The following is a 57671-nucleotide window of genomic DNA, read 5'->3' as shown; positions in this document are numbered from 1 at the left end:
CTTTTTACTTGACTGATACTTTTAATCTTGATACACTAATATAGTTGTTTCGTTCTATAAACAACACTGACCATGGCTCGTTGGTCAAGTGGCTAAGACGCTGCCCTTTCACGGCGGAATCGAGAGTTCGATTCTCTCACGAGCTATATCAAGTCGCAACTTCGGTTGCGGCTTTTTATATAAATAAAAACCCATCAATTCATCGATAGGTTTATTTTTGTTTAATGATAAAGGCACGTTTCCCATTCTTTTTATGATTAGGTTGTGCAACTTTTGCACCTACTTTTGCTTTACTTGCACGTGGCTTATGATTAGTCGTATCAACTGACCGTTTATTTGCATTTTTACGTGGCCGAGCGTTACTTTTGGCACGTCCTTCTGACTTAAATGGCCGCGGATTAATGTTTTCTAAAACAAAATAAGGTGCGCCAAAATTAACATATTCATATAAATAGTCTTGTAGCGTCATAATTTTTTGTTGCTCTGACACGCTTCTGTCATTTTGATAAAAACCTTTTAAACGCAGTTGATCAGCTGAAATATCGCCAACAATATAATCATATTGTGCCATAAGTGGCGTATAACGTACAGCTAACATGTCAGCATCAAAAGCATTTTTGAAGTTTTCAACTAACTCAAGTGTTAACTTATCAATCTCAATTTCGTTAGCCTCTTGGTTAATCTTGTAGGCGCTTTTACGCTCTTCTTGTTGTAAGCGCGTTCGTTCTTTTAGTGTATCGCGATCCATCGCTTCCCCTTCCTTTACTTGCGTGCGTTGTACTTTTTCTCGTAATAATTTGCCATTAACTCACGCAACAAAATATCTAACGAAATTTTGGCAGGTACATCTTGAATGACTGGAAAAAAAGGTACCCATTTATAATGATCTAAAGTAGCGATTTGATAATGGCGCTGCTGCTGTATTTCTTGGCCTAAGTATAAAATTTTATGGTCACGTTGGCGATCAATACCATCAAATCGCATATATCCAAAGATTTTGCCACGAAATCCGCTTCCCTTCAGTGCCAAACTCGACAAACGTTGCTGCTGTTTATCTATTTCAGCAAACAAGGTGTAAATTTCGGCGCCAGTTAATGTAATTACCATCGGGTTGATTGCATGTGGCATACTCTCCAATAAATCATATCGATTGAGTTCACCTACTGGCAGGTCTTCAACAAACATGCCAGTAGATAGCATTGACACGGGGACTGAAAAATATTGTTTTAGCGCACGCAACCCATCATAGACCTGTTCATCAGTAGTAATACTTCTGGGTAATACCGCAACTTTTTGTGCAGATAAGGCATCTCGCCCGTACGCTAACCAGCTACGTATCAGCTCATAATCGCCTGATTCTTCGGCTAATTCATATGTTGGCACAGTCATAGCTGTTTTTTCAATAATTTTGTGCTGATTGAGCTTTAAAGTAATATCACCAATATGTTCACCATAACGTCCAGCCCCAGCAAGTAACGTCCCATTAACCAGTTTACCATGTTCTAATAAGTGATGCGTATGTGCGCCAATAATCACATCAATATCATATTTTTTGGCAATGGCTTCATCTGTCGGTAAGCCTAGGTGTGATAACAAAATAATACCATCGGTTATAGGTTGTAGCTTCGGCAACAATTGATTCAGTGTATCTTCGACTTCATGTGGTTGCCAATCAAGTGACGGATAAGTCAATTCATAAGGTGCTGTCATGCCAATAATTGCTAATTTAGTGCCTAATTCCGTGGTCACAATTTTATAAGGTTTGGCCCAAGTTGGTTGATTAGCTTTTGGCATTTCCGTCAAGTTTGCTAACAAAACATCAAAATTGGCATGATCGTACAAATGATTCATAGCATCGTGCGATAATACAAGTCCCTCATTATTACCAATAGTCACACCATCATAGTGTACGCCATTCATGAGTTGTACATTTGCCTGTCCCATTGTCGCATCAGTCAAAGGATTCAGTCGATCAATGGCATCACCAATATCAAACGTATAACTCTGCTGATAAGCTTGCTTTTTTTGCAATAAAAATCGCAAAATTCTTGGCCAATTTTCTATGTGCGAATGCATATCATTTGTATGTAAGAGATGAATGGTCTCAGTTGCCATTGATTAGCTTCCTTTCAATAAAATGATATTAGCGATTACGCAGCATGTGATGACGCTTGGCTTGAATCATTTCGATTACTTCGTTTTGACTGAGTGGTGCACCAAAAGGCACACTATTTTTGGTAAATAACCTATTTCAGGTGAGTCGATACCGACATTAATATTCTCTTGGTGAGGCATTGCATAATTGTGAATGTGGCCATGTAAGTTGATTTGATTTTTTGTCATACCAAAAATCAATGGATAATGCGTTAAAAAAACTTCATAATGCGCAAACTTAACTCTGGTGCCCACTTCGTGAATTGTAAATTTTGGTTTTTGGTTAGCTGTGATATCGTTGTTTTGTTTTAAAAACTTTAAAAGAGCGGTTTGATCATGGTTTCCTTTGATAATGATAAAATTTCCGTGCAATCGTTTTAAGATGGCCAATGTTTCTGACATAATAAGCTTTGGTGGCTTAGTAAATTTCATACTGATATCGCCAAGATGATAAACAGTATCTGTTGGCTTGACCTTGCTATTCCAGTTGGCAATAATTGTCTCATTCATATCCTCAACAGTCAAAAATTGTTTTCTTGGCGAAAAAATTTGACTCAGCAACAAATCTTGATGATAAAAATGCGTATCCGATGTATAAAAATCCATAAGCTAACACCTTTCATTTAAAGTGGAAGCAACCGTGACGATAACAAAAAAGTGCCGCAGCTGCGACACTTTATTCGCGAAATTCCGATAAAAACGCCACAAACGCCTGCAAGTTAGCTGGAAATGCATTTAAGCCCCAAATAATTTGTTCGCGTTGATTAGGTAACTTGAAGCGTACACCCCATTCATCATTCAAACTAGGGTCTGGATAAGAAGGCCCACGATATTCACCCATCCAAGTATTAATATAACTTAACACTTCGGGAGCAAAATCATCCCATTTATCCGTCATATCTAGCCAAGGTTCCTTATAGCGCCAATTAAATGGTTCTCCAGCATCATTAAAGTGTGGATTATAGAAATCAAACCTTGGATCAAGGATGTTTTTTGCTTCTTGTGATTTGTCGTCATATTGCAGAAAAGCATGTCCTTCATGACGCTTGGCATAAATATAATCAAACCCGGTAACAAGATTACCGCGATAAAATACTAAAAAATCTAACCTCTGTGTGGCCATACTAACCTTCAATAATAACTAACGACTTCGTAATACCTTCTGTCAAGTTCTCGTAACCATCTGACGTGACAATGACATCGTCCTCAATTCGGACGCCACCCTTACCTGGCAAATAGATTCCTGGTTCAATCGTTAATAGATGTCCCGATTGCATTTCATCACTTGATCGTGAACTCAAAGCTGGTCCTTCATGTATATCAAGACCAACACCATGCCCAGTTGAATGATTATAGAATTCGCCAAAACCGTGATTTGTAATGTATTCTCGCGCAACACTATCAATCTCACTGCCTGAAATGCCTGGTTTAACGATATCAATAGCGTTTTCATTAGCTTGCTTAACAACAGCATAAACTTCACGTAATTCATCACTGATAGTGCCCATCGCAATTGTGCGTGTCACATCTGATGTATAGCCATTGACATAATAGCCAAAATCAATGGTAACGAGATCGCCTAGTTCAATGATTTTATCTGTTGCCTCGCCATGAGGCAGCGCGGAACGATAACCTGAAGCCACAATGGTATCAAATGAAGCCTTTTCAGCACCATAATGTTTTTGCAGGCGATCCAACTCATTAGCAACTTGTTTTTCTGTCATGCCAACTTTGATAAATTGTAGCAGATCATTAAAAGCTTGAACGGATGCTTTTGCTGCCAAACGCAATGCTTCTAATTCAACTGTATCTTTGACTTCTCGCAATGTTTCAACTGCATCGGGCAACGCATCAAATGTAATATCTGCAGGCAGCAGCTGATCCATTAAATCATATACGTTGTACGGCAATGTCGCTTCAAATGCCAGCTGTTTAATGCCAAATGCAATAACCGTCTCGACAGCAGCTTCATAATAGGCACGTGTGACTTTAAAATCGACATTTTCAGGCAAACGATGACGATAATCTTCTTCGTAACGTGCATCGGTAATCAGACATGCTTGTGTGCGACTTACTACCACGACACCTTCGCCTGTTCCACCATCAAAACCCGTTAAATATTTTGTATTGGCACCTTGATATACAATCATACCATCAAGTTCAAGTTTTTCTAATAATCTTTGTAACTTTGCAATACGTGCTTCAAAATATTTAGCCATCTTCACTAGTCTATCCTTTTTGTTTAATCGATATTTTCATTATATCACATTATTCATCAGCAAAAATTGCTCATATTTTTGGCATAAAAAAAGCGTAATCAATTAAATGATTGCGCTTTTTGATGACTTTTGCTTACTTTGCAGCAGCAAGGATATCGTTGTATTGTTCACGTGTGTAAACAGATACTTGACGCTTGTCACGACCTTTACGTTCGAACTTAACAACACCATCTGTCAAAGCAAACAATGTGTCATCGCCACCCTTTTTAACATTCACACCAGGATAGATGTGTGTGCCACGTTGGCGATAAATGATTGAGCCAGCTGTCAAAGCTTGACCGTCGGCAACTTTAGTTCCCAAACGACGTCCAGCTGAGTCACGACCGTTGGCTGAAGATCCGCCACCTTTGTGGTGAGCGAACATTTGCAAGTTTTCTTGATTCATCAACATAAGTCTATTTCTCCTTTACAAGTAATGATTACGCGATTGAATCAATCTTCACGCGTGTATATGGTTGGCGGTGACCTTGCTTAGAATGCATGTTCTTCTTAGCCTTGTACTTGAAAGTAACAACTTTCTTTTGCTTGCCTTGCTTTTCGACAGTACCAGCAACCTTAGCACCTTCGACGAAAGGTGCACCTACTTTGCCGTCTACCAAGATAACTTGGTCAAAAAAAACTTTTTCACCTTCGGCAGCATCAAGCTTTTCAACGAAGATTGTGTCACCTTCAGCGACTTTATATTGCTTGCCGCCTGTTACAATAATTGCATATGCCATTATTGGATTCTCCTTATACTTAGACTCACCATTCCAGGCGGGTCGGCCCTTGTCCGACACGTACTTCTACCTGTTCCGAGTGGTTGTAGCTTCGCTAACAACTTTTCAATCATAACAAATTTATTAACTCACGTCAAGACAAACGAACCCAGTTCCTACACGACTTCAGAAAAGTCAAATAATGATAAACCAGTTTGGGTTGCACCAGTTGTGTTGACACGTAAAATATCAGTAAACTCTTGTAATAAAATCGTTTGATTGATATCCATATTATCTGCTAACCAAGCAGCAATAAGTGCCCAAAATCCACCGATAACGACCTCCCATTGAAACATAAGTTTACGTTTTTCATAATCATCAGTAACCCCTGCTAATTGTAAAGTTACTTGCGAACGCATACGTGTCATTAGTGTGTTGAAATAGCTGGTATTTGTGTTTAAGTTTAAGACCGCATTATAAAATGCAGCTCGGTCACTGATTGCCCGAATCATTTTGACCACGTGAAACTGGCCTTGGATATGCTGCGTGAGCTCCAATAACAAATTATCGTTGACATCATCAATCAGGTGAGGCTTATTTTGATAATATTTATAGAATGTGCCGCGGGTCGTTTGTGCTTTGTCCAGTAGCGTTGTAATCGAGAAATCAGGTTGTGTCGTCATTAAAATGACGGCTGCTTCTTGAATATTCTTTTTTGTTCTGATAATTCGTGCATCTTTTTTTTCAGACATCATGATTCCCTTCTAAAAGCAAAAAAGCACAATGACTGTGCTATTCTTCATTCTTTGCGCCAATCTTGTAAATATCAGCTTCAATATTTAAGTCTTTTTTCATTTGAGTCACGATATCTGCACGCTGAGCTGAACTTTTATTAATCGCATTGACTGACATCATGATAATCGTATCAAAACGATCATGGAATCGTGATGCAACACTCGCATCAATATTATAATGACCCTTTTTAGCTGTTTGGACAATGGTTACAATTCCTTGCGATCCATAAAAAGCATCCCTTAAGGCTTGTGCATCTGAGTTACTCAAATTTTTACTGTTATGCTTAATCACTTGATCCGCCTGCTGTTCAATGGCTGTCATGGTTTTTGGCTTAGTATAGTCAAATTGATTGAGCGCATGAACAAAAGACTGAATGTCTTCACGCGACTGCTTCAAATGCCGATAGTCTGATTGTGGCATCGAGACATCAGCATATTTAGGTTGTTGATTAAATGTAATTAAAGCCACTAACAAGGCAATGATTACCGCCGCTAAGGCAAGGAAAGCTTTTCTCATATTTTTTCTCCAGACTAACAATAACTATAGTATACTATGAAAATCTTTTTTTCAAAACTGTTGTATAAATCTTTAAATTTTGAGCGGACTATGGTATGATATATTTTGCATTGCGTTGGTAGCTCAGCTGGATAGAGCAGCCGGTTTCTACCCGGCAGGTCGAGGGTTCGACTCCCCCTCAACGCATATTGACCGTTTTATCAGGATTGCTGATAGAGCGGTTTTTTGTTGCTTAAACGTTGGTGTGTAAGGCTTTTGAGCTACTTAAAGTTATTGATAGTATTCATTGGTTTTCACTATTTTTATAGTTTATGGCTACAATGACTTCACATAAAAAACCCGACCAGAGACTAATCCTGTCAGGTTTTTAGCACATATAAATTTTCAACGTTTGTGTGAGTTACTGTTTAGAATATCAAACTCATCTAGTATCAGATCCCCTATAATTTTTTCTTGCTCATGTGTGTGTTTATCTGCATCATTTTGTTGTCTCGCTTTAACCTCTTCTGTGTCAAATCCACTGTTATCAATTGGGATAATGACTGCATAGGTTATTTTTTCGTTCACGTCAGAAACCGATTCACCTTGATAATGCGCGGTAATTGCCTGTGCTGTGGGGCTTGATTTTTTTCTTGAATATGGCCGGTATAAGTCACCTAAGTTGTATTTTTCAGACGAATCTGGATCTATGTTACCATTCTCAAGACGTGTATCCCAAAATGAGGTTTTCCCAACTACAGCAACTTTCCCGTCGTCAATCACTGAAACAAAGACATATTGATAATTTCGTTGCGCTTTTGACGAACATTTTCCGTAAACAGTCCCAAACCCGTCAAAAGGGCCATCACTTTTCAAAAAAGATATTTTCGTTTTTTCGATTTCTTCTTTTCCGAAACCCTGTGGCAATTTTTCGACTATTATTCGTGGATAGTTTTCTTTAAGAAGACCTTTAATTTTCTCAGCTTTGTCCTTAGCAAGTGATCCCATATTACGCGCCTCCAATGTTTTAGTTATCTTTTAAGATAAATCATAAACCTTATCGCCTACTACAGCAATAATTTTTAACTACAATGTTATTTACAGAATTTTTTTGGCTCTATTTAATTTAGTAAGGCATTAACCTTGGCCTGTATGTCAGTTATTTATCAGAATATATAGTTATTGTCATATCACCTAAGGGCGCGGTAAGGTTACTCATTGCAGTCAGCTTCCTAAAATAGTCATAATTTAATTCGATTAATTTTCCGTCAGAACCTCTAAACCACTTATGACCACTTGAATCCGTAAATAATATGGCATATTCTTCAGGTAGACCACCTTTACCAATTTCCATTCCTTTAAATATTATAGAACCTGCTTTGTATTTATGTTGACCAGGTATGATTAAACGCGAATATCCCATATCGTCTCTTTGTAAATTTTTGTTTATTGAATCTGTGTTCAACGTCACGCCACGCCTACCACGGATTACGAATACATTGTAGATGGGTGTGGTGTTCCCAACATTTATATAGAATACGCTTTCATTGTAGATTTTGTCAATCACATCCCAAACGGCGACGTTATTAGCATAGGAAGCCACATTCTTATTAAATCCAATCCAACTGTTTAAAATTAAAAATCCTACCGTTATAACTGAAATTATTGCCGGTAGATAATCTTTTATAAATGATACCGAAATTTGCATTTTGTATACTCACCCAATTTATTCTAGATTTAATATACAAATTTAGCTGACTAATTACAAGCAAATTATAGTTTAATGAATGCGTTTGCATTAAGTCATATAATACCGCACTTACCAAATAAAATACCAACAGTATTAGTTGTGTTGTCATACCTTTATACGTCCAATCAAAATCATGACCACCAGCTAAATTACAGTTGATTACTTACCAGATACCATTCACTTGCTTGATTTCATCAGCGGTAAAAACACCGTAGGCAGTAAAAGCATTGCCAACATTTTGAAAGCCTTGCATAGCAGATATATTGACTACTCGCTATATTTTTTGCGATATAGCTAGCGCAACAATAGGCGCGCTATCATTACCAATACCGTTAATAATATCGTTATTCAACTTATCTCGACTTTACACACCACTTGGATCCAGTCATAAGGATTACGTGGTGGGTTATACGAGAATATCGTGACAACTTGCATGCTTTTAGGTCACTTTTGACGTGTATACGATGATTGCACTGTATGTATTTCAGTGAAGTTGCTGAACTCTGTTGCTTCTTCAAACCACAACCAACGAACGTAACTTTTAGCAATCTTGAATGACTTCTGCTTACTAGGATCATCAACACCAGAAAAATAAAACCCACTGCCATTACGCCTGTATATAGTCTCCATAGGAGACGTTTTAAAGCGGAATAACCATGACACATGTAATTCATCTAAAGTCCACTTAATCTGCTCTTATACACTGCGTTTTAAGTTTCCTGCCACCTTACGATAACAAACCACATTAGCATTTTCATCAGCCATCATGTCCATTGCTAAATACATACTAATCGCACTTGATTTTGTACTTGCACGTCCACCAGATTCAATAATATTAGTTGCGTTTGTTTCCCATAAGTGGTCAAAAGCTGGATTAACTAGTTTCGCTACGTTCATCTAACTCTTCTCTCCTATCAAAACCAATAATACGTATCTCATTGGCAGTACCGTTATCAGTAACTTCTCTTGCACTAGCTTCAGCAATATCAGCTTCAGCGCTAATTTTTCGTATTTGCTGTTCAACTAACTTGTCATTGCCAGGGTATCGTTTCATGATCTCTTTCAAAGCACTGATTCTTGTTTTGAGGTCTACTTCTTTTTTAACCTCTTCAACACCTATCGGGGTGCCTACTACAACAGTTTCTTTCAACTCACCTCTAGTAATGCCAGTAAGTATCTCAACGGCTTCTGCGTAGCCCATAACACGCTTTGACTTTATTTCCGCCATGCGTTCTTCTATGTATGATTTAACCATAGGTTTTGATAGGTTTTCAGCACCTATAACCTGCGCTGTCTTTTTACTATAACCCGCTTCAATCGCTGACTGCGCTGCGTTTCCAGTCTTTATATACTTATCAGCAAACTTCTGTTGTTTCGGTGTTAATTTCATATCATCTCGGCACCTCCTTTCAATGTTGTTTACTAAACTAATGGTTAAATTTAGGTGGAACTACCTGCAGTAGTCCTTTTGGTTTATGCATTTCGCTATAAATATCTTTAATTTCTGTTTTTTCTTTACTTGATTCTGTTTCCACTGTGTTAAATATAGCGTTAACCACACTATTAACTGCTTTTCTAGTACCTATAATAAAACTACGTATGCCTTCATTTATCTTTTTAGCAAACATATATCGTTTGTGCATTATCATCTCCTGATTAGACTTGCTCAACTGTTTATGTCTTAGATGTCCCTGTTGCACAAAGTTCTCTTTTTCATTGCAAAATAAAAAGCTCTTATGCGCTATGCTGCTAAACGTTTAGATCCGGAATAGTAAATTGTCTCCCGTAGATGACACCTAATACATCCATATAAACCACAAACAAATTTTTGCCAGAGCCTTCGAATTTATTTTGAATCAATTTCATCGGTATTACTATTTCTTCCGATACATCTCCTGGAACCACTCTCTCAAATTTTCTTTGTTTTATACCTAAATCATAAAGGCAATCGAAACTTTGTATTTCTGGATCTTCGTAATTATGATCAATTTGGCTCTTATCATGATTAGACTTCAAGGTCTGATAATCTTCCGAAGTACAAATGCCTATAAATTTAAATGCACTGGGCATCATTCCACTATTAGTACCAAAAAAGAAAACTTCTTGTTCACTTTTTATACTAACAGTCCCCGCTTTATCAGATTGATTGCTCAACATTCTGAAACCAATAGCGAGTTGTAAATAATGTCCTTTTTCTTCATTATGTTGATCTGTCTGCTGCTTAATTTGCCGATACACAAAATAAATAGCTCCCACTGAGCCAATTCCACTAACCCAATCTGCAACGTTTCCAAAAGTATCGTGATTGTTTGATGACATTGCTAAAATAGCTAGCCCGATTGCCCCTCCAATTAATCCGTAAAAAATTCCTGTTCCTGCTTGTTTAATCCAATCCTTCATCTCCAACCTCCAATAGCAATAATCATACCACCAGAAAGCCGAGTTGGTATTTAAAATTTTATTATCCCAACCACTTCATATGTTTGCGATAGTTAGTATTCATATTCTCCATCACCTCACTTTTAATCTGCACACGCGCTCGCTCATGACGTTATACACTATTACGTGCCAAATTCTTGCTTGTGTCTCACATTCACTTCTGTAGCGTCTCTGATATGTTTCAGGCGCTGTTTTGTTTGTTCATCCATGCTTTACTCCATCAAAAAAGCCCAACCTAAAATGTAAGTCGGACTGCTTTCTACTATGTACTAGAATGTCTTTAAATATAAATAGCTAGAGAATTTTGTTTATTATTTTCGCTTTATGATAATGCATTGATCAACATTTTTATTATAATCTATTTTTATAGGATTTGTAAGTAGCATATTTTTTTTACAATCCCAATTTTCTTGAACTTTTTCTCGAATATCTTTTTTTATCCCTGTGTGGTCATGCCCATCACGCGCTTTTTCAGTAGACGTGTGTTTATATTGTTTCCACGTGAAATACTTATCTTTTAAATTCTTATTTTGCTTATCGATACCATTTTTAGTCTTCAAACCACGTGTTCCAAATTTAGGATAAGTAATAGGATTTAAAACCATAAATAGCCCAAATTTAGTTTTATAAACAGTAATCCAATCCAGAACATCCTGTCTTTGCTTAGGACTCTTATTTTTACTAGTTTTTTTAGGATTAGTAGGAACTATTATAAAACAATTATCATTATTCTCAACTTGTGAAAGGCCGCTATCCAAAATTACTTTTTCAGCTGTAAAATTTACAGTAAATGGGATATTATTCACATTACAATTTTTAATAAATGATAAATAATTATCAATATCAAAATATTCACCAATTTCTGTATACCCTGCCTTTGCTTTACTACTTGTAAATGAATACAAAGCACTTAGTACATTACGATCAACCTTGACTTTGTCTAACCCATTTAAATAAGCTAGTCCATTGTATAGGGAATATAGTCCACACAGTGGTCCAACTTGTTTTGCTATTTTCACAGTGATTACCTCAGTTATATTAAATTATTTATAATAATTATACAACGAATACCAAAATGCTATCAAATATTTTTGCATAATACCAATGTACACCGCAATTTAGGTCCAAAACCGCAGAAAAAGCGCAGTATCATAGTACTGCGCCTAATATATGCTTTATTCAACACGCCATGATTGTGCTGTGCGTTCAGATATATGAAATTGCTTTGCCACCTTAACCCAAGTCACTGACTTACTCGCATAATAGTACGCAACAACTTTCTGCTTATCAGGCTCAAAAGTAGCTATCCAACGTTTTATGTCTTCCTTTTGCTTCATCAGGCTTTTGCGGTATCTGTCTTCATCAATGCGTATTCGCATGTCTTCTACAGGTCTATTGTGCTTGTTAAGTGCCTTGCCGCCACCAATATTCTCGTCAGCTGGCCCACGATCATTCCTTATCTCATACTCACGTTGCTTTATTTTTAAATCGAGACGACCAGAAAAGTAATCTCTCAATATACTGTCTATCCTGTCCGCCATATGATCCTCACTTCTGCTGATAATCCATAAGTTTCACTGACCAATCAAGAACAATGCGTATAATTCCAGTAATACCGAATACTGCTATTCCGAATTCAAACACGTGTCTGAGGTTGTTGCCGATTTCAATCATCACTCACCAGCCGTCCCGTAATCCTTAACAATACTAACAACCCCTTTCGGATTAGCTCGTTGATTTAACAATACTAACAACCCCTTTCGGATTAGCTCGTTGATAAATCTACCGCCATTTCGTATATTTCCAACCTAGTGTTCACCTTATCCATATACTCATCACACAATCCGTCGTACTTCTTTAAACCCAAACTCACTATGTTCCTTTTCCAAATTACCCTTACCAACTGTTTTGGCCACGCATATTGACCGTTTTATCAGAATGACTGATAGAGCGGTTTTTATTTGCAGGGTGTAAAAAGTCGATAATCATTCAAAAAACACACAACTGGAGAACAACCAATCATGTGTTTTATACGTTTATAGCTCAAAACAAGCTAATGTCAATATTTGAGAGTGATCCTAGTAGAACGGGAATTGCGGGAACCTTCCCAATGAAGGTTTGTCCAACTGATTGAATAGCGCCAATGCTGGTTTAGAAAGCCTATGATTATGAATCATGATTAACCTTAAATCACGAACTAGGTTTTTAACAACTACTTTTTCGCTTTGCTTTTCATTTTTTAATTGATAGATAGCTTTATCAATATACACTTGTTCTGTTGTGTTCACTTCAATTTGCTCTAATGTACTAAGTAAACGGCTACTATATCTAACCATAATAGTCTCTCCCTTTTTGATGATGAACAAAAATGGTAATTATTCATTAAGAAATAACAAAACATTAGTATAATAACTAATTTTAACTATTTATACAAGCAACTTATAGTAAACTGTGGTTAATTAACAATGCAATAAAGATTGATCTATTCACGTGCTAAATAACCACGCTAAAAGGTTTGGGAGAGGAGTATCGTATGAGTTCATTTTTTGCTTTCATTTTTGTGATTACCTTTTTTACTTGTATCGGACTATGTATTTACGGTATTGTAGCTAAAATAAGGCATAAGCCTTTATTTTCAAAGTTTAAAAAAATCATTATAGCATCTATTTTGGTTTTCTTAGTCGCTTTTGTTGGCGCGGGTGCAACAGCTAGTACTTCCGATGATAATCAAGATAGTGTTAAGACCAGTTCAAGTGCCTCAGAGAAAGATGAGAGCTCGAAGAAGGCGGCCAGCGAATCTATTGAAAAAGACAAAGAATCTAGTTCAATAGCTGCTGCCAGTTCTCAAGCTGAAGCGAGTTCCAAGGCAAAACAAGAGAGTATCGCAGCATCTGTGAAGGCTAGCTCAGAGGCAACTGCTGCTTCAGAAAAAGCAGCACATGACGACTCGGTACGTGATGCCTCGATTTCAGAATCACGTGCAAGAGACGCATCCAATGCTGCTGCAGCGCAACAACAAGCACAAACAGTTGTTGCGCCTGATCCTAGCCCCGCCCCAGCTGAAAACAGCAATGACACCAATGCAGGTGGCACAAGTGGTTATAGATGGGCCATTCAAGACGGCTTCACTTGGCAAAGCAGAAAAGGGCATTCAAGAAGAATCGCCCCTGGCGGCGCGCTTCCTGCCGGTTATCATTGGCAAGTTCCCTGATTCCTGCCCTTTTGGGCGTACATAATAGACAATGAAGTTGTGAAAAACAAATTTAACAAATAGCAAATTTGATAGTGGGTTGATAGAATAATATGAAAGTTAATAATAACAAGGTTGTTGGTGTTGTGAAAAAAATCTACTATGCTGCTGTTTTAATCTTATCAGCTATTTCGATATTGCTCGCTCTATTAGATATATCTAACGTTATTAGTGTCAGTGCTTGGCCATTTTCTTTTATTGATCGCAGTATATTAATATTTTTCTGGATAGATTATCTATTCAGATTTTTTAAAGCAGACAACAAGAAAAAATTCTTCAAAGCCAATATCTTTGATTTATTAGCTATTATCCCGTTTGATTCAATATTTTACTTCTTTAGAGCTTTTCGAATTCTGCGTGTTATAAAGCTCTTACGACTCATTAGAATTGTTGGTTTTACTGGTAAAATACAAAAGAGCATCAGACGCTTTTTTAAAACAAATGGGTTTATCTATTTGATTATAACCACAGTCATCCTCGTATTTCTCGGGGCTGAAATCTATTCAGTAGCAGAGAATGCAAATTATATGGACTCATTATGGTGGGCCATTGCAACGACGACAACCGTCGGCTACGGAGACATTTCCCCTCATACCGAAATAGGAAGAGTGGTTGCTGTCGTGCTGATGTTACTAGGTATTGGATTGATTGGCAGCGTAACAAGTACCGTAACAGCATTTTTTCTTGTAGAAACAAAGGAAGCTGAGAAAAACGATATCAAAGACGAATTATCAGAAATAAAACAAGAATTAAAACAACTACGTGAAGAAATACAAAAGAATCGGAAATAGTTTAGTCGAATAATGCTACCAACCTACTCCCTGTGATATAATTTATGTCATTACTGGGGGAAATATGTTGACTATTATCACTAATTTATTCAGACTTATCATTATTATCAGTGCCATTGGTACTTTCGTATCTTTTGTGATTTGCTCTAATGCAAGTCAGAAATCACAAAAGATATGGCTAAGTATTTTAATACTATCAGTTTTCAGCGCTTTCCTATTTAGTGCGGTACCCGATTTTATTGACGGTTTCATCACAGGATTTTCAGGGAAATAAGAAAAAGCACCTGAATCCTAGGTGCTTTTTTGTATGCTATGATATGACAAAATAATACAGACACCCATACGTGTAAACGGTTTAATTAATACTCACCTTTAAGCGCTTGACTATTGTCATCTATCAGAATAGCCTGATGATTATTGAGCGTTCTTAAATCGTAACGCTGTCCATAGCGTACGATTGTTTTTTCAACATCTTGCGTGAATGGTTCTTCACCAAAATGTGGTAGCGGATAAAAATCCAACAAACCTAATCCAGCTGACGATTTTAAATCAGGTGCTAACGACGCTTCATCGATTATACTAGCATAATTTACATTTTTTGCCAGTATGATGGCCCCAGCTGATTCACCAACATAATAACAACCGTTATCTATGCTTGCTTTGATTTCAGATAATAACTGCTTTTTATTTAATTCTTGCAATAAATAGAAAGTGTTGCCTCCAGTAACATAAATTATCTTGGCATGCATAATTGCTTCGCGACAGACAGCAGTACTTTCGCGGGCAACGTCTAAAATAGTTAGTTCGTAGCCTAATGACGTTAGCAACGCCTTCCCCTCATCAATATATCCCGTATAATCTTCGACATTACCGGCAGTAGTAATGACCAATATTTTACCGGGCTTAACGTTGTTTTTTGTCATGAATGCACAAAATTGTGCTCTTGTACCAGCTAAATACGACGTAATGAATATTTTTTTCATATTATCACCTTTTGCCAAATAAGAAAAATGAATTATTTGAGTAGTTTATATCATTTATTTAAACAAAAAACAGCCACCGCAAATTAATGTTCGTGCTGCTTTTAATAAAATCAACAGACAGATAAATTTTGGAGTACGCTTTCCGATATTAGAAAGCGTCTTGTCGTCTGATAGATTATCATTGTCGCAGTGGCTTATGGAATCACTACACATTCATTATACTGCTGTTTCAATAAAATGTTAAACGTTTTAAAAATCCGCTTAGTTTTTTAATGTCACAAATTGAATGAGCTTAAAAATACCAATAACCATCAATAGGAGACCAAAGAAGGTCCATAGCAATAGACCACCCATTAGTGGGCTAAACAGTAGGCTCAAACCACCTAAAACACTAATTAAAGCCGAAAAAAACGACCATACTTTGTTCGCGCTGAGTTGATTTAAAAGTGCAAACTGAATGATGCCTTCAATTAACCATGTCATGCCTGTTAAGGTTCCGACAACTAGAATGAGCGAAATTGCTGCTACGCTCATATCCATGAAGATAAAGACACCAGCTACCAAGTAAATAATTGAAAGAATAACGTGTCCAATTCTAGTCCAATTATTATCAATGCTTTTTTGAAATACAGATAATAATCTAAACAAGCCGACGGCAATAAATACAGCGCCTACCATGCCAGCTGCAGCTCTAGCACTGCGACCTGGTAAAAATACAATTAACGCACCAACAATTGTAGAAATAAGTCCATCAAAACCAATTGTTCGACGTACTTTGACGAAAAAATCGTTTGACATAAAATATATGCTCCCTTCCATTCGTACTACAGACTATTATATCTCAAGTACTTAACAACATACAAAAGGCTTACTTTTGTCTAAAATTACTAATTAGCTTGTTCTCAATTTTGATAAGCGTTATTATACGGCAAGTGTCACCAGATAATAAAAGCACTACCTTTTCGGGTAGTGCTTTTATTCTGGTAAAACATCTGTATCTCTTGTCGCTCTAGAAGTGTGCTTTTATTTTATAGATTGGTTGTCCCTTAGCCATGAACTTTTGTTCATACTCAGTTTCGACATTACCGATAACTTTTTCCTCATCAGCATGTAAATCTAATGTAAAATCCGTCGTCGCCCAACGCATACCGTAGTTCATAAAACTAACGATTGAATATTCAAACAAATGGCGATTATCTGTTTTGAATTCTACTTCCCCGTGTTCAGGTAAGACAGCCTCGTAAGACTGCAAGAAAGTTTTATAAGTTAACCTGCGTGACTCATGGCGTGTTTTTGGCCAAGGATCTGAAAAGTTTAAATAAATTTTTTCAACTTCTGCTTTTTCAAAATAGGTTTCCACACCATTGCCGTTACCATATATATAACGCAAGTTAGGCAATTCACCTACCTGGTCAAAACTTTTGCGCGCAGCAATGGCGACTGCTGTCTCCTGAATTTCCATACCAATATAATTAATTTCTGGATGAGCTAATGCCATACCTAAAATAAATTGCCCTTTTCCTGAGCCAATTTCAACATGGATTGGTTGTGCTTTCGCAAATAATTTTTGCCATTGGCCGATTTGTTCTGTCGCACGGCCTTGTGTAATCACAATGTCTGAATGTGCTGCTAGCCAATCAGTTGCCCATGGTTTTGCTCGAAGATGCATAATATTCCTCCCTGTAACCCTTTTTGTTACAGTTTTCTTTTCATTTTTAATTGTTTAGGCAGATAAATACGGTCAAGTGCAACACCAATGATAACTAAAACACCTAAAATATAACTCATCATCAGCCATCCTTGGCTAATGGCACTAAGCACGAATACGCCGCCTACCATAATCATTAAATGTCGATTCAGTTGCCTAAAAGCGCGTTGTCTTGATTGAATAGCTATTGGCATAATTTGTGTCCACTTTTTTTGTTCAGTCTCGCGAAATAATGGTAACAGCTGAAAAGCCACTAAGTAAAGCATCAATCCTGCAATAGACAGAATAACCCATTTTGGTGCTGTTGATAATGCAGCAATGAGTAAACCGCCAACAATGGTTAATCTCAAAATTAAAGATAATAATTCTGTGCCACGTGCCAAACGCAACAAATATAGAGAATACATCATATCTCGTCGTTTTGTCAATCGGTTTAAAAAATAATCAAGATATTTACGCCGTTTGACCTGATAAGTTTGTGTTGGCACATCAGCAAACGTGGCATAAAAATGTAATATACGTCGTTCATGTACCTGCGCTTGCGCAATACTGGTTAACCAATCAATTGCTAATTGCTGACTTTGCTTATCATTAACATGCAAAAACATAGCTAACATAACAACACAGATTACCCAAACAAGGCTAAAAATTATCAATCCGCCGTCACCAATGACTAAAATCAACCAAATGATAACTATCGGAACGATAGTACGTAACAATCCTTGAACGAAGCCATTAATAAACAACCTTGGTTTCATTAACAATTTTTCGCGCGCTAACAAGAGTAAGCTATACTTATAACTGAATAAAAACAATGATAAACTAGCCAATTTTACTGTGGTGAGTAATTGCATTTTAAACAGTATTGGCAATATAAAACTAATTGCAACCAATTGCCACAAAATAGCAAATGCAAAACTGACAGTAACAGCTTGCTGTAAATAATCTCGACTAACCATGTGATCATTTCCAAGCAAATATAACCTATCAGCTGGTTTAAAATAAGTGATTAACTGACCGAATTGCAAGCCAAAGCACAATAAAACAGCAATAAGTAAACGTGTCCAATCTGAATGCCATAAAAATTGATAGTTCGCACGCTGAATCACTTCGCGATAGCCTAACACCCCAGCACCAAAAGCGATGAGTAGAAAAATCACAAAATGATCATTAAAGAGTAATCTTAAATACTTAATTGTGGTTTTTTGTGCCTGCCTAAAGCGCTGATAGTATAGTTGCTTCCCCATCATGCACCAGTTTCTTTCCGTACCAAATCAAAATAATCGTCCAAATTTGCCACAGATAACTGATATTTATCTGCTAATGCTGATGGTGTCCCTACAAAGTCAACCTGACCGTTATTTAATACCACAAATTGATCAACAAATTTGGCAGCCGAGGCCAATAAATGTGTTGTCATTAAAACACTGTGACCCAACTGTGCTTGCTCACGAATCAATGTCACGACATCGCGCTGCGCCAACGTATCTAATCCGAGAAAAGGTTCATCAATAATCAAAAGTGGTGCCTCTAGCATAAATGCTGACACCAGCATTACTTTCTGACGCATGCCCTTAGAAAAATGAATTGGTAGCCAATGTTGTTTGTCTTGCAGACGAAACATATTCAGGAGTCTACTGACACGATCCCAAGACTTATCATTGTCTTGCCCATGCGCTGCCAATAAAAGATGTAGATGTTCGGCTAACGTTAACTCATCGTATAAGATAGGCTGCTCTGGAATATAGGCAATCTGCGACTTGAATGCGGTTGGTGCTTCAACAATATTAACCTGATTTAAAGTAATTTGGCCGCTTTGCGGGTGTAGTTCACCAATAATATGATTAATGGTGGTCGATTTACCAGCACCATTTAGTCCTATTAATGCGACAATGCAACCATCTTCAATTGTGAATGACACATTTTTTAGCACTTGATTTCCAGCGTAACCACCAGATAAATTGTCAACTTTTAATCCCATAAAACTATTATAACAGGCATAACACCATATTTGGTATAATGAAAGTAACAAAATGAATGGAGATTATAATGGATATTTTTGATAAAATCATTGCTGGTGAAATTCCAAGTTACAAAGTCTATGAAGATGATACTGTTTTAGCGTTTTTAGATATTTCTCAAGTGACACCAGGACACACACTAGTCGTACCAAAAAATCATGTATCAGATATATTTGATTATGATACGACCACTTCAGAAAATGTGCTACTAAAGTTGCCTATGATAGCACGTGCCATTAAGGCAAGCAACCCCAAAATAACGGGAATCAACATTCAATCTAATAATGGTGCATCAGCTGGTCAAACCGTTTTACATTCGCATTGGCATCTCATCCCGCGTTTTGATGATGATGGTTTATCTGGCACTCTTGCCCCAACAATCGATAACAGCGAGCAATTTTCTACCGCACGCTACCAGAAAATTGCTGACGACATTGCAAAACAATTGAATTAGGAGGCTATTATGAAATTAATTGATGATATTAAACAGCTCATCAAACAAATTCAGTTAATGATGCAACTTTTGCAACAGCTAACCAAGCAACAGCAGGTATTGTCTCAACAATTAGACCACCTGACTAAAGTGCGTGACGACATTCAAGTTGACGTTGAGAAAATGAATTTCAAAAATAAACCACACCTAGACCGCATTCAAAAAGCTTCTGATCATTTAAACGCTGAATTGTCAAAGTACCAGGCGTAGTTCCCTGTTTTATGTTAAAATAGACAGGATACTAATCAGAAAAGGAAGCATCTTATGCGCAAATTTATTTGGGGGCTGATCATCGTTATTTTTGGTGGCGGCCTGATTTATCTTGGATTTAATTCCTCAAAAACACTTATGACTTCGGATTCAGGTAAAATTACTGAAAAAGAATTCGTGGCTGACTTAAAGCAGTCTCCTGCTGGCCAGCAAGAATTTGCCAATTTAGTGATTAACAAGGTTTTAGCTAAACAATACGGTGGTAATGTTTCTAAGTCAGACGTCCAAAATGCTTTTGACACACAGAAGGCACAATATGGTGATTCATTCCAATCTGTATTATCTTCAAACAATACAAACGAATCACAATTCAAGAATAATATTAAAAATAACTTGATTATGAAAGCAGCTGTGAAAGCCAATTATAAGGTAAGCGATAAGCAAATCGAACAAGCTTATAAGGATTATCATCAAGATACAACGGTCTCATTGATTACAGCCAAAGATGAAGATTCATCTAAAAAAGCTATTGATGCTTTAAAGTCTGGTGACAGTTGGGAAACTGTTTACAAGAAATATTCTACAGACAAAACATACGCTAAACAAAATGGTCAGTTACCTGCCTTCGATTCAACAAGTACGAGTGTCGACTCAGCTATTCAAACGGCCGCATTTAAAATTGAAAAAACTGGTGATTATACAACTACCCCTGTTACAGGATCAAATGGTGGTTTCTACGTCATCCAGCTAAATAAAACAACTAATAAACCAAGCATGAACAGTGTCCGCAATAAGTTATCAGAACAAATTGTCACATCATTCTTAAATGATCAAAAGAACACTGCTAAAATACAAGAAATCATTGGTCAAATCTTACGTAAGCAAAATGTTAGTGTGAAAGATACACAATTAAAGAATGCTTTGAATGCTTATCTAACTGCTGGGCTATCAAAAGCAAAGAAATAAACAATAAATAAAAAAGCTAAGGCTATTAATCAATAGTCCTAGCTTTTTTATTTATCTATTACATTATAATGACTGCGGTAAAAACGTCTATTATCTAACCCAAAAACACGTTCAGAAAAGTTGTTTTCTTCTGTTTTTTCTAACGCGCTAGTCACCATCTGAATGCTAGCATCTAATTCATCTAACTGATGTAGTACTTCCGCTTCGAGCAGCGCTGGTCTAACAGGAGAACCATACTCTAATAAACCATGATGAGCTAACACGACATGCCGTAACACCACCATGTCTTCTGAATGAAGATCAAAATGCAGCTCATTAGCAGCTAAAACAATTTGTTCATCAATTAAGACAATATGACCAATCAGGTTACCTTCAACAGTATATTGTGTCGCAATTGGCCCAGATAATTCAATAGTTTTCCCTAAATCGTGTAACAACGCGCCAGTCAGCAGCAGTTCTTTATTAATTTGGGGATATTGTGCTGCAATATTTTGAGCTAAACGCGCAATTGAAAGCGAATGGAAAGCTAAACCACCAGCAAAAGCATGATGATTCATTTTTGCAGCTGGAAAACGTAAAAAGGCATCTTGGGCAGCTGAAAATAGCTTTCTCAATAGACGATTCCATACTGGGTTCGTAATCATTAACATGATATCTGCTAATTCATCACGCATGACATCTTCTTTTATTGGCGCATGGGTCATAAAATCAGCAGGATTGCTAGGTTCTCCCGATTCAGATACTCGTATACTGGTAATTTGAATTTGTGGTTTATCTTGATATGCGCCGCGAACACCCTGTATTTTAACAATGGTTCCTGGTATCAGCGTATTAATTTGTATCTCAGTTGCATCCCATAAATTGCCTGGTAGATCCCCTGATCTATCTGAAAAAACTAAGCTAAGATATGTCTTACCAGTTTTAGTTAGGCGTACATCTGCACTTTTGATTAATGTAAACGTATCAATATGTTCATTGTCTTGATATTCCGTTAATAGCTTAGCCATTTGTATGTCCTCTCTCACAAGTCTAACACATTAAGCTGATCATGATGATAGCGTTCTGTTGTAAAATAAAAAACTTGTTGATTTGTTGATAACGATTTTAAGATTATTATCATGTTGTCACGACGTTGTTGATCAAAATTAACAAAACCATCGTCAATTAATATTGGCACCGACACAACATCTGCTATAACTTGACTCAATGCTAGTCTTAGCGCAACATAAAGTTGCTCTTGTGTGCCTGTCGACAATTCAACAATGTTAAATGCTTGATGGTCCGCCGTCACAACAACAATATCATCTCCTGAAAATTTTATATTTGTATAACGTTCATTTGTCAATTTTGAAAAAAGGTTAACAGCGATTGCTTGCATCTTCGGTAAACGGTTTTTAGAAGCTAATGTTAAAGCCTGTGTAATCCATTTACCAGTGAGCTTTTCTGCTAAATAACCACCAAATTGCGCTATTAATGCGGTTTGCTCGTTCATAAAATCTTGTTGTAATGTCGCAAATTGATCTTCGTTAATAAGCTTACGTTGTTCAGCTTTTAAATCTGATAACTTCGTTTCAGCTACTACTATGTCGCTTTGTAGGGTAGCTTTTTTACTGTCCAATGTGCGCTGTTTGATTGTTAATTCAGAGCTATTTTTAATCTTGGTAAACTGCGTCTGTTGTTCTACTGGTAGTTGATTCATCATATCAGAATAGCGTTGTTGCTGACGCGTTTGCGATTGTTGGTCATGATATAACAATTTAAAATTATCCGCATTAGCAACATCATATTTATCATATAGCGCATACAAATCGTGCACATGTTCTTCGTGCTGCTTTTCATATACTGCTATTTCCCTGAGCAATTGTTGCTGCTGCTGAACGCGCAGGGTAGTGCTATTACTACGTGTTAATTGTGCATGATTAAAGGCTTGCTGAATATCAATCAAGGCAAATTCTAAATCATCAATAGTTTTTATTGAAACAGATAACTGTAATTGCTCTATTGCCGGCTCTAAATCAACAATCGCTTGCTGTAACTGTTTACTAATACCCTTGTCAATTTCTAAAATTTGTTGTTTGGTTTGCGGATAAGATTTGATGGCCCCTTGCATACCTTGGATTGTTTCAATTGGTAAATTGGCATAGCGATGACGAACAACCCCTATGGCGTGTTGGCTAACCCAATATTTATACCCAGTATACAAGCCAATAAGAAGCGGTAAGATTAAAGCAGGCTTAATTAGAAAATAAGCAATCACTGCAGTAATAACCGTCAATATACCCAAAAATAAAATTTGTTGTTTCGGGTAGTTAATCATCTTTTGTTCGCTGACAGTAATAAGAGATGGTAAATTTTGTCCCCCAATTTGTCGTTCCAATGCTCGTTGCTGTTTGACTAAATCATTGCGACTATTTAGCAAAAGCGTCATACGCTGCATAACGACTTGAGCTCTTTTAAGACGTTTATTAACATCATCTGCCATAAACGTTATTTTTTGTTCAGATGGCTTATTGTCGGTAATTTGTTCTTTTAATTGCGCAATTTTTTGTATCGCAATATTGTCCAAAGCTTGCAATCGATTAAATTCTGACATATCTGTTTCAGAAATAATGCGCTTACTTATTACTGAGTGGCTTTTTATAGCTTGTGCGGCTTCAAATAACGAAAAAGATTGGATTAGTTTTTGTTGTTGCTGAAGCTCTGAATCTAATGCTGACATAGCATTACGTAGTGTTGTTACTGTTGCTTGTTGATCAGTGATTGCCTGTTGGCGATTAACATACAGCACAACATCTTTAGATTTTTCATTCAATATCACTTGTTGCTGATTATACTGCTTAGCTAAAATATTCAAAGCGCGTTGGCCTGTTTTACGCTGCGTATATTGCCGAGATGCTTCCTTGTCAATCTGTTGGGCAATTTTCAACCAGTAGTTACTACCTGGTGCCCCAATATTGAGTAACAGTTGTTTTAAGTCAGGCACCGCTAATTGACTAATTTGTGCTAAATCCTGTTGACTAAAATTAAAAATAGCGTCAAACATTTGCCTATCCAGCGGGGCTAATTGTTCCTCTAACCATTTTTCTGGTGTCTCAACGAATTGATCATCTGCTAAACTTTTAATCGTTAAAACGGATTTAACACGCCCTACTCGTTTAATTTCAAAGCTTTGACCGAAAAAGTCAACAACCATGCTACCACCATAACTGCTGCCATCTTTTGGCGTGTAAACATTTGTCTGTCCTTTTTTCGTTGGGAAACCAAATAACATACTCACCATAAATGCACGCAGTGTCGATTTTCCAGATTCATTCTGGCCAACAATTGCTTGAAAATCACTAACAAAATCAAAAGTTTTTTGGGACCAACGACCAAAGCCATTAATCTGAATGCGTTTGATTTTCATAGACATCTTAACCCTTTCCTTCATTAAGTTGCTGAACCATTTTTTGTTTTAATAATTCTTTTCCTTCATGAGTCATAAAGTATTCACGTAATACTAACGGCACCTGATCAGATAAATAATCGTTAACTCTAAATTCTGTCAATATATCTTCTAGCGCGCGCAACCAATACGCTTGGTCAATCGTATCTTTTGGAAAAGCTCGAAGCTCAGTATCTCTAATTGTCAGACGAACTACCCAAACTTGCTCTGGTAAATGTTCACGGATTTTTTCAAGAACTATACCACTATCAATCCTAGCGCGTAGCACTTGATCTTGTACGTTTAACAATTCAACGGATAGGAAAGTGTTTTTTTGCGTCCCAGTCCTATAATGGTTAATCATTTCCTGCAAGTCATCTTCATTCTTGACACTTTCAAGCTGAAGCTTATCCCACAAAATTGTTTCTGCTTCACGAAAGATTGGGCGCAACTGATTGGCAGCATCCACTATATAGTATCCTTTTGGTCCCACTTCTTTGCGATTAAGCCCCTGAATACTACCAGAATAGCCTATAAAGGGTCTAGTATTTAAAGTTTGACGAACATGAATATGGCCTAAAGCCCAGTAATCATAACCCTTTTCCAACATGTCGGTCACTTTAAAGGGTGCGTATGGTTCGCCTGTAGCACCGACAGCGCCATGATACATACCAAGATGATAATCAACAGCCTGATCTCTAGTAGGAAATTCATCAATGACTGGCGTCATTTGTCGCTGCGATTGGTAGCTAAACCCAGTAACTGCGATTTTTTCACCTGATGCTGTCGTGTGATATGTTGTCTCAACATGTTGATCAAAAATGTAAACATTTTCAGGCCACGGCAAATGTTGGGATGTGTTGGCTTCAAAATCATGATTCCCCAAGCTTAAAAAAACTTGAATACCAGCTTGATTTAACTTTAAAAAGGCTGATTGTACTAATTCTTGTAGTCGCGGACTACTTTCTGAGGCACTATAAAAATCACCCGGTAACAATAATAAGTCAACTTTTTCAGTTAAAGCGTCATTAATCATTTTCATAAATGCTTGATGCGTTGACTGTTGGACGAGTTGCTTTAAGTTATCTGGTAATTGTGCATCTAAACCAATAAATGGATTGCCTAAGTGTATATCGCCTGCATGGATAAATTTCATAATCGCCTCTCTGAACGTTTGTTCGTCTATTTTATTATACGCAACTTAAATCAGTTTCTCAACTTGTGAAACCCCTTACAATTATGCTATTATAAAGGTAACTTTATTAAGGAGAGATTACATGGCAATCTATAAAATTTTATTTGGAACCTATACAAAGCGTGTCTCACAAGGCTTGTATGAGGCTGAACTCAACACAGAAACGAAACAGCTACAAAACGCAAGCTTTATCGGCGAATTAACGAACCCTACCTATCTTGCTATTTCAAAAGCTAACAAAGTTTACGCTGTTGAAAATCGTGATGGTCAAGGCGGTGTCGTGACACTCGACAATACAGCAAGACCTCTAGCCGAGTTGGACACACAGCTCACGGAAGGCTCTGCCCCAGCATACATTGGGATTGATGAAACACGCCAACTACTTTTTGCTGGTTACTATCACCGCGGTACCGTTGAATCTTATAAAATTAATGCAGATGGTCGTTTGACACATGTTGATACTTGGCAAAACAACGGTTCTGGCCCTCGACCAGAGCAAACAAGTTCACATATCCACTTTGCCAATCTCACACCGGATAATCGCTTAGTTGCAGTTGATTTAGGCACAGATGAAGTCATCACATTTGATGTCACAGCAGAAGGTCAATTGACTGAAAAAGCGCGATTTAAAACAGATGAAGGATTTGGCCCTCGTCACATTCGCTTTTCTCAAGATGGCCAGTATGCTTATTTACTTGGTGAATTATCAAGTCTTCTAAGTGTCTTAAAATATAACAGTGAAGATGGTACTTTTGAACATGTCATGACCGCCTCTACTATTCCTAGTGACTGGACAGAACATAATGGTGCTGCCGCATTACGTCTGAGCCATGATGGTCGTTATATTTATGCTTCTAACCGAGGCCACAACTCTGTGGCAGTGTTTAAAGTGGTCAACGAGGGTGCAGAAATTGAACGCATTCAGTTAATCAGTACCGAGGGGGCTTTCCCACGTGATATGAATTGGGACAAAGATGAAGCCTTTCTAGTCGTTGCCAACCAAGATACAGACAACGTGTCATTATTTGCACGTGACAGTGGCAGTGGTGAGCTTAGCTTACTTCAAAAAGACTTTACAATTCCTGAAGGCGTACGTGTCACCTTTGAATATTAATTAAAAAAGTAACTGACGACTGAGCGTCAGTTACTTTTTTTATTCTCAGATAAAATGAAATAATAATTGTATGCCGTAGCAATTTCTTTAGCAATAATACGATGACCGCGCTCGTTAGGGTGCAACCCATCTGGCATGTATAACTGACGAAACTGGTAATCTGCAGGATTAAATAATGTTTTTTGCATTAGATTAACTACAGGTATATCAAGCACATAACTCGCCTGTATCTGAGCTCGGACATAATCATGTAGATTGTGTCCGAGTTTGTTGCGCGTTTCATCTGTTCGTCTCACCTTGTTTCCTTTGACCGGCACTTGATATGTTGGTGTGAGCGTTAAAATTTTAGATGAAGCATTCTTTTGCTTTAACACTTTAATCGTATGATAGAAGGCACCAAGATAAGATTCATTTGGCTTGTCAGTTAAACTGCCAATTGGCACATTGGCTAACCAATCATCATCAGTGCCTTGAAAAATATATAATTGCGCCTTCTCTAGGCGTTGCGCTTGCTGATAAATACTGTTATAGCCATTGTCTGATAAATGTGCACCAGAAATCGCTAAGTTTTGTACGCCTGATCCAGTCGCACGTTGAATATACTGTCCGTAATTTGTCGTTGCTTTTAAGCCAAACGAGACACTATCACCGATGATACCAACTGTTTTATTGCTACTAATTGGCATTTTTGCCAATGTTGTCACTAATTGTACATCTATAAGACTACCGCTTGCTGTTTTTTGCCACAAAATGAGCTCATCCAGATGACGTCTAACATCTTGTAATAAATGCCTTATTAATTTAGCTTGCGTCGCATATTGTGCAATTAAATTCAGCTTAAGTTGTTCTATGTCATGAGTGTTCCATAAAATTAATAAGTTTAACGCTATTGCTGTACTTATATCACTTGTGGCATCAGTGAATAGTTGATTAACTAACCAATTCTGCTGTCTGACAGTGAGTGTCCCTATAATTGGTTCGATAGCTATTAATTTAATGCGTACTTGTTGTTCGACAGTAGCCGCCAATTGATATGTTTTAATTAACATACTTAACTTCCTAAAATATCCATTATCTTTTAACACAGCATAACTGCTTCAATACTTTTAAAGTATATCACATGGCTAAGCAAGGTTTAATTATCTTATCAGAATATTTACTAAGCTTTTTTTAATTTTTATATCATGTTACTATATTAATTATCATGTTATGTGCGAGGAGGAATATTATGTCACAAAAACGCTTAGGTATCAGCGCAGCCATTCTGGCTTATAGTTTATGGGGCGTTTTAGGTGTTTTTTGGGCCCTCTTACACGCTGTGCCCGCAATGGATACACTAGCTTATCGTATCATTTGGTCTTTAGTGACCATCTGCCTTGTCATAACCTATCAAAAAAGTTGGTCACGTCTTTTTCAAATTACCAAAAAACTTTTTCACAGCCACCAACTAATTTGGATTATTTTAAGTTCTGGACTTATTTCAATTAATTGGTTTATTTATATTTATATGGTCACACACCATCAAGCAACTGAAGCCAGTCTTGGATACTATATTATGCCGCTCATGAACGTCGCAGTAGCAGTTATTTTTCTGCATGAAAGACTGTCTCGTAGTAATTTAGTTGCGTTGGCCTTTGTTAGTGTCGGTGTGTTAATTTTAACAATTCAAACAGGCTCTCTGCCCATTAATACACTTTTGATGGCGGCTTCCTTTTGTTTTTATGGTCTGATTAAAAAGCAGGTGCCCCTACCTGCCACAATATCGTTAGCTCTTGAAACAATGTTTGTCGCGCCTATTGCTCTAGTATATATCATGCGCTCGCCGTTTCATATTATTAACAGTGGCGTTCAAATAACAGCGTTAACCGTTCTAAGCGGCGTCATTACGGTCTTGCCATTACTATTATTTGCCGTTGCCACTAAGAATACTGATTTTATCACATTAGGATTTATTCAATATATGAACCCTTCAATTCAACTCTTACTAGCGGTGTTTGTGTTACACGAAAATTTTGATTGGCATAAAGCGATTGTGTTTGTTTTTATTTGGGTCGGTATCTTAATTTTTGTTACTGGTAGTCTGCACAAAGCAAAAAAAATAAAGCAGCTCACCTCTAATTGATTGTTATCCATTTGGTTATTTTTTGGCATTTGATTTTCTCAGACAATTTGTTATATACTTTTACGAAAGAGGTAATCAATGCGAAACCAAAAATTAGTGCAATATTTAAGTTGGACTGCAACTGTGATGTCAATTATGATGTATATTTCCTATGTCCCACAAATTATTAATAATTTATCAGGTGCCAAGGGTAACCCTATTCAACCTTTAGTTGCTGGCATTAATTGTACGCTTTGGGTAATCTACGGCTTAATCAAAGAAAAACGTGATTTACCGTTAGCAGCGGCAAACTTTCCGGGTATCATTTTCGGTATAATTACATTTTGGACTGCATTATAAATTAAATTCAATCAAGTCTGTGAACACTAGTTGGTAAACTAGTGTTTTTTTTGAGTTTTACCATATAAGCTGTAAAAAGAACGATGTCACAGCCAATAACTAAAATGAAATAGGAAGTTAAATAACGTAAAATTTCCATAAACCTACTAACTAAACAAATTACTCATCATATTTAGTAAGTACGAAAAATATAGCAACATTAATCTACTATAATAAGTCTGTTGACATGTTTGAAATTCTCTGTCACGCTAAAAAGTAACGTAATATGAGCATATAATAAATTTAAAGTAGTAAAATAGAAGCATATACTAAGTAATCATACTAAAGTTTTTTGCAAGAGAGAAAACATGGAAAAAGTATTATCTCTTATTTAGATTATTTCGTCAATTATATTGTAGGTTTTATTAATGATTGTTATTATTGATAAAATAAAAAATGCAAGATAGTGTCAGTAAACGAAAAATTCTAATTCCTTTTTTGTAAAATTATTGTTTTTAATCGAGCAGTGGTAGCAACCAATGATATCACTTTTTCAAAAAATAAAAAACATGACAGCTTCACCATCAACATCTGATTTCGAAAATGAACCATCTTTAAGTTCAGAAGCAAATCCTGCTTCTGGAAAAACATAAAAGGAAACAATTCATCTATTAAATATGAAAATTCTAACTCACTTTTAGGTACTGCTGACATAGCCAGAGCGTATGTATCTGTCAAAATCAAATTCTATTTCTAGTAGCACTTCTATCCCTACTACAGCTATTTCAACCACCGATGTTGATGACAAATTAAATAATGGTAAAGGCATTGCACTAATGAGAAAATTATTGGTATTACAATTTTAGATGTCAAGGATGGGACTGAATTATGCCAAAAAATGTAAGCTGACATCATTTAAACTTTTATCTTGCAACACAATAATATAATTCAAAGTGTGAAAATCCCGTTAAGTTTAAAAGCTACTTCCGTAAAATTCACTTTAAGTTCTTGGTTAATTCAAGATGATGTAGTTAATTAAAATTTGTTCGGACGAACATTTATGTGCCAAGCGTTCACAATAAAAAGCCTAGGAGAGAATAGATGGAAAAACAAGATTTTGTCGCCAGAACAAAGCAACTTTCAGCTACAGTGGAAAACTTGTCAGATAAAATATCTAACGAGGAACAAACTAAGAATGCTTTGATTATGCCTTTTTTCATGAATCTAGGCTATAATATTTTTGATCCAACAGAATTCATACCAGAATTCACTGCAGATGTTGGTATTAAAAAAGGTGAGCGAGTGGACTACGCAATACAACTTAATAATTCAATAGCTATGTTAGTAGAAGCAAAAGAACTAGGTTCTGATTTAAACAATCATTCATCACAATTACATCGTTATTTTAATGTAACAGACGCCAAGTTTTCTATTTTAACAAATGGTGATGAATATAGGTTTTTCACAGATTTAGATAAACCAAACATTATGGACTCGAATCCATTTTTGACCATTCATGTGTCAAATATAAAAGACAATCAAATAAACGAACTATTCAAATTCGTTAAAGATAACTTTGATTCAGATAAAATATAAAGTACAGCATCTGATTTAAAATATGTCAGTCAAATATCAATATTCTTCACCCAACAGATAGTTAACCCAAGTGATGACTTCGTGCGTATTGTATTAAACGAAATTGGCTATGAAGGTCAAAAAAATGCACGAGTACTAGATGAATTTAGACCAATGGTTGGAAGAGGTATTCAGGCCTTAATTAATGAACGCGTTAATGAACGTTTGAGCCATGCTTTAGACTCTACAAAAACTGCGGAAGAGCCGACTTCTGTAGTTGTAAACATCGATGATAACAACGTAGACGAAGCAATAAAAAACGAAATTGTCACTACTTCGGAAGAATTAGAAGTATATACCATTGCCAAAGCTGTATTGAGAAACACGCTGAAAACTAGTCGCGTATTCTATCGAGATAATAAAGCATATTTTAATGTCCTCATCGATAATAATATCAGAAAATGGGTTTTGAGAGCTTTCTTTAATTCAGTTCACTCATGGGTTATTTTGAATGATGGTAATAATACCAAAATTGAATTTGACAATCCGGTAGACTTACTTAATTTTTCTGACAAAATTATAGCAGTTGCTCAGCAGTACGTGTAAACAAATAAATATTATCCTCTAAAATAAGCCAGTTTAAAAAAGTGTGCACTATATTATATTAATGTAGTCCATTTTTTGAAATTGGTTTTTTATTTTACTTATTCGAAAATCCATGGTTTTAGTTACACTAGTGCATTTAGACAAATATAAGAATAATATTTAACCTTGATGTAATGATTTAGGTAGAAAATATACTATTAATATCAGTAAACAAGAATCATACTCTTTTAGTGAAAGTATTTCTGATCCAAAATATTTCCTCTGGTGCGAAAAGCAGCTATTGAGTCAGTAAACTTAAATAGAACCAAAGATATTAATCCATAAAAATTTAAACTCATAGATGTTCTACGAATCAAAATCGCTAATAAGATTTTAAATTTATTAACATGGTAATTTACTCTTAATGCATCAAAAATGTCTTACACCATCTTTGACACAATTTATCTACCCCACTAGTTTGCCCACGCTTTTAATTTAACGAAAAAAACGTTGATATCTCAACGTTTTTTTCATGAATTTGTAATGTAGAACATAGTCTAAAGGAGATAGCGTACCAATAACCTTTTTCACCAAAGCATTATGAAAACTGATGTTTAGACTTGTTCAAAAATCACATGGATCCACTTTTGGCTCCAGACACAAACCAAAGTACATAGGCGTACAAAACAAACTAAGTCACTGGTCAGACAGTCGGTTTGTTTTTTTATTTACATCATAGGAGCCCTTTTATTTAAGTTGCGCACCAATAAGAAATAAGAATATCCCTAAGCATAAGGTTGACAAAAAATATATCGACCTTTGTTTCAAAGTAACCAGCTGTTCCCCTTGCGTCATCATGGTGCTGAAAGTTGTGATACCGCCAATTAGCCCTGTACCGATAAAAATACGCCATTCATTAGATAACACCGTCACAGATAGCAATCCCATTAAAAATGCTCCCATCATATTAACCCAGAAAACACCGGTAAACAGTTTTCTATTAACTGGCGTGAAGCTAATAATCAAATATCTAATTAACGATCCTAATCCTGATGCTACAGCAGCACCAATATATAGATAAAAATATTTCATTTACTGATTCCTCATTCGCTTTCCTAAGTACTTTCCACAAAGGACAGCAATATAACCTAATAAAAGACTAAGGACAACATAAATAAACGCAATAATATAATTTTTATTGAGCAGTTCATTAATTTGCAATATAAACGTACTAAAAGTTGTAAAACCACCAATAATGCCTGTTCCTACAAACGTCTTGATACTCAAAGAGTATTCATCATCTTCTGAAATCCTTGACCCCAGATATGCAAGTAAAAAAGAGCCTACGATGTTTATTGCAACGATCACCCATGGACTGCTACCAATATATGGTATCTGTGTCAAAAGCAATCGAAATATTCCGCCGAATGCACCACCAATAAATACTAAAATGCAACCAGTTAAAATTGCATTTTCTTTTAATTTTTTCATTATAAATATTTCCCCTCAACCTCTGATTAAATAAAGGGTGTCTTGATAGACTTATTCTACCACATTAATTTATATTCAAACAAAAAAGCCCACAAATTAGTGTGGGCTAACCTAGTAGTTATCATAACTTAAAGAGGGAGTAACCAACTACTAGGCTTTTGTAAGTATATCATATTGTAGGTATTTCGAACAAACTTAGCTTATGCAAATAAAAAACACCCAACCAGATTATCCAGTTGGGTGTTTTAGTTTATTTAATTTTGTACTTCTGTCATTGGACCTGCTTTAAGCCAAACTGGTTCGCCACCAATAGTTACACATGCACTATCAGTATCTTCATCAACATCAGTTACATCGAACACTTGACCGCCAAATGAGAAGTAAGATTGACCTACACCCTCAAAGTCTTGTCGAGCTGTTGCAATGCTATTATCATCTGTTTCAGTCAATGGACCGACTGGAATGTAATTGCTGTAGTCAACTGGTGCTAATGAAATAGCGTTGTTGACTGCGTACCAACCGCCATTATATTGAACTAAATCGTCAAGAATGAAGTTACCAGGTATTTTAACCTTTGAACCAACTTCAAGATTTTGGTCTGGTTCTGTTGGTGCTGTACATGAATTGTTGATTTGCACAACATCGTCATGCGCTCCACCGCCGACATAGTGGAAGAAATGGTATTCAGGCTGGTTATCTAACGCCCAATAAGCATTGTGGCCATGAATGTTAATCGCGCCATTCACTGCACCAGCTGTATACCATGAACTGTCGATAATATTAACACCGTCATCTGCGAATAAACCAGTGTGTGACACACCGCCAGCCTTTGCGCCATAGTTAGTGCCCCATAAGAACACGTCACCAGCAGAAACATTATCACCGTCAACCTCGATGAACCCGGCTTTTTCTAAGTCTGATTTTAGTGTTCCTGTGTAATGTGCTCGCCCCAGATAACTATCGTCCCATGCGCCAGCGTGGTTCAATACGTGATAAACGAAACCAGAACAGTCAAAGCCTAGTGTGCCACCAATATCTTGTCCGTCACGTTCGTTCCACTCCATGCTGTAGGTTGCACGTCCAATATATGATTGCGCTACTTGTAAAGCTGTATTTACATCGTATGCCATGTTATTTCCCCTCTTCTTTCATTGGACTAAATGCATAGTGATTTAGTACTTCGTTCAATCCTGTAGCTGCAAATCCTGAAATAAATCCAAAGGCAGCGCCTAATCCTACATCTGTCGAATAGATATACATAGCTGCTAAAAAGCCAACCAAAGTACCAATCAAAATTGATACCAATGGTAACCATTTATTATTGATTTCTGTCTGCTTAACTGCCTGAACGGCGACCCAAGTAATGATTGTAATAAACCCATACACAGTTGCAGTCATACTATTGAAAAATGTAATTAAATCCATCGTTATTGCTCCTTTACTTTCTTACTTGCTTTCAATGCTTTAATCTCAACAATCAGTTCTTCTATATTTTTATTTGCTACTTCAAGTTCACGTTTTAATTCGCTTATTTGACTCTTTTGCTCACCAATCTCCTGAACTAATTTACCTTTGTCACGTAACTCTTCACTAAGTTGCCTAGCAAAGTCTCCAGAATGTTCTAATACTGACAAATTCTCTTTTGAGCGATTACTATCAGTATCTGTTTTATTCTTAAGCCACCCCGTGACAAAGGTACCCGCAAAGCCAAAAAAGGCACCTATAATAACACTATCAATACTCATTACATTCCCCCTATCGTTTGGTTTGAAAAGCCATTAACCAAATGACTGGGATATAAAAAACAGTCATAAAGCCAATGATTGAAATGTGGCTATGATAACTGTCGTTCATAAATAATAGCGTTGTTAGTATTCCCCAATACATTGTCATGGAGTATAAAACAACTGATTCAATTTTTTTATGTGATCGTGTACTGATTCCACAGTATATTGCCAACATGCCAATAATAAATGGTAAATACACCCATAATGGCTTCGAGAATGTTGCAAAGGCTGGATGTAAATATTGATCACTTTCTGCATTATAAAATATTGCGAAACCAACCGCTAATAACTGAAAGCCCATAATGGCCCACAGCCATCTAATTCTCATTAATTTTTTCTTCATGTTTTAATCCTAATCCTCAAACTTAACTTTTCTCCAAGGACTAAACCATTTTCCACCTTGGTTCCAAACACGTACATACATGTCTCCACTGTTAGTGTTTGTAACAGTTTGCATCCCATTCCAATCACCGTTCTTAACAACAACCAATGTAAACCAATTGTTTACTGGACTGTTTACAACCCGATTATCACCGCAAGAATAGTTTTTTGTTTCTAAAATTGTATTAAGATCAGTTCCTGAAGCAAGATCAGTTGATGTAAGTTTCTCAGCTATATCAGAGTGTGCTGCAGTAACAGCACTGCCAGTGATATTGCCGTCAATAGTTTCTTCAAACTTCTTTTTTCCTTTTACATTTTCATCGCCAGAACTATGAACTACCTCATTACTTGTTGCTAATTTGTGCCAGTCTGTAAAAGATGCCCCACTATTTATCCACGTTCTGATATAAACCTCACCGTTATTGGTGTTGGTCAATGTTTGTGAACCATTGTACGGACCATTTTGAACAACAACCAATGTAAACCAACCGCTTACCGGCGTATTACTTGTCTTGTTGATTCCACATGAATAGTTTCCAGCATTACGTAACGAGTTTAGGTCAGTCCCATCAGCGATGTCATTTACGACTAACGTATTTGCAGTGCCAGCATTACCAGAGATGTTACCAATAATTGTTTTCTTGAATGTCTTAACACCGTCTGATGTTTCATCCCCAGTAGCGTGTAAAACATTGACATCTAAAGGAACTCTATTCCAATTTTGAACTTTTCCGCCACTAACACCAGTAAACCATCTACCATTTCCACCAATTTCATTATAAATTAAATACCCGCTATCTCCTGTCCCTTGAACAACTGATAAAACAAAATAGCTTCCAGTTGCACCACTTGGACTATTAACAACATTATCATTTAATGCAATCCAATTTCCTGAATAAGTTCCCATATTTGCTGCAATTATACTCATATCTTTTACTGGTATTCTTTTTGTAAAAAATTGCGCATCAATTGGTTTTGTAAATTTATTATTACCAGTAAAAACGTTGTCTTTGCTTTGCATGACATCGCTGTCTTTTCCAGGTGCACCAGTATCACCTTTAACACCCTGTTGACCTTGTTGTCCAGTGTCTCCTTTATCACCGGTAAATCCACGCGGACCCTGTTGTCCAGTGTCGCCCTTATCGCCTTTTATACCTTGAATACCACGCATAGTGACTAAGAAATTAAAACTATTTCCTGACTTAACAAACAGTTTGCCATTGTCATCATTGTTAACGTCTGGCGTGCTAATTAATACTAAATCCCCTTCCGTGACCTCATTACCAGTGTAGGCGTTCATGTAATCAATTGAGCTAAACGTTTTTGTGACATTGAAGTTTTTACCAGTGTCTCCTTTGTCTCCCTTATCGCCTTTATCACCTTTTTCACCCTGAACGCCTTTGTCACCTTGACGACCATCTGGTCCTTGGAATCCTTGAGGACCGTGATCGCCTTTGTCGCCTTTGTCACCATCAGGACCCTGAATGCCACGCTCCCCTTGAATACCACGTTCACCCTGAATGCCCTGAATACCCTGTTGTCCGCGATCACCTTTATCGCCCTTAACAACAGTAGCTGAGTAGTTAGCAAATTTGGCGTCCATAGAAGCTAATATATCTTTCAAGGTAGCTAATGGATACGTATTTTTGTGCTCACCTTTTTCTAAAATAGAAAAAGTAGCTAACGTATCAGTTGGATAAGTTAGCGCTGACGAATCAGACACACTAAAGTAATAAACCCCTTCACTGAGTGTATTGAGAGGATTAACATTGAAGTTTAGGTCTACAACGTTACTTTTATCAATGGAAATAGGTGCTGATAATATTGGTTGTTTTGTGTAATCAAAAACGTTAAAACTTCCCAATACTGCTTGTGGGCGAGAAGTTTTAACGTTTTCATCAATCAGCTGTAAAATTAGCCGATTATTGTTATTTGTGATGAGGTTTTTGGAAACCCCAATAAAATTAACTAGTCTCATCTAATCCCTTTCTAGTACTTTTCGCACCAAACTAACACATACTTATCAACTGTATCGATAACAAAACTGCCAGTTGAATCTAATGTCACCTTTTTAGGCTCAGGATCTTCAACTGTCGCATAATAAGCTTGTCTAACAGGGATAGAACCGAAACCAAACTTAACATTACGCACAGGTTCAGCATATTGACGTTTTTTGTCATCATCTCGCCAATCATTACCATTCAAACCCTTTGTATTAACAATAGAAGCCACACAGAAACTGTCACTAGTCTTTTCAATCACTGTTAGCTTGTTACTATCAAAATCATTCTTAGCTACATCATAATTTTGAATAGTTGTGTTATCAGTGAAGTTTCTAATGTCTAACATCTTGTGATAGGCTACCATGAAATCATATTGTTTTCTGATATACTCTTTCAAGTCATCTTTCATATAAGCTGTATGATTTGGGAAGTATTCTGAACAAAGCATGTGCTCACCTAATTCAAGATGAGTCGCTCCAGTAGCCATAATTAAGTTATCAATGATAACGACACTAGGCGTGTTAAATGATTTATCTGAATCATTCGCCCAGTCATGCTCTTTGTTCATATATGCTGGAATAATCAAACTTTTTTCATCATCATATTGTAACTGCATGATAGCGTCATGAACTAAGTCTTTATATGTTGGTGTTCCTGTTTGAGGCCATAATTCAGAGTATATAAAGTCAACGTCTGTTTTGACAACGTTCTCTTGGCCAAACATACCAACCGCGTTGAAACTCATTCTCTTATTACCAAAATGATTTCTTGCGTCATTGATGAAACTTGGATAACCAACACTTGAGAAATAGTCGTTCTTAATGATGTTTCCATTTGCTTCATATTTGTCACCAGGCGCCCCAAGTGTATCAATATGCCAACCGTCAAATCCCAAAGCCCCAAAGACATCGTCCATTCTTGAAAAGGCTAATGTTTTATAACTATTTTTCAAGAAATTTGCAAGATAGATATCATATCTACCCCATGGCTTGAGTGGATTAACAGCAATATCGGCCATATTGCCACCTGCATGATTGAATAAAAACATTTCTTTCGTAAAGCCGTCTTTTTCTTCATTAAAAGATACCCCGTTAATCAAGCCATAAGCCATGTTTAACATGCCATATTTTTTGCCTAAACTGATATACTCTTGAATAACATCACGTCGAGAATGCCTGCGTGCTAGATCGTCCCAAAACTCAGCAACTTCACCATGGTCACCAACCCAAACTGGTCGGTCATGATCATGGAAGTAATCATAATATTGGACATAGTTGATATGGTGACGCTTCAAGTTATCCATTATCTTCTTTTGTTCTAATGGATTGAAGTTGTTGTAATCACCAAGGAATCCCATGATTGGGAAGTATTTATTATTTGATGCGACATTGATGCCAATATAGTCAGTTTCATCATGCTTATTTGTAATGTTTTCGACTTTGATAAGATATTGTTCTTTATCACCATCAGGCAAACGCCATGACCATTGCGCTACATTTGTTTCATAGGCAACAAATGTAGTTGTTACAATATTTCCACGGTTATAGTAGGTAACTTTTAACTTACCCTTGTTTCCCTTAACGCTAACAGAGAAATTAACAACGTCAGATGGTTTGTAAATTGCCTTGTCAGTCTCAATTTCTAAAATAGTCGCATCATAATTGACTTCATTATCTTTCACTGCGCCATTACCCTGCTCAAATTGATTGTTGATTTGTGCCCATGACTGTATTTTGCCATCGAAAACAGACCCTAACCAAAAGTGATTATTGAACTGATTATGGATAACAATGCGCCCGATAGTAGGTGCATTACCAGATATGATTTGAATGTTAGAATACGCCATATCTTCTGGTGCATTTGCAATAGTTGTGTTGTCTGTAAACCAGTTACCAGCATAGGTATCCATATGTTGTGCGACATCATTATAGTCGGTAAACTGTGCTTTATTCGATACTAGACCAGAATAGCCTTGCTCCCCACGCTCACCCTGAACACCCTTAGCAACTGTTTGCAAATAAGTATTTACTTTATCTTCGACAGCCTGCAAGGTATTTTCAAAAGTAATAAGTGGTATTAGATCGCCTTCACGATTATTGAGTGATTTAGTGACAGTAATTGTCCCATAACCATCAGATGGGTATTTTGAAATTGTACCGTCTAATAACGGTACTTCAACTTCCATCAAGTATGAGTCTTCGGTTAATCGTGATAATGGCTCTTGATTAAACGATAGTGATGCGACATTGCTCTTATCAATCACTGAATTAACTGAGAATAAAAAATTCCCACGCATATCAGCGATATTCACTTTTGCGACTAAATCGCTAAATTTTTCAACAATCCCATCTTTTTTAAGTTGGAATAATACAACAGAACTAGTATCTCCAATTTTATTGATATTATTGCTTAAATAATTAATTGTTTTCATAACTAGTTCCTACCTCATTTCGGAATATTATCTTTTGTAATCCAAGTTGCAGACCAGCGCATCCAACCGTTAATTGAACCATTAGATGCTGAACGAGATGATAATGAGCCGTCTGTTCCTAATTCTAGCATACCGTTAGTTGTGGCATTATCTTGGTATGTCTTTAAGTCAGTATAACCATCTGCTGTAATAACAGGCCTGAAGCCATCCGGAACAACTTTTTTTGCGATTGTTGTAAATGGCTTAAATGTTTGATTGACTGCTTCTGAATAGATATAACCCTGAACAAACTTACCAGTACGTCGTAAGAAAAGGACACCGCCCATAAAAGTGATGTCCTTAGAATAGATTGTTGAGTCATTGATTCCGATTTCTTCCCAACCGGTAATACTACCGCCTTGTACTGAGCCAATCCAAAAGTGATGTGTGTCTGGATCGTGAATTTCAATACGACCTGAACCTAAATCATTACCTGTAACTATCGTGATGTTTGACTTTGTTAAACCAATTTCAGGGGCGTTATTAATTTCCTGACCATCTGTATACCAATTACCGCCATAAATACCCATGTTCTTGGCCACATAAGCATAATCGGTGAATGGTGCTTTACTAGATGTAGTCATCTGAACCTTAACCCATTTTTGTATTTGTCCACCAGCTACTGAACCAATCCAATGTTCTTGATTGAATGAATTATTAATTTCAATATAGCCTGACCCCAAACTGTTACCAGATATCACAACAACGTTAGTAAAGTCTAACTGGTCATTTGGCCCATTAATAATTTGTGTGCCATCATTATACCAGTTACCAGCATAAATACCCATATTTTGTGCTACGTAATTGAAATCTGTGAACGGCACTTTACGAGATGTTGTCTTTGCCATCTGTTCCCATTTTTGGATCTTTCCATCATAAACTGATCCTAACCAGTATTCTTGGTTAAAGGGGTTATGAATTTCAATGCGTCCAACCTTTGGATCATTTCCCGGAATAATCTGCATATTTGCATAAGGCATTTCTGATGGATTACCAAATATATTGAAGCCATCAGTGTACCAATAACCACCAAACTGGTCCATTGATTCAATGACTGAATCCCATGAATTGAATATAGCTTTTCGTGGTGAAAGTCCTGCAATAATCGAATGACTAAATTCATTGATTCCAGTGAACTTATTATCGGTATTCAAAGAAGCAACTTTTTTCTCTTTAAATTTATCCATAATACTATTCAAACCACCACTTAAAGCATCATAAGCAGCTGATTGTGCTTGAATTTTGTCAGATAAACCAGCTAATTTATCAACTGCTTTTTGAACAGTTTCTTCGACTGTGTCAACGAAGTCTTTTGAGGCATTGGCCGTAAAAATGATGTTATTCTCAACAACAGTAAATGTGATTGGGATAGACGAAATAATCGAACCACTATCGCCAGTAACTGCAATATAAGCTTCCTGCATTTGTCCAGCTGCCTGGTACATATCTTGTGGTAATAACATAGCAAATAGTCCAGCGGTGCGTGATACCCATTCAGCTACACCAGAAATTCGCTTGATTTTTCCGGCAGCATCTTTAGCAGCAATGAAAATATCTTCTCCAGTTAGATTGTGTGGGACTTGACCATCTTTTAGTGCAATATATACCTTGCGTCCATTGTCTCCCTGACGACCGTTCATAGCGTTAATAACGGTTACTTCCGTCATATCTATATTGGTATTGACAATGGTAAACTTGCCTTGTTTTTGTGCGTCTACAGACATTGATATTTCCTTTCTAATTCATAAATTCTGGCTTTGGTTCAGATAATACTTTCTTAAGCCAGAAACTATCGTCATGACCAAAGTCCATTAATTGGTTATTTGAGTATTTCAAGCCAGATATTGTGTCACCATTTTGATCCACGTAAAACTTTACACCGGCTACATTCTGAAATGATGAGGTTATTTTTTCTCCTTGATACAAAAAATAAAAGCGGCCATCAACAATCTTAAACCCAGAAAATAGACGACCATTATCAAACCAAAGATATTTCTTGTTATCCTTAAACATTTGATACCCATTGGCTAAAACGGTTGGGTTATTTGCTTGCACATATAATCCATTTTTATAAATCACTTGATAAACACTGATTCCCTTACCAGTCGAATTTGTATACACAATGTTGCCATCAGAGTCAGCAAATGATGAGTTAATCAGTTCAATGCCGTTTTCAGTAAAGTAATAATCATAGCCTAAAATAGTCAACTTTTTATGAGCCATGTTTCCGTCTGAGTCGAAATAATACCAATTACTTTTTTCGTCTTGGATAAATGTATCTTTGGCCATAGCGCCACTCATTGAATAATACTGAATTTCTCCACTGGTTGTGTTAACAAAACCATACTGTGTGTAATCACCTTTCAGTTGTGCAGGCAATTCAGTATTGACACCATTAATGTTAAAGTACTTATCTGAGCTCCAATCTTTTAAGACGTAATACGCCCCTTTACCAAGCGTGTTAGTACCGTTCATATATTTAGCTGACCACTGAGATATTTGTTCATAAGGATATATTTTTTCACCTGTTGAAATTTGTAATTTATCAAATATTTTAGGTGTTGTCATTAACATGATGTTCAAAAATTTCCCACCAAAACGCGCTTGATAATCCGCACCATTACTCTTAGTTTTGGCAACATAATAAAGGCTCTGGAATCTGGTTGTATCACGCAAATCACCATAAGAATTAACACGATTTGTCGCCACTATTTCCGGCAATGATAAGTTATAAATCTGATCAGGAACATAGTCGGCCATCGCTTGGATGCCAGCATTATGTAATGATTTAATAGCATTTTGTAAGTCCTCGACTGTACCATACTTGGTTGGACTATTGTCATATCCTAAATCATACCTATCAGAAAAAGCATAACCATTTTGTAGACAAGAGTCTAAAAAACTAGTGTCTGTACTCGAGCGATACTGTGGTGCAAATTCAAACACTGTGATACCAAGTGATTTGAAGTAATCAATATTGTTTTTAATTACAACATTTGCACGCTCTTCCGGTTTTGTTGGTAACGCAGTAAAGTTACTAAAACTTTCATAAATAACATGACTGTCTAATACTTCTCCAGCATGAAAAACGTTGTTATCGCTATATTTATTTTTATCCACAAACTCGCGAACATCATGATCTAGTGTAGCTTCTTTGGGTACCCACATAGAAAAATATCCCCAGTGATGAGGACTGGTAGAACCAACAACTTCGGTTTCTGTAAATATGAGTTGACCTTTTTCATTGGTAGTTTTTTCTCTCTCAGTATCTAGATCAAGTTTCCCTGTAGAATTTTCATTGTAGGGTGTGTTGATTGTTTCTGCTAAAGCCTTAAAGGTTTGCCCTGCATGAGCCAATCCTAACTCAATAACCAAGTTATTATTGTTGAGGTTATAGTCTTTGTTGTTTGAAATAACTACAACTGAACCAGATTCACGCGCTGACTTTTGTTGATTAGCAGTTAACTTACTATAGTCTGTGTCTAAAGTATCAATATACTTACCTAAACGAACACTCACCAGAGCATTATTGTTCATGTTCATATACTGACCACCAGAAACTGTTGTAATTCTGTACTTTAGCATTTTTTCAATGACCGGCGCATAAATGGTTTTGTTTGCCATATATTGACCAGCTTCATGAAAAACGTCGCCATAATAAACTCGTGGTGTTGTATCTTTGTTCGTTAGCAAAATACCATACATTGCCGGGATATTATTACGCGTTTTTAGCTTAAGTGTACTTTCCATATCAGCAAGATAGAACTTAAACCCTTCTTCAACTTGTTCCCAAGTAGGATGCCAACCATCAGCGCCTTTGACATTAGCTGAAATCATATTAGAAAAGATATCTTGTGATTCCGCATCATGTGCTCGTATAAACGAGTAATTAGCCACCACACGATTATTTCCAAATGCCTTGCGCCTATCGGTATGCATACTGGATATAATTGTTTCCAAAGGCTTAACCGATTCGTTCCAGTAACCCAATGCGCCCATCAAACCATCTTTAACCCCCGTGTCCATGGTGAGCTGAGTTTGACCCATACGACCCATATAGTCATAATCGCCCCACGCCCAATCTTCTAGAATAGATATCTTTTGATTAGCTTTATTAGGGTCTTTATTGAGTCCGTAGGTCTCGTTGTAGTAATCTCCTGCTATTTGTAGCAAATCAGCATCAACGTTATCAACCGCGTCAACACGAATGCCATCAAAGTTGGCTGTATCATCATTACTATTAATTGAACCTAAGTGTGTCAGAAAATATAGCCAATTTAATTGCTCGGCTTGAACAACTGGGTTTGAATTGTCTATATCATTGGCAAGCAGCAATTCATAACCACCTTGCCACCCGCTGTCTTTGTTTTGTCCGCCTTTTTGGTTTAATGGATAACGATTAAATAACCTGTGCGAAGAATTAGTCTTTGGTAAATTATCATCATTTACAAATCGTAAAGCACCACCTTGCAAGTGGTCACCATCGTTGTATTCAGACTTTTTATTCCAATTATCTTGAGTTGCGACAAACTTTAAAAAAACATCTCGCAAAAAATCAGTACTACCTGTCTGCGATATTTTCTTTTCAATAGCGATTTGAATCTGACGCTGATTAATCAATAGTTCCTTAATATTATCTTTCAGCGTGAATGTTTTAGAGTAACCTATCATGTTGATTGATGTCATATAGTTTAGATAATTGACTAGAGTCTGTTTATCTGGCATCCATACCATCAAAACTGGTCGCATTTCACCCTTATTAGATGGTCGCCAAGTTGTTCCATTGTCTAATATATCTACTGGACGATACCAGGAATCGGCAGTTAAAAAGCCATCAACATTTTCAATGTCAATAGCGTTCGTCGAGTATAACTTATTATGTGGGGTATATTCATCACTGATAACTGTTAGTCCAATATCATACTGTGGTTTTGACCCATTAATGACAATGCCATTTTTAGAATCAAAATAGTATTTGTCACCATTGATAATAGCATTACCAGACTTTTGTAAAAAACCGCTGTTATCAAAGTAGTACATCATTTTGGCATATTCATTATCAATAACAGTGTCGTCATCACCACTAGCAGCCACCCAATTCGTGATTGCGTTGCCAAATTCCACTTTCTTAATCGAATTTTGCTTAATGGTATCACCACCAAAAGACACTCTGAAATATGCTGCGTTTGTTGGAATATCAACAGATTTCCAATAAATATTGCGATAGTTGTTTGAAAATGGTGTATATGATCCACCAACAAGTGGTCTTGAGATGAATGCCTGATTACTATCATAAAAACATAATGCTATGCGTCCTGTTTGAATATTATCATCAAATGATGAAATAGTAATTTGAGAATATTTTGTATCAATCATTATGAACTCACTCGAAAAGTCAGTTGATTGTTTAACAACTCTGCCATCATAAAACAAGTAACCAGGTGTAGAGTTCTTATTCGAAAATAAGTTAGGATTCACAGGCAATGAAGTTAGCCCAGTTAAATAATTAGTCTGATCAACATAGTACTGAATTGTCCCATCTTTATTAGTATTCCAACCAAGTTGCTTACCCATTATTGCTCACCTAGCCAATCTTTAGCACTACCATCAATCGGCATACCAAGTGCTTTCAATCCCCATTCAATAGCGTCCAGACGGTCATTGAGTGTAGGAAATGTTTTACCATCAATATTTGTGCGACCGTCATTTAAACATTGGTCAATCTCTTTAAAATTATCATTCAAACCATTTCTGAAATCGCTGTTTAAAGCTACATCAAAATCACTTTTTATTGCCATCACTTACCTCCTTTGTCGCTTTTAAGTTACCATCATCATCTACTGAGACAGTGAATTTTGTGCCGTTAGGGCTTGTTAATATCGTTTCTTTACGATTACCATTAATAAGCATGTTGCCACTATCATCAAATGAAATAACATATTGATTCCCACTCACCGTCGAAAAAGAAAGGCTTTCTAATGAAAGTCCTTCAAAATCACAAGGCAAGATATGAAACCCGTCTGCTGCAATAAGTAATCTAGCATTTATCTTATCTCCATCTGGAGCTGCGTAAATAGCTTTTCCAACACCTATTGCGCTGATATTATCAATCAAATTAGGTCTCTTTTTCCAGTCTACTGTCATATTAACTCCACAGGTACCACACGCCGTTGTTTACAATCGAAGACATATCATCATTAAGCTTTTGAACAGACTTCCCAATATTTTGATTGGTATCATGAGCTTTCTTTTGCATGGCCATGTTCTTCATGTAATCAAATATTTTATTGCCAAACGTCAGTGTATCGTTTTGTTTTGGGTCTTGCGGATAATAAGTCATACCAACAATTCTAGTATCAATATCAACACCTAATCTATCTTTGATTAGCCCGCTATTGCCAACTTTGACGCTGTTAATCTCTGATAATTTTGCTCCATGCTCGAATTCTGCTCGTTCCATCGTGTACTGAATAATTGGATAGTCTTGTAGTTGACTTTTTAAATAGTTCAGTAACGAATCATTGTCAGTAAAACGTTCATCTTGTATTGTAGGTGCTTCTTTAATGCCCCATAGTTTTGATGCTGGACTAACATATTCAGCTGTTGCTTTGTACTTGCCATCATCATCTTGTTTCCCAAGACCTTTAATTTTAGTACGAATATTACTGTAATCTTCTGTCCAAGCTATTTTTGACGCATTGTATCCATCAACAAATACAAACTGATCTTCTTGACCAATTTTCTTGTATATATGGATAGTGTAATTATCAAAATAGAATTCAAAACCAAAATCATCTTTTAAAGTATTCATAAACAAACTATCAGCAAAGTCTCCACCAAAGCCATCACTAAATGAGTAGTTTTTAAAGCTGTCATGAATAACATACTTAAAATTAGTACCCTGAGTAACAAACTTCATACAGCTATCTAAACTCTGCGTATTGGTTAATCTATCCTCTACATATTTGTCATGTAAATCAGTGCCTACATGAATAGCAGATACTTGGTAACTGCGCCGGTTACCCAATGAAGTTGGATTAACATTAGTTAACCTAAATGTTTGCGATATTTCTGGCACATAAATAGTTGTTTGTGGTGACATCATCAGTGCGGCAATTTTATTCTGTGTGCTATCATCAAAACTAAAAGACGATGTGCTTAATTCATTAATATTTTCTGTCACAGACAAATTATAGACAACGATCGGTGTATTATCTGGTAACGATTGTTTTGCATATACTACATTTGCCATCAATAATAAAACCTCGTTATGAATTGAATCGTGAAGTTATTTGAGCCGATAATTTCTATATCATTATTCCCGATTGCATAGTCTAAAAATTCTCTATTAGATAACTCATTGCCCAACCTTTGTACACCATTTACGATTGGAACAAGCCCTATTAATTTAAATTCATCACTAGATGTAAGTTGTTTTAAATATTTAAATTCTTGTCCGGTTGTATTGTTCTTAATAGTTAGTCCATTTGGTGCATCCCCTTTGAACACAACTTTTACAGGTCGCTCACTGGCTAGCAAAGGAATAATAGATGGATTTAATATCGTAAATTTATTTTGATTACTAAATTGATATCCTGTAGAATCTAGCGGAATACCCATACCAATACCATAAGTACCACCATCGAATGTGAACGGATCTAATGTCGTTGCTGTACTTTCCGCCAAACCGTCATAACACACCAAATTAATAGCGACATTTTTAGCTTTCCAGAAGTTACCTAGTCTTGGATAAGTAAATGAATCAGCTACTACTTTCCATCTCAGAAAAGGTGTCCGCATATTGATTACATAAAAAGGCTCTGTGCTGCTGAATATTCGCAACACCTTGAGCCTTTGTAATTCATAATCATAGTTGTCTCGAGCGGTTACATCAAACGTCAATGGAATTGACATCTGTTGAATCTGTGTATCAACTAATTCAGCGCCAAACTTTCCAATCTGATTGTAAGTATGTTGAAAATTAGCAGATGGCGGGTCAAAGTTAATGACTTTAATACCCTCTTTTTCCAAGTCGTAAATTGTGCCATCACGCCTTTGGATAATTATTTCACCTTGATATTTAGTAGGCATAAGTATTACCAGTCCTTTGTCCTTTCATCTGTATTTCTTGGTTTTGCATGACTTGAATTTTAGGATAAGTAGCACGTGCAACTTCTCCACTATCCATAGTGATTACCATGTGAACATCACCTGATAAATCAATGCCGCCATTACCGTTAAATTGACCACCATGTCCTGCAATGGCTGGCTGTTGTGCAACGATTGATTGCATACCGCTTTTAGCACCTTTAACAACCTGAGCAAGCTTTGCTGACAGACTATTTGGTGCTTTATTTGCTCTTGCAATAATTGCTTCACTAATATGCTGGTCTGCTGTGCTTCTAGCAGGATTAATTGCTATTTCTGGTTCGCCTTTTATTTCAGCAAATACACTAGGTTGATTAGCCCAACCGCCATTTTCATAGCCGTGTCCTTGACCCAAGAATGATAAATCAGAACCATATCTGTCTTTTGCATAAGCCAATCCAGCAAGTATATTGTCATAACCGTTCATTATATTATCGTGTCCTGGCTGTTTATAGGCATTGAATGTCCCTGGCTTAACTTGCATCAAACCAGTGGCATTACCATCAGCTAATCCATCATTACCACCAATGGCTTTTGCATTACCACCAGATTCAGTCTGTATTTGTTTCAATATCTTTTGAACCATTGATCCTGATGTTGATAATCCAAGTACTCCCAGAGCTTTCTTGACGTCTCCAGACCAAGACTGAACATCACCTCCACCAGCTGAATTACCGCCTGTTAATGGACTAATAAACTTTTTAATCCAGTCAAACATGCCACCTACTTGACCTTTAATCAATCCTTGTAGTGGTCCACTCTTGTCATTAGATGTTTTATTTTCACCAGATGGTGTACCAACACCAAAGTCTAAGAATGTTGTAGCGCCTTTTTTAGAACGCCCTTGATAAGTATGATAATTACCATCGCCATTCCAGTTATATTCTTCACCGCTGAAACTACCACCTTGTACACCTGTAACCATGGCAACGTGGTTTCCAAATTCTGAACCTGGTCCATATACAGCAACACTACCAGGCTTAGGATTATTAGAATGTCCTACAGGCGCATTAACCCAATCAGCTCCATTTCCTAGTCCACTAAATAATCCAGGTGCAACACCCATATTTTTCAAACGACTAGCTACGAAACTAACACATTCACGATAGAAATATCCCCAAGGGTCTGCACCTGAATCTTTACCAACAGATTTCCATGGATAATCATCGCCTTTATTACCAGCCGATGCACCATCATTTGAACTATCGTTGGCCATACTCCACAAAGATGACCACCAGTCTTTAGCTTGGTTTTTCACTTTACCAAATAATCCACTGCCTAACCCATTAAACATATTTCCCATGCCTTTAGCTTCTGGGTTGAATGTCTTTTTCATAGTTTCTACAGGATGTGCAACAGCGTCAGTGATAAATCCTAACATCTTAGTAAACTTATCCACGCCATCTTTCATGCCATTCCATGCATTACCGGCTGTTTTGCCTACCCATGAACCAGCACCTTTAATACCGTTCCAGATAGACCCAAGCCAACCTGTTCCAGTAGCAAAGTGTTCGTGTCCCATAATCATGGCTAGTTCTGAAGCATTTAATACTTCAGTTCCAGGCATAAGCAAGCGCTCTGTATTAGTGCCTTGCACAACTTCCATAGCACCATTAGGGTGAATTAGAGCTTCTTTGTTGCCTGTTGCTGGTGAATCTGTTCCATCATTTAGAATAGCCATAGTTGGGCTTGTAATAGCTCGTCTGGCACTGTTAAATACACCAGTACCACTAGCGAACTTAACTTTAGGAATATGACCCAATGCTTCTTTTGGACCACCAAAGTCGTGAATCAAACCGTTGATTCCATCAATACCTGTGTTCGGGATTGAAATAACAGCGTTGATACCTTCTCCAGCAAGTTTTTTCATGCCGTCCCACATTTTACCGAATCCACTGGCAATGGCGTCCCATGTATCACTGAAAACTTTACCGATTTTAGCTAGTACGTCATCAAAGGTGTCTTTCAGAGAGTTAACTCCCTTACTACCAGTCTTTTTGAGATTATTCCAAATATCAGTAAAGAAGTCTGAAATACTGTCCCAAGTTTTAGTCCACCATTTTTTTATAGCATTTAATGTATCATCAATTACATCAGCAAACCATTTAATAATAGGTGTAAAGAAACTTTTTATTCCATTCCAAATACTTTCAAATAGTTTACCTATCGCTTTCCATCCATTGTTCCAAGTTTTTACAATGAAGTCCAATGTGACAGTGAAAATCTTTTTGTAAAAGTTTAACTCAGCTTCTATTAATTTACTAATAGCTTGCCATATAATAGTGAACGCTTTTTTAATAGCATTCCAAGTAGTTATCCATACTTTGTATATAGATTTTAGAGCTGATGTTATGACATTCATGATCGCATTAACAACTGTTTTTGATATTTTTACAAAAATATTGACATAAGCATTCCAAGCTTTTTGGACAGGTTTCCATATGTTAATTAAAAACTTTACAACACCGTTCCACGCATTTGTAATCCATTTTATGATTGAATTGAATATCTTTTTTGTAGGATTCACTAGGGGCCCGAAAATCATCATAGCCAGACCGACCGGAATAGCTAATGCGTAAAGCAATAACTTTCCAAATCCCTTAGCTAATTTAACGACGCCCTGTATAAATGAATTCCATCCTTTGACAAAGCCTTTTACTAATCCATCAAACCACTTACCAATGGCATTTGCACCACTACCAATAGATTTTCCAATACCCTTGAAATAGCCAATAACTTTTTTAACTAAGTCATTAACCGACTTTCTGAATTTCGAGTTATGTTTATAAAGCAGGGCAAAGGCTCCAGCAAAAGGATTAACTATTAATAAAAGTATTTCCTTCCAGTCACTTTTTACAAAGTTGATTACTTTTTTGAAAAATCCTGATACTGTTTTCCATGCTTCACCAAACCATTTCCCGATACCTTTGAAAAAATCAGCTGCACCTTTAACTAATCCATTAACAAAGTTTCTAAACTTTTCATTGTGCTTATACAATTCATATAGCGCAACTCCAACAGCAATAACAGCAGTTATGATTAAAATGAAAACATTTGCTTTCATGAATTTATTCAAAACATTCCAAGCATCTCCTAGATACAAAACAGCTATCTGTACAGTCTCTATTCCGCTAGCTATCAGTTTGAAAACACCAACTACACTTTTAACGGCTATCATCGCCACTGCGATTGATCCTATAACTAGTCCAATGGCTTTCAAAGCATTTTTATGCTTAGCAACTTCTTGTAACGCTTTAGCCAAAGGATTGATATTATTTGAAGCGTTTTGAACATCTCCAACCATTGACTTGAACCCATCAACAATCAAATTAATCACATCACCAAATGTTTCAAATACACCTGATGAGATTGCTCCAATTATTTGGCCTAACGGCTTAGATATTTCAATAACTGACTTCAGAAAGTTGGCAACAGATATATCTAAATTCATAATTGTATCTGAAATGCCACTGAAGTCTAGTTTTTTCTTCAAGTTGTCTGAACTCTTACCAACACTAATAAATCCGTCAGCAACTCCTTGAACAACTTTATAAATTGTTGAGAATGCACCGCTTATTATTGTTCCTGCAAGAACTCCTATGGCATCTGCTATCGGTTTAATAGCTTCAGCAAGTTCTTCAAAAGAGTTTTTTAACTCGCCTATTTTCTTGCCAACTTTGCCATCAGAAACAGTTCCAAGAACCGCTATCTTGAAAGTAGTAGCAAAAGAAGATAATATATGTCCAATAATACCGAATGCCTGAACAATAAATTCTTGAATACCACTAAAAACACCAATAATTGTATTTTTATTCTTATCAACGAATTGTATGAAACCGCCAACTATATTTAGTAATGATCCAAAAGCTTTACCAATACTGTCAGCAAATTTTTTCATACTATCATCACTCGTAATGTGTTGTAAAGCCGTTGTCGCTGATTTGCTCATATCAAATGAGCTTTTCATGACATCACCTGATAATACTTGCAAGCGTGAGTGAAGATACATGCTCATTCCCTGCATTGAGGTCATAGCTTCAGCTGTACCGCCCTTGTACTTCTCACCAAGATAATCTAACGCTTGAGTGAATTGGTCAGCTGAGAGCTTACCTGCAGCACTCATGGCATACAACTCTTTCATCGTCTTACCAGTGGCGTGTTGCATTGCTTCACCAAACATGGGGAATCTGTTAATCATCACAGCCATATCTTCAGCACTAGCTTTACCACCAGCGACAATCTTGGCAAACATTTCACCTGATTCAGATATCTGCGGACCAGTCATGTGTAATGTAGAACCCAAAGCAACAAAGGCATCTGTCCATCTTTTGGTTTCATCAACGTTAGAATGAACGTGATAAAAACTTTGTGCCATTTCATTAATATTTTCGGCAGCATAGATAGAGTGTTGGGACAAATTATTGATATAACTAAGTAACTGCTCACCATCTTTTGGCGCTTCTTCAGTCAACGCATGCCACACGGTTTTCATCGTGTCTTGCTCTTTGTTATACTCCATACCAGCTTCGGTCATTTCTTTAATGCCGTGAGTAATAGCATGAATACCACCAATTAAAGCTTGGGCTGCGAAAGTACCGATCATAATATCTTTCAATCGATGGAACTTATCACCAACATCATGCGCTTGATTTTTCAACGCTCGTAATCCTGTCGAAGCATTATCGTTTAGTTCAACTGTTGATGTAATCTTAGATGGAATTTCGCGTAATAGTTTTTCAAAGTTAACGACCTCACCTTTTTCAGCTTTGGCCAATAACTCTGTCTGCTTTTCTTTAGGTAGTTTATTCAACATTTCCCTAAAGTTGTTAATACCAGCCTTATTGGCTTGTGCTTCAAGTTTGGCGACTAATGGATCACCTTTAAAAGCATCTTTAAACTTTTGATAACCATCTTTACCAGTTTGTTCAGCCTTTTGTTTAAAGTCTGTCCATGTTTTATCTGTCTGGTCGTTGAGTAACAAATCAATATTTATTGAACCATCAGCCATTTATGTTCCTCCTTTCCTCTCTATTTACCGTCTTCAAACATCATGTCGAATATTGAACTCGCATTAGCGGCGAATCCGTCACTTTCTTTTTGCTTATCCAGACAGTAGTAATACTGCATGTTGCTAATGAACTGAGCGCGTTCAGCATCATCTTTATAGCTAGTCAAGTCATCACTACGATATTGCCTAATCTTTTGAATTGGCGTATCAGATCCAAGGTTATCAAATAAGGCTTTGAACCTGTCCCAATGCATGACGTCAATTTCTTTGTTGAGGTCAATGTTATAAAAATTCAAAAAAGACGCATAAATTGCTCCTGCGTCCTGCTCATAGTCATAATCGGAAGTAGGAAAAGTACCATCACTTTCAGATGATGCACTATCTTCTTCTTCACTTTTGCCATATGGCCCATCATTAATGTATTGAAAAACACTCGAAACGATGTCGCCTTTTATAGCAACGCTGTTGGTCTCAAATTTATCAATAATAAACAGGTCGAATATCTTAGATACTTTATCCTCATTACTTAAATCTTCTGATTCTAGTACGCTAAAAGCTTCAATAACAACGTTAAAAGCTAGGTTAATTTTGTACTCGCGATTACCAAGCTTAAACGTCTGTTCTGGGCGCTTGGTAAAAGAAAACATTAGTCATTACCTTTGTTGAAACGACGTTGCTTACGGTTCGTTCCGCCTTGTTCCTTTTGCAATACGTTGTCATTACCTTCGTCAAAGAATGTACGGGCTAAACGTGAAAGATTAGCAATACGACCGCCAGCTTTTTCAAAAATATAATCAGAGTCTGACTTATCAAACAAAGCAGTAATATACTTTGAACTCAAATCACGAATTTCATCAGTAAATTCACGGATCTTTTTCTTCTTGTCTGCGATATTCAAATCATCAAGCTTCTTATCAGCCATTTTCTTTTCAAGCTCTCCCATTTCAATCAAGAAATCAGAGAATTCATTATCGACTTCTGGTGTATAACGCGCTGTCAACTTACGGTTGCCTAAATTAAACTCTTTTTCGTTGATTAAAATTGAATTAATCGAAATTGCCATGTGTTTTCTCCTATGTGATCCTGTTATGTAATTGGGCTTCTCACCCCATTCGAGCTTTAACTGCTGTGTTTATATTTTATTAACCTTGTCCGCCAGTTGATGGTGTTGTCCCACCATTTGAAGCAGGAACAACTTGTGGCTTACCATTAGCTGCTAGTGTGAAACTAAATGTCTGCTTAACGTTAGCTGCACCACCAAATGGCACGATAGCTGTCAAAGTAGCCACAAATTGTACTTGACGACCAGATGGATCAGTCCAACGTGCCAAAGTGCGTAATGAATCACCGATAGAAGTGAAACGGCTAGCAATATAGTCTTGTGCTGTATCTCCTGATAAGCGATGACCAGCAATAGCAAATTGAATTGCCTTACCAGTAACATCATGGTCAGAGAACCCTTCACCACTATAGTAAGGTGTTGTATCAGCTGTTTCAGATGCTGAAGGTGTAATGGTTTGAATACCAGCTCGAATTTGAGCAAAACTTGCTTTAGATACATCATCTAAAGATGTATTGCCTTTAATATCAATTTCTAAGTGGTTTTCAAAGTTAAGTTGGAATTGTGCCATGTTATTCTCCTAAATTAATTTGTTGTGTAATTTCTACGCTAAAGTCCAATAAAAAAACGCCCTTTTCAGTGACGTCTATCATTGTTAAAAATGGTTGTGGTTGAATGTTGATACGATTAAATTCGTATGTACCGTCTGTTTGTAGTTTATTCAAGCCATCTAGTAGCTCACTAATCTTCCACAATGAATTATTAGCCTTTTCAAAATCATCAGTCCTATAAGCAATTTCAAACGGCAATGATCGTTCCTGAATGCCTGACCAATCTTCACTAATTACTTGTGAACCTGGTTGTGAATAGAAACCAAAGTCATTATTATGGCTTAACTGGCCAATAATCAACCGTTCGGGTAAATCAGGAAGCTCATTTATTTTATCTGCTAATCTTTCAAGTAGATCCATATTTCAATAACTCCCTTGGGTAAACATCAGTTACAGTTTTAAGCAGTGCTTTATCACCAATTAAACGTTTATCCCATCTTGCGCTTGTTCCTGGTGTCGTATAATTCTTAATCGTCGAGCCGTTGATAATACCAAAAAACTGCGCTTTTGCATAAGGCATGGTGTAGATAATGCTATGCCCGTCATCAGAAACATGAGTAGCAGTCCGTAATCTGTTCTGCTTTTGCATATTTGACTTCGGTACAAACTTATCCATAGCCATCATAGCCTGATTAGCTGTCTTAAATTGAATGGACTTCTTGCGTTGTTGACTTAGCATGCTGTCGACACCTTGTAAATTCAAAGTAATTGCCATTACAATACCTCCAATTCATAGTTCCAAACGTCGTTACTCATTGGATTACGATTTTCAACAATACGCTTAATCGTGTATTCCACACCATCAAAAACAATTTTATTACCTTGACTATTCTTATCGAATTTCAATAACGGTGTACTTACATCTGCATAAATAAAAAGCACAGCATTGGCAACTACTTCTCGACTATTCCCAGTACCTGTATAAATCGTTTCTTTTTGAAACACACAGTTGTTGATAATAGTATCGATTGTTTTTTGCTTACCATATCTGTCTTTTTCACCGTTAGAGACACGATAAATAACCTGCTGATTAGCATAAGTCTTTGGTATAGTTGGCAACTTAGACACTTTGAACACCCCCATAACGAAGTCCATAAGGTCCAAGTATCATCAACGCTTCATCAGGAACAGCTAAACCACTAGATGTATTTGATATATCCTTGTTTGCCGATTGTAGTGTTGTTCTACCAATTTCGATACTTGAGAATGAATTATTTTTTAAGTCGGCACTATTACTAACATTGTTGCTGTTCATATAATCAATTGTTAATGCTAATGCTTTTTTAAACACATCTGAACGTGCTTTTAGCCATGGGTATTTAGAGATAGAATCAGATTCAATATCATTAATACCAGGCATACTGTAAAAGTAATTAGTAACTGTATCAATTTGAATTTCAGCCCTTACTAGTAGCTTATCGAACGTAACTTCATCAACAGAATCACTAAGAATACTCTTGAATTCTGAATAAGTTAAATACATAACTCACACCTTTCGATTACTTACCGTCACCTTTAAGTGCAGCTGGTACAAATGCATCATCAAGCTTTGACTTGTAGGCAACAACACGAATATTTCGTGGATCAACCCCATCAGCAATGTCCCATGTTGAGCCCTTTGCTAGTTCTGACTTAATCGTTGTTTGCCCCATAGGGTTGAATGCTTTAGCTAATGTCGTACCGTTAACGTGAGTTGCTGATACACGTTTGTTGACGACTGAATCACGTCCACCTTGCTTCAAAGCTTCATGAACAACTTCTGTTGAATGAAGAACAGTTGAGTAAGAAACGGCACCTTGGCCATAAATATAGGCTGTAGCAATGCCGCCCTTTTCCAAAGGAATATCATCATCAACAATAACTTCCATGTTGTTGTAATAGTTAATTGGTGTAACTGCATTCTGAGGTTGAATTGTGTTGATCATACCTTGGAATTTCATTTGTGAATATGTGGCTGAATTAACCGCAATCTTATTAAATGTTTGGTCTTGTAGGTCACCAAGCAATCCAATGGCTGCCAAGAATCCTTTTGCACCAAAAGTAGCGTCAGATGGTGACACAACAGTTTGGTCAAACAACTTGGTGTTAGCGACCTTACTGTTTGAAAATACACCTTGCAATGTAGCGTTCAAGATAGTTTGATCAACATTGTTCCAATAATTTGCGAAGCGTCCTGCGATTGTTTCGGCAATAGGTGCACCAGAAACCATTCGTGAGATTTCAGTAGAACCAAATGCCTTAGCTTGACGGAACTTGATTGCTCGCTGTGAACCTGTTGTAAGGTTATCAACGTCAATATCATCAGTATCAGTCCATGCTTGTGGCTCACCTGACAAGTCATTCAAAAACGGAATTGTAATATCATTACCTGGTTGAAGTAGTTGATCACCAAGTGTGTTGTCAGGTGTCATAATACCTGATTGAATAAAACGATTAGTCTTCATGATAGTATTCAAAACATACTTATCAAAAACTACAGGAATAATCGTATTAGCTAAATTTGTAACTGCCATGTGTTATCTCCTTTGTATTAGCCAAATAAGGCTGGGTTCTTTTGATATTCTGCCGTCATTTCTTCAAGCGACATATCAGCAATATTCTTTTCTGCATTAACACCGCCACCAGGGTTACCAGATGGTGTAATTTTCAAACCAGGCTTTGGTTCTGGCTCGATATTAAACAAATAGGAATCAGATTCTTTTAATTGCTCCAGTTGTTCTTTCAGTCCATGTACACCAGAATCATCAACAGAAATAATGTCTCCATTAAGCAATGCTTTGACAGCTTTTGGGTTTTTAGCTTGTGCTTCACGCAAAGCCAATTCAATAGCACCATCGCGTTTCAAAGTAGCAATGTTAGCTTCGTAATCAGTCTTAGATTGCTTGTTTTGTTCTTGCAATGCTTTGATTTGTGATTGAAGCTCTTCATTGTCCCCAGCTTTGCCTGATAAGTCCTTTAGTTGCTTATCTCGGTCAGTAATCTGTGATGTTAGTTCAGTATTTTGTTGCTTTACTTGTTCTAACTCACTCTCAACAGCCTTTGACTTTTCTAAGTCCTTACCGTGTTCTGCCATGACTTGATTAACTTGTTCCTCTGATAGACCAAACTTTTGCAATGTATCGCGGTTCATAAAAATCTCCTTCGTGTTTTTACGGTGTAACGTCACCGAATTTTTTGAACTTTAAAAAGCCTTTTATAAGGGACGTGCTCAGGTCCGCGAAATTAGATGGTTATTTTTCGTTTTAAAAGGCAAAAGCACCAATTAAATAAATTGATTTGAAACCAGCTTTCTGCATATCTAACGCCATCTTCTTCGTATTTCGTAATATAGTGATGCATGTTTTCTC

The 57671-nt window shown here is 36.8% G+C and carries 60 protein-coding genes, 2 tRNA genes, 2 pseudogenes and 1 other annotated feature; of the genes and pseudogenes, 12 read left to right on the top strand and 52 right to left on the bottom strand.

Translation table 11 applies throughout. The features are described from left to right. The first annotated feature begins 74 nt into the window (after positions 1 to 74). Positions 75 to 146 (top strand) — tRNA-Glu (locus tag C5L21_RS04975). Positions 147 to 211: 65 nt separating this feature from the next. Here the strand turns inward: C5L21_RS04975 and C5L21_RS04970 are convergent. The 9 genes and pseudogenes from C5L21_RS04970 to C5L21_RS04930 all read right to left on the bottom strand — a co-directional run bounded on the left by C5L21_RS04970 (position 212) and on the right by C5L21_RS04930 (position 6442). Further along, a complete protein-coding gene (locus C5L21_RS04970; protein ID WP_004900815.1) occupies positions 212 to 748 on the bottom strand; it encodes a YutD family protein in 537 nt (178 codons plus the stop codon). A 14-nt stretch (positions 749 to 762) separates the two neighbouring features. Continuing rightward, on the bottom strand, positions 763 to 2115 hold the full coding sequence (locus C5L21_RS04965; RefSeq protein ID WP_085699239.1) for a bifunctional metallophosphatase/5'-nucleotidase: 1353 nt from the start codon (positions 2113 to 2115) through the stop codon (positions 763 to 765). Between the two features lie 28 nt (positions 2116 to 2143). Beyond that, positions 2144 to 2760 (bottom strand): annotated as a pseudogene (locus C5L21_RS04960) (metallophosphoesterase family protein). Positions 2761 to 2830: 70 nt separating this feature from the next. Beyond that, entirely contained in the window at positions 2831 to 3277 is a 447-nt protein-coding gene (locus C5L21_RS04955) for a hypothetical protein (RefSeq protein WP_085699241.1), read from the bottom strand. 1 nt (position 3278) lies between these two features. Next, positions 3279 to 4373, bottom strand: coding sequence for an aminopeptidase P family protein (locus C5L21_RS04950; protein ID WP_133286130.1), 1095 nt, complete (start codon positions 4371 to 4373; stop codon positions 3279 to 3281). A gap of 133 nt (positions 4374 to 4506) precedes the next feature. After that, the gene (gene rpmA / locus C5L21_RS04945) at positions 4507 to 4824 is read right to left on the bottom strand and encodes a 50S ribosomal protein L27 (protein ID WP_004900829.1); all 318 of its coding nucleotides are present in this window, start codon (positions 4822 to 4824) and stop codon (positions 4507 to 4509) included. Between the two features lie 28 nt (positions 4825 to 4852). After that, positions 4853 to 5152: a 50S ribosomal protein L21 gene (gene rplU, locus C5L21_RS04940; RefSeq protein ID WP_133286129.1), complete on the bottom strand. Its 300-nt coding sequence runs from the start codon at positions 5150 to 5152 to the stop codon at positions 4853 to 4855. Between the two features lie 11 nt (positions 5153 to 5163). Then, positions 5164 to 5247: a sequence feature (ribosomal protein L21 leader region), on the bottom strand. Positions 5248 to 5307: 60 nt separating this feature from the next. Beyond that, a complete protein-coding gene (locus tag C5L21_RS04935; protein ID WP_040177008.1) occupies positions 5308 to 5883 on the bottom strand; it encodes a TetR/AcrR family transcriptional regulator in 576 nt (191 codons plus the stop codon). 40 nt (positions 5884 to 5923) lie between these two features. Further along, positions 5924 to 6442: a hypothetical protein gene (locus C5L21_RS04930; RefSeq protein ID WP_004907618.1), complete on the bottom strand. Its 519-nt coding sequence runs from the start codon at positions 6440 to 6442 to the stop codon at positions 5924 to 5926. Positions 6443 to 6554: 112 nt separating this feature from the next. Here C5L21_RS04930 and C5L21_RS04925 point away from each other — a divergent pair. Beyond that, a tRNA-Arg gene (locus C5L21_RS04925) sits at positions 6555 to 6628 on the top strand. 198 nt (positions 6629 to 6826) lie between these two features. Here the strand turns inward: C5L21_RS04925 and C5L21_RS04920 are convergent. The 10 genes from C5L21_RS04920 to C5L21_RS04870 form a co-directional block, all read right to left on the bottom strand. Further along, a complete protein-coding gene (locus C5L21_RS04920; protein ID WP_085699245.1) occupies positions 6827 to 7429 on the bottom strand; it encodes a hypothetical protein in 603 nt (200 codons plus the stop codon). A gap of 151 nt (positions 7430 to 7580) precedes the next feature. Further along, entirely contained in the window at positions 7581 to 8129 is a 549-nt protein-coding gene (locus tag C5L21_RS04915; protein WP_085699247.1) for a hypothetical protein, read from the bottom strand. A gap of 486 nt (positions 8130 to 8615) precedes the next feature. Further along, complete coding sequence (locus C5L21_RS09530) at positions 8616 to 8861, bottom strand: phage terminase large subunit (RefSeq protein WP_223246013.1); 246 nt, start codon at positions 8859 to 8861, stop codon at positions 8616 to 8618. A gap of 6 nt (positions 8862 to 8867) precedes the next feature. Further along, positions 8868 to 9068 (bottom strand): hypothetical protein, encoded by a 201-nt coding sequence (locus tag C5L21_RS09525; RefSeq protein ID WP_223246009.1) that lies wholly within the window; start codon positions 9066 to 9068, stop codon positions 8868 to 8870. Then, positions 9046 to 9561, bottom strand: coding sequence for a terminase small subunit (locus tag C5L21_RS04900; protein WP_085699249.1), 516 nt, complete (start codon positions 9559 to 9561; stop codon positions 9046 to 9048). Before C5L21_RS04900 ends, C5L21_RS09525 begins: the two co-directional genes overlap by 23 nt. Positions 9562 to 9598: 37 nt before the next feature. Then, complete coding sequence (locus tag C5L21_RS04895) at positions 9599 to 9814, bottom strand: hypothetical protein (protein WP_223246010.1); 216 nt, start codon at positions 9812 to 9814, stop codon at positions 9599 to 9601. A gap of 106 nt (positions 9815 to 9920) precedes the next feature. Then, complete coding sequence (locus C5L21_RS04890; protein WP_085699253.1) at positions 9921 to 10571, bottom strand: hypothetical protein; 651 nt, start codon at positions 10569 to 10571, stop codon at positions 9921 to 9923. Between the two features lie 350 nt (positions 10572 to 10921). Next, entirely contained in the window at positions 10922 to 11629 is a 708-nt protein-coding gene (locus tag C5L21_RS04880; RefSeq protein WP_085699255.1) for a hypothetical protein, read from the bottom strand. A 156-nt stretch (positions 11630 to 11785) separates the two neighbouring features. Continuing rightward, positions 11786 to 12151, bottom strand: coding sequence for a DUF722 domain-containing protein (locus tag C5L21_RS04875; RefSeq protein WP_223246011.1), 366 nt, complete (start codon positions 12149 to 12151; stop codon positions 11786 to 11788). Between the two features lie 537 nt (positions 12152 to 12688). Next, positions 12689 to 12946, bottom strand: a complete 258-nt coding sequence (locus C5L21_RS04870; RefSeq protein ID WP_004907649.1) for a hypothetical protein — start codon at positions 12944 to 12946, stop codon at positions 12689 to 12691. Positions 12947 to 13143: 197 nt separating this feature from the next. Between C5L21_RS04870 and C5L21_RS04865 the strand changes: the two genes are divergently transcribed. The 3 genes from C5L21_RS04865 (at position 13144) to C5L21_RS04855 (ending at position 14925) form a co-directional block, all read left to right on the top strand. Next, positions 13144 to 13821, top strand: a complete 678-nt coding sequence (locus C5L21_RS04865; RefSeq protein WP_133286128.1) for a hypothetical protein — start codon at positions 13144 to 13146, stop codon at positions 13819 to 13821. A gap of 92 nt (positions 13822 to 13913) precedes the next feature. Continuing rightward, complete coding sequence (locus tag C5L21_RS04860; RefSeq protein WP_004907657.1) at positions 13914 to 14651, top strand: potassium channel family protein; 738 nt, start codon at positions 13914 to 13916, stop codon at positions 14649 to 14651. A gap of 64 nt (positions 14652 to 14715) precedes the next feature. After that, positions 14716 to 14925 (top strand): hypothetical protein, encoded by a 210-nt coding sequence (locus C5L21_RS04855; RefSeq protein WP_004904684.1) that lies wholly within the window; start codon positions 14716 to 14718, stop codon positions 14923 to 14925. A gap of 85 nt (positions 14926 to 15010) precedes the next feature. Here C5L21_RS04855 and C5L21_RS04850 read toward each other — a convergent pair whose 3' ends face one another. From C5L21_RS04850 to C5L21_RS04830, 5 genes are all read right to left on the bottom strand, one after another. Next, on the bottom strand, positions 15011 to 15634 hold the full coding sequence (locus C5L21_RS04850) for a Type 1 glutamine amidotransferase-like domain-containing protein (protein WP_085699258.1): 624 nt from the start codon (positions 15632 to 15634) through the stop codon (positions 15011 to 15013). A gap of 261 nt (positions 15635 to 15895) precedes the next feature. Beyond that, positions 15896 to 16432, bottom strand: a complete 537-nt coding sequence (locus tag C5L21_RS04845; protein ID WP_040177015.1) for a DUF308 domain-containing protein — start codon at positions 16430 to 16432, stop codon at positions 15896 to 15898. 211 nt (positions 16433 to 16643) lie between these two features. Next, on the bottom strand, positions 16644 to 17303 hold the full coding sequence (gene trmB, locus C5L21_RS04840) for a tRNA (guanosine(46)-N7)-methyltransferase TrmB (RefSeq protein ID WP_004903598.1): 660 nt from the start codon (positions 17301 to 17303) through the stop codon (positions 16644 to 16646). 26 nt (positions 17304 to 17329) lie between these two features. Then, positions 17330 to 18592 carry an ABC transporter permease gene (locus C5L21_RS04835; RefSeq protein WP_085699259.1) on the bottom strand — a complete coding sequence of 421 codons (1263 nt, stop codon included), beginning with the start codon at positions 18590 to 18592 and terminating at the stop codon, positions 17330 to 17332. Then, entirely contained in the window at positions 18589 to 19323 is a 735-nt protein-coding gene (locus tag C5L21_RS04830; RefSeq protein WP_085699260.1) for an ABC transporter ATP-binding protein, read from the bottom strand. The genes C5L21_RS04835 and C5L21_RS04830 overlap by 4 nt, the downstream gene beginning before the upstream one ends. A gap of 68 nt (positions 19324 to 19391) precedes the next feature. On the opposite strand from C5L21_RS04830, the gene C5L21_RS04825 reads away from it, so the two are divergent. The 3 genes from C5L21_RS04825 to C5L21_RS04815 are packed head-to-tail and all read left to right on the top strand — an operon-like array spanning position 19392 to position 21032. Continuing rightward, positions 19392 to 19817 carry an HIT family protein gene (locus C5L21_RS04825; RefSeq protein WP_004903605.1) on the top strand — a complete coding sequence of 142 codons (426 nt, stop codon included), beginning with the start codon at positions 19392 to 19394 and terminating at the stop codon, positions 19815 to 19817. Positions 19818 to 19826: 9 nt separating this feature from the next. Then, the gene (locus tag C5L21_RS04820) at positions 19827 to 20066 is read left to right on the top strand and encodes a hypothetical protein (protein WP_004903608.1); all 240 of its coding nucleotides are present in this window, start codon (positions 19827 to 19829) and stop codon (positions 20064 to 20066) included. A gap of 54 nt (positions 20067 to 20120) precedes the next feature. Next, complete coding sequence (locus tag C5L21_RS04815; protein WP_004903610.1) at positions 20121 to 21032, top strand: peptidylprolyl isomerase; 912 nt, start codon at positions 20121 to 20123, stop codon at positions 21030 to 21032. 47 nt (positions 21033 to 21079) lie between these two features. On the opposite strand, the gene C5L21_RS04810 is transcribed toward C5L21_RS04815, so the two are convergent. Genes C5L21_RS04810 through C5L21_RS04800 form a run of 3 tightly spaced genes read right to left on the bottom strand, consistent with a single transcriptional unit; the run spans position 21080 to position 25612 of the window. Then, positions 21080 to 22039: a 3'-5' exoribonuclease YhaM family protein gene (locus C5L21_RS04810; RefSeq protein ID WP_085699261.1), complete on the bottom strand. Its 960-nt coding sequence runs from the start codon at positions 22037 to 22039 to the stop codon at positions 21080 to 21082. A gap of 14 nt (positions 22040 to 22053) precedes the next feature. After that, positions 22054 to 24444 (bottom strand): ATP-binding protein, encoded by a 2391-nt coding sequence (locus C5L21_RS04805; RefSeq protein ID WP_085699262.1) that lies wholly within the window; start codon positions 24442 to 24444, stop codon positions 22054 to 22056. Between the two features lies 1 nt (position 24445). Continuing rightward, on the bottom strand, positions 24446 to 25612 hold the full coding sequence (locus C5L21_RS04800; RefSeq protein WP_085699263.1) for a metallophosphoesterase family protein: 1167 nt from the start codon (positions 25610 to 25612) through the stop codon (positions 24446 to 24448). Positions 25613 to 25733: 121 nt separating this feature from the next. On the opposite strand from C5L21_RS04800, the gene C5L21_RS04795 reads away from it, so the two are divergent. After that, positions 25734 to 26765: a lactonase family protein gene (locus C5L21_RS04795; protein ID WP_004904700.1), complete on the top strand. Its 1032-nt coding sequence runs from the start codon at positions 25734 to 25736 to the stop codon at positions 26763 to 26765. A gap of 26 nt (positions 26766 to 26791) precedes the next feature. On the opposite strand, the gene C5L21_RS04790 is transcribed toward C5L21_RS04795, so the two are convergent. Further along, positions 26792 to 27814: an SGNH/GDSL hydrolase family protein gene (locus tag C5L21_RS04790; RefSeq protein ID WP_085699265.1), complete on the bottom strand. Its 1023-nt coding sequence runs from the start codon at positions 27812 to 27814 to the stop codon at positions 26792 to 26794. 179 nt (positions 27815 to 27993) lie between these two features. Here C5L21_RS04790 and rarD point away from each other — a divergent pair, with 179 nt between their 5' ends. The 3 genes and pseudogenes from rarD to C5L21_RS09605 all read left to right on the top strand — a co-directional run bounded on the left by rarD (position 27994) and on the right by C5L21_RS09605 (position 31386). Beyond that, positions 27994 to 28887, top strand: coding sequence for an EamA family transporter RarD (gene rarD / locus C5L21_RS04785; RefSeq protein ID WP_085699266.1), 894 nt, complete (start codon positions 27994 to 27996; stop codon positions 28885 to 28887). Between the two features lie 78 nt (positions 28888 to 28965). Beyond that, on the top strand, positions 28966 to 29226 hold the full coding sequence (locus C5L21_RS04780; protein ID WP_004903626.1) for a SemiSWEET family transporter: 261 nt from the start codon (positions 28966 to 28968) through the stop codon (positions 29224 to 29226). A 1080-nt stretch (positions 29227 to 30306) separates the two neighbouring features. Continuing rightward, positions 30307 to 31386: pseudogene (locus C5L21_RS09605) on the top strand (type I restriction endonuclease). Positions 31387 to 32112: 726 nt separating this feature from the next. On the opposite strand, the gene C5L21_RS04770 reads toward C5L21_RS09605, so the two are convergent. The 24 genes from C5L21_RS04770 to C5L21_RS04655 form a co-directional block, all read right to left on the bottom strand. Further along, entirely contained in the window at positions 32113 to 32457 is a 345-nt protein-coding gene (locus C5L21_RS04770) for a fluoride efflux transporter FluC (protein WP_004903627.1), read from the bottom strand. Next, positions 32458 to 32856 (bottom strand): fluoride efflux transporter FluC, encoded by a 399-nt coding sequence (locus C5L21_RS04765; RefSeq protein WP_040177025.1) that lies wholly within the window; start codon positions 32854 to 32856, stop codon positions 32458 to 32460. A 254-nt stretch (positions 32857 to 33110) separates the two neighbouring features. Further along, entirely contained in the window at positions 33111 to 33986 is an 876-nt protein-coding gene (locus tag C5L21_RS04760; protein ID WP_085699267.1) for a peptidoglycan amidohydrolase family protein, read from the bottom strand. A gap of 1 nt (position 33987) precedes the next feature. Then, positions 33988 to 34281, bottom strand: coding sequence for a holin (locus tag C5L21_RS04755; protein ID WP_040177028.1), 294 nt, complete (start codon positions 34279 to 34281; stop codon positions 33988 to 33990). Between the two features lie 2 nt (positions 34282 to 34283). Beyond that, complete coding sequence (locus tag C5L21_RS04750; protein ID WP_085699268.1) at positions 34284 to 34601, bottom strand: hypothetical protein; 318 nt, start codon at positions 34599 to 34601, stop codon at positions 34284 to 34286. A gap of 10 nt (positions 34602 to 34611) precedes the next feature. Continuing rightward, positions 34612 to 34986, bottom strand: a complete 375-nt coding sequence (locus tag C5L21_RS04745) for a hypothetical protein (RefSeq protein ID WP_040177030.1) — start codon at positions 34984 to 34986, stop codon at positions 34612 to 34614. 9 nt (positions 34987 to 34995) lie between these two features. Continuing rightward, complete coding sequence (locus C5L21_RS04740) at positions 34996 to 37002, bottom strand: collagen-like protein (RefSeq protein WP_133286127.1); 2007 nt, start codon at positions 37000 to 37002, stop codon at positions 34996 to 34998. An 11-nt stretch (positions 37003 to 37013) separates the two neighbouring features. After that, the gene (locus C5L21_RS04735) at positions 37014 to 39458 is read right to left on the bottom strand and encodes a glycoside hydrolase family 66 protein (protein ID WP_133286126.1); all 2445 of its coding nucleotides are present in this window, start codon (positions 39456 to 39458) and stop codon (positions 37014 to 37016) included. 14 nt (positions 39459 to 39472) lie between these two features. Beyond that, positions 39473 to 41221 (bottom strand): BppU family phage baseplate upper protein, encoded by a 1749-nt coding sequence (locus C5L21_RS04730; protein WP_133286125.1) that lies wholly within the window; start codon positions 41219 to 41221, stop codon positions 39473 to 39475. A gap of 13 nt (positions 41222 to 41234) precedes the next feature. After that, on the bottom strand, positions 41235 to 45071 hold the full coding sequence (locus C5L21_RS04725) for a glycoside hydrolase family 70 protein (protein ID WP_133286124.1): 3837 nt from the start codon (positions 45069 to 45071) through the stop codon (positions 41235 to 41237). Continuing rightward, complete coding sequence (locus C5L21_RS04720; RefSeq protein WP_040177032.1) at positions 45071 to 45295, bottom strand: hypothetical protein; 225 nt, start codon at positions 45293 to 45295, stop codon at positions 45071 to 45073. The genes C5L21_RS04725 and C5L21_RS04720 overlap by 1 nt, the downstream gene beginning before the upstream one ends. Beyond that, positions 45279 to 45641: a hypothetical protein gene (locus C5L21_RS04715; protein WP_133286123.1), complete on the bottom strand. Its 363-nt coding sequence runs from the start codon at positions 45639 to 45641 to the stop codon at positions 45279 to 45281. Before C5L21_RS04715 ends, C5L21_RS04720 begins: the two co-directional genes overlap by 17 nt. Before the next feature lies 1 nt (position 45642). Then, positions 45643 to 46749, bottom strand: coding sequence for a phage tail protein (locus tag C5L21_RS04710; RefSeq protein WP_040177036.1), 1107 nt, complete (start codon positions 46747 to 46749; stop codon positions 45643 to 45645). Further along, on the bottom strand, positions 46749 to 47588 hold the full coding sequence (locus C5L21_RS04705) for a phage tail domain-containing protein (protein WP_040177037.1): 840 nt from the start codon (positions 47586 to 47588) through the stop codon (positions 46749 to 46751). Before C5L21_RS04705 ends, C5L21_RS04710 begins: the two co-directional genes overlap by 1 nt. Beyond that, positions 47578 to 52653: a tape measure protein gene (locus tag C5L21_RS04700; protein ID WP_241652875.1), complete on the bottom strand. Its 5076-nt coding sequence runs from the start codon at positions 52651 to 52653 to the stop codon at positions 47578 to 47580. Before C5L21_RS04700 ends, C5L21_RS04705 begins: the two co-directional genes overlap by 11 nt. Positions 52654 to 52673: 20 nt before the next feature. Continuing rightward, entirely contained in the window at positions 52674 to 53300 is a 627-nt protein-coding gene (locus C5L21_RS04695; RefSeq protein WP_133286122.1) for a Gp15 family bacteriophage protein, read from the bottom strand. Next, positions 53300 to 53716, bottom strand: coding sequence for a hypothetical protein (locus tag C5L21_RS04690; RefSeq protein WP_004907057.1), 417 nt, complete (start codon positions 53714 to 53716; stop codon positions 53300 to 53302). The genes C5L21_RS04695 and C5L21_RS04690 overlap by 1 nt, the downstream gene beginning before the upstream one ends. Before the next feature lie 79 nt (positions 53717 to 53795). Then, positions 53796 to 54284 carry a phage tail tube protein gene (locus C5L21_RS04685; protein ID WP_040177040.1) on the bottom strand — a complete coding sequence of 163 codons (489 nt, stop codon included), beginning with the start codon at positions 54282 to 54284 and terminating at the stop codon, positions 53796 to 53798. A 1-nt stretch (position 54285) separates the two neighbouring features. After that, a complete protein-coding gene (locus tag C5L21_RS04680; protein WP_040177041.1) occupies positions 54286 to 54684 on the bottom strand; it encodes a phage tail terminator protein in 399 nt (132 codons plus the stop codon). Then, positions 54671 to 55039 (bottom strand): minor capsid protein, encoded by a 369-nt coding sequence (locus tag C5L21_RS04675; RefSeq protein ID WP_040177042.1) that lies wholly within the window; start codon positions 55037 to 55039, stop codon positions 54671 to 54673. Before C5L21_RS04675 ends, C5L21_RS04680 begins: the two co-directional genes overlap by 14 nt. Next, positions 55039 to 55419, bottom strand: coding sequence for a putative minor capsid protein (locus tag C5L21_RS04670; RefSeq protein ID WP_241652874.1), 381 nt, complete (start codon positions 55417 to 55419; stop codon positions 55039 to 55041). The genes C5L21_RS04675 and C5L21_RS04670 overlap by 1 nt, the downstream gene beginning before the upstream one ends. After that, entirely contained in the window at positions 55385 to 55684 is a 300-nt protein-coding gene (locus C5L21_RS04665) for a hypothetical protein (RefSeq protein WP_241652873.1), read from the bottom strand. The genes C5L21_RS04670 and C5L21_RS04665 overlap by 35 nt, the downstream gene beginning before the upstream one ends. Before the next feature lie 139 nt (positions 55685 to 55823). Continuing rightward, complete coding sequence (locus tag C5L21_RS04660) at positions 55824 to 56837, bottom strand: hypothetical protein (protein WP_040177045.1); 1014 nt, start codon at positions 56835 to 56837, stop codon at positions 55824 to 55826. A 17-nt stretch (positions 56838 to 56854) separates the two neighbouring features. After that, positions 56855 to 57454 (bottom strand): phage scaffolding protein, encoded by a 600-nt coding sequence (locus C5L21_RS04655; protein ID WP_133286120.1) that lies wholly within the window; start codon positions 57452 to 57454, stop codon positions 56855 to 56857. Positions 57455 to 57671 lie beyond the last annotated feature (217 nt).

The sequence above is a fragment of the Leuconostoc citreum genome, from assembly GCF_004354555.1.
GTDB classification, from domain to species: domain Bacteria; phylum Bacillota; class Bacilli; order Lactobacillales; family Lactobacillaceae; genus Leuconostoc; species Leuconostoc citreum.
This window is presented reverse-complemented; position numbering and strand designations above follow the sequence as displayed.

What these genes read in the sequence shown, in the direction of transcription:
- C5L21_RS04820 (WP_004903608.1), top strand. Translation starts at nt 19,827, where the DNA reads ATGAAATTAATTGATGATATTAAACAGCTCATCAAACAAATTCAGTTA.
- C5L21_RS04705 (WP_040177037.1), bottom strand. Translation starts at nt 47,588, where the DNA reads ATGCCTACTAAATATCAAGGTGAAATAATTATCCAAAGGCGTGATGGC.
- C5L21_RS04690 (WP_004907057.1), bottom strand. Translation starts at nt 53,716, where the DNA reads ATGGCAATTTCGATTAATTCAATTTTAATCAACGAAAAAGAGTTTAAT.
- C5L21_RS04700 (WP_241652875.1), bottom strand. Translation starts at nt 52,653, where the DNA reads ATGGCTGATGGTTCAATAAATATTGATTTGTTACTCAACGACCAGACA.
- C5L21_RS04920 (WP_085699245.1), bottom strand. Translation starts at nt 7,429, where the DNA reads ATGGGATCACTTGCTAAGGACAAAGCTGAGAAAATTAAAGGTCTTCTT.
- C5L21_RS04890 (WP_085699253.1), bottom strand. Translation starts at nt 10,571, where the DNA reads ATGAAGGATTGGATTAAACAAGCAGGAACAGGAATTTTTTACGGATTA.
- C5L21_RS04660 (WP_040177045.1), bottom strand. Translation starts at nt 56,837, where the DNA reads ATGGCAGTTACAAATTTAGCTAATACGATTATTCCTGTAGTTTTTGAT.
- C5L21_RS04815 (WP_004903610.1), top strand. Translation starts at nt 20,121, where the DNA reads ATGCGCAAATTTATTTGGGGGCTGATCATCGTTATTTTTGGTGGCGGC.
- C5L21_RS04970 (WP_004900815.1), bottom strand. Translation starts at nt 748, where the DNA reads ATGGATCGCGATACACTAAAAGAACGAACGCGCTTACAACAAGAAGAG.
- C5L21_RS04845 (WP_040177015.1), bottom strand. Translation starts at nt 16,432, where the DNA reads ATGTCAAACGATTTTTTCGTCAAAGTACGTCGAACAATTGGTTTTGAT.
- C5L21_RS04900 (WP_085699249.1), bottom strand. Translation starts at nt 9,561, where the DNA reads ATGAAATTAACACCGAAACAACAGAAGTTTGCTGATAAGTATATAAAG.
- C5L21_RS04770 (WP_004903627.1), bottom strand. Translation starts at nt 32,457, where the DNA reads ATGAAATATTTTTATCTATATATTGGTGCTGCTGTAGCATCAGGATTA.
- C5L21_RS04695 (WP_133286122.1), bottom strand. Translation starts at nt 53,300, where the DNA reads ATGTTTTCTTTTACCAAGCGCCCAGAACAGACGTTTAAGCTTGGTAAT.
- C5L21_RS04965 (WP_085699239.1), bottom strand. Translation starts at nt 2,115, where the DNA reads ATGGCAACTGAGACCATTCATCTCTTACATACAAATGATATGCATTCG.
- C5L21_RS04715 (WP_133286123.1), bottom strand. Translation starts at nt 45,641, where the DNA reads ATGACAGTAGACTGGAAAAAGAGACCTAATTTGATTGATAATATCAGC.
- C5L21_RS04665 (WP_241652873.1), bottom strand. Translation starts at nt 55,684, where the DNA reads ATGCCTGGTATTAATGATATTGAATCTGATTCTATCTCTAAATACCCA.
- C5L21_RS04745 (WP_040177030.1), bottom strand. Translation starts at nt 34,986, where the DNA reads ATGAAGAAAAAATTAATGAGAATTAGATGGCTGTGGGCCATTATGGGC.
- C5L21_RS04685 (WP_040177040.1), bottom strand. Translation starts at nt 54,284, where the DNA reads ATGGCACAATTCCAACTTAACTTTGAAAACCACTTAGAAATTGATATT.
- C5L21_RS04710 (WP_040177036.1), bottom strand. Translation starts at nt 46,749, where the DNA reads ATGGCAAATGTAGTATATGCAAAACAATCGTTACCAGATAATACACCG.
- C5L21_RS04670 (WP_241652874.1), bottom strand. Translation starts at nt 55,419, where the DNA reads ATGGACTTCGTTATGGGGGTGTTCAAAGTGTCTAAGTTGCCAACTATA.
- C5L21_RS04720 (WP_040177032.1), bottom strand. Translation starts at nt 45,295, where the DNA reads ATGGCAATAAAAAGTGATTTTGATGTAGCTTTAAACAGCGATTTCAGA.
- trmB (WP_004903598.1), bottom strand. Translation starts at nt 17,303, where the DNA reads ATGCATCTTCGAGCAAAACCATGGGCAACTGATTGGCTAGCAGCACAT.
- C5L21_RS04870 (WP_004907649.1), bottom strand. Translation starts at nt 12,946, where the DNA reads ATGGTTAGATATAGTAGCCGTTTACTTAGTACATTAGAGCAAATTGAA.
- C5L21_RS04895 (WP_223246010.1), bottom strand. Translation starts at nt 9,814, where the DNA reads ATGCACAAACGATATATGTTTGCTAAAAAGATAAATGAAGGCATACGT.
- rpmA (WP_004900829.1), bottom strand. Translation starts at nt 4,824, where the DNA reads ATGTTGATGAATCAAGAAAACTTGCAAATGTTCGCTCACCACAAAGGT.
- C5L21_RS04780 (WP_004903626.1), top strand. Translation starts at nt 28,966, where the DNA reads ATGCGAAACCAAAAATTAGTGCAATATTTAAGTTGGACTGCAACTGTG.
- C5L21_RS04875 (WP_223246011.1), bottom strand. Translation starts at nt 12,151, where the DNA reads ATGGCGGACAGGATAGACAGTATATTGAGAGATTACTTTTCTGGTCGT.
- C5L21_RS04865 (WP_133286128.1), top strand. Translation starts at nt 13,144, where the DNA reads ATGAGTTCATTTTTTGCTTTCATTTTTGTGATTACCTTTTTTACTTGT.
- C5L21_RS04810 (WP_085699261.1), bottom strand. Translation starts at nt 22,039, where the DNA reads ATGGCTAAGCTATTAACGGAATATCAAGACAATGAACATATTGATACG.
- C5L21_RS04725 (WP_133286124.1), bottom strand. Translation starts at nt 45,071, where the DNA reads ATGGGTAAGCAACTTGGTTGGAATACTAATAAAGATGGGACAATTCAG.
- C5L21_RS09525 (WP_223246009.1), bottom strand. Translation starts at nt 9,068, where the DNA reads ATGAACGTAGCGAAACTAGTTAATCCAGCTTTTGACCACTTATGGGAA.
- C5L21_RS04915 (WP_085699247.1), bottom strand. Translation starts at nt 8,129, where the DNA reads ATGCAAATTTCGGTATCATTTATAAAAGATTATCTACCGGCAATAATT.
- C5L21_RS04795 (WP_004904700.1), top strand. Translation starts at nt 25,734, where the DNA reads ATGGCAATCTATAAAATTTTATTTGGAACCTATACAAAGCGTGTCTCA.
- C5L21_RS04955 (WP_085699241.1), bottom strand. Translation starts at nt 3,277, where the DNA reads ATGGCCACACAGAGGTTAGATTTTTTAGTATTTTATCGCGGTAATCTT.
- rplU (WP_133286129.1), bottom strand. Translation starts at nt 5,152, where the DNA reads ATGGCATATGCAATTATTGTAACAGGCGGCAAGCAATATAAAGTCGCT.
- C5L21_RS04790 (WP_085699265.1), bottom strand. Translation starts at nt 27,814, where the DNA reads ATGTTAATTAAAACATATCAATTGGCGGCTACTGTCGAACAACAAGTA.
- C5L21_RS04765 (WP_040177025.1), bottom strand. Translation starts at nt 32,856, where the DNA reads ATGAAAAAATTAAAAGAAAATGCAATTTTAACTGGTTGCATTTTAGTA.
- C5L21_RS04835 (WP_085699259.1), bottom strand. Translation starts at nt 18,592, where the DNA reads ATGATGGGGAAGCAACTATACTATCAGCGCTTTAGGCAGGCACAAAAA.
- C5L21_RS04680 (WP_040177041.1), bottom strand. Translation starts at nt 54,684, where the DNA reads ATGGATCTACTTGAAAGATTAGCAGATAAAATAAATGAGCTTCCTGAT.
- C5L21_RS04750 (WP_085699268.1), bottom strand. Translation starts at nt 34,601, where the DNA reads ATGAGTATTGATAGTGTTATTATAGGTGCCTTTTTTGGCTTTGCGGGT.
- C5L21_RS04950 (WP_133286130.1), bottom strand. Translation starts at nt 4,373, where the DNA reads ATGGCTAAATATTTTGAAGCACGTATTGCAAAGTTACAAAGATTATTA.
- C5L21_RS04675 (WP_040177042.1), bottom strand. Translation starts at nt 55,039, where the DNA reads ATGGCAATTACTTTGAATTTACAAGGTGTCGACAGCATGCTAAGTCAA.
- C5L21_RS04800 (WP_085699263.1), bottom strand. Translation starts at nt 25,612, where the DNA reads ATGAAATTTATCCATGCAGGCGATATACACTTAGGCAATCCATTTATT.
- C5L21_RS04730 (WP_133286125.1), bottom strand. Translation starts at nt 41,221, where the DNA reads ATGTCTGTAGACGCACAAAAACAAGGCAAGTTTACCATTGTCAATACC.
- C5L21_RS04935 (WP_040177008.1), bottom strand. Translation starts at nt 5,883, where the DNA reads ATGTCTGAAAAAAAAGATGCACGAATTATCAGAACAAAAAAGAATATT.
- C5L21_RS04830 (WP_085699260.1), bottom strand. Translation starts at nt 19,323, where the DNA reads ATGGGATTAAAAGTTGACAATTTATCTGGTGGTTACGCTGGAAATCAA.
- C5L21_RS04760 (WP_085699267.1), bottom strand. Translation starts at nt 33,986, where the DNA reads ATGGCATACGATGTAAATACAGCTTTACAAGTAGCGCAATCATATATT.
- C5L21_RS04860 (WP_004907657.1), top strand. Translation starts at nt 13,914, where the DNA reads ATGAAAGTTAATAATAACAAGGTTGTTGGTGTTGTGAAAAAAATCTAC.
- C5L21_RS04735 (WP_133286126.1), bottom strand. Translation starts at nt 39,458, where the DNA reads ATGAAAACAATTAATTATTTAAGCAATAATATCAATAAAATTGGAGAT.
- C5L21_RS04850 (WP_085699258.1), bottom strand. Translation starts at nt 15,634, where the DNA reads ATGAAAAAAATATTCATTACGTCGTATTTAGCTGGTACAAGAGCACAA.
- C5L21_RS04655 (WP_133286120.1), bottom strand. Translation starts at nt 57,454, where the DNA reads ATGAACCGCGATACATTGCAAAAGTTTGGTCTATCAGAGGAACAAGTT.
- C5L21_RS04855 (WP_004904684.1), top strand. Translation starts at nt 14,716, where the DNA reads ATGTTGACTATTATCACTAATTTATTCAGACTTATCATTATTATCAGT.
- C5L21_RS04755 (WP_040177028.1), bottom strand. Translation starts at nt 34,281, where the DNA reads ATGGATTTAATTACATTTTTCAATAGTATGACTGCAACTGTGTATGGG.
- C5L21_RS04740 (WP_133286127.1), bottom strand. Translation starts at nt 37,002, where the DNA reads ATGAGACTAGTTAATTTTATTGGGGTTTCCAAAAACCTCATCACAAAT.
- C5L21_RS04805 (WP_085699262.1), bottom strand. Translation starts at nt 24,444, where the DNA reads ATGTCTATGAAAATCAAACGCATTCAGATTAATGGCTTTGGTCGTTGG.
- rarD (WP_085699266.1), top strand. Translation starts at nt 27,994, where the DNA reads ATGTCACAAAAACGCTTAGGTATCAGCGCAGCCATTCTGGCTTATAGT.
- C5L21_RS04930 (WP_004907618.1), bottom strand. Translation starts at nt 6,442, where the DNA reads ATGAGAAAAGCTTTCCTTGCCTTAGCGGCGGTAATCATTGCCTTGTTA.
- C5L21_RS04825 (WP_004903605.1), top strand. Translation starts at nt 19,392, where the DNA reads ATGGATATTTTTGATAAAATCATTGCTGGTGAAATTCCAAGTTACAAA.